We start from the raw sequence: 41,070 nt of genomic DNA on the forward strand, positions 1-41,070 counted from the left end.
CGTGCAGCTTGCCGCCATGAATCCCGGGCTACCGCATTTCAGCCACCTTTTTGCTCAGTCTTCTCGGAGTCTCGCCATCGCTCTCATCACACTCCAAGCGGCCTCTTTGGCCTACGGACACGTTCCCCTGCTCGACAAAGCCTCGCTGGCGTTGGAGCCGGGCGAACGCGTCGGCCTGATCGGTCGCAATGGCACGGGCAAGTCCTCGATGCTGAAACTGTTGGCCGGGCTGGAAAAGCCCGACGACGGTTTGGTGCAGCTCCAACAAGGCTTGCGGCGCTATTACGTGCCTCAAGAGCCGCTGTTTGCGCCGGGGGTGACGGTGTTTGACGCGGTGAGCGAAGGCGTGGCTGAAGCCAAGGCGCTGCGCGAGCGCTTCGAAGCTCACGGGCCGGACGACGATCTGGATGCCCTGCAAACCCGCATCGAAGCCTTGGACGGCTGGACGTGGGAGCAGCGTGTCACTGAAACGCTGGAGCGTTTGGGCTTGGTGGCCGAGTCCCGCGTCGAGGCCTTGTCGGGCGGCATGCGCAAGCGCGTCGCTTTGGCCCAAGCCTTGGTCGCCGCGCCGCAGGTGTTGCTCCTTGATGAACCAACCAACCACCTCGACCTCGAAGCCATCCTCTGGTTGCAGACGCTGTTGATCGCGTTTCGCGGGGCCGTCGTGGTGATCACCCACGACCGGGCGTTTTTGGACGCTGTTTCGACCCGCATCGTCGAACTCGACCGAGGCCAGTTGCGCAGTTATCCGGGCAATTTTGTGGCCTTTGAAGCCGCCAAACTGCGCGAGCTTGACGCCGAGGCTCAGGCCAGCGCCCGGGCCGACAAGGTGTTGGCGCAAGAAGAAGCCTGGATCCGCAAGGGCGTGGAAGCGCGTCGCACGCGCAGCGTCAGTCGGATCGAGCGTTTGGTGAAACTGCGTTCGGACCGCTCGGCGCGCCGGGATGTGGTCGGCCGGGTGCGGCTCGATATCGACGCCGGCGCTTCGGGCGGCAAGATCGTGGCTGAGCTTGAAGGCGTGGACAAGGCCTATGGCGAGCGTCAACTGGTGAGCAACTTCAGCACCACGGTGCTGCGCGGCGACAAGATCGGTCTGATCGGGGCCAACGGCGTGGGCAAGACGACGCTGCTCAAGATCATCTTGGGCCAACTGGCCCCCGATGCCGGTCGGGTGCGGCTGGGCACCAACATCCAAGTGGCTTACTTTGATCAGCTGCGTGCGGGCTTGAATCTCAAGGCCACCTTGGCCGACACCATCAGCCCGGGCAGCGAGTGGGTCGAGATCAACGGTGCGCGCAAGCACATCATGAGTTACTTGGGCGACTTCCTCTTCTCGCCGCAGCGCGCCAATTCGCCAGTGAGCAGCCTGTCGGGGGGCGAGCGCAACCGCTTGCTGCTGGCGCGTCTTTTTGCCCGCCCGGCCAATGTCTTGGTGCTGGACGAGCCGACCAACGATCTGGACATCGAAACCCTGGAGCTGCTGGAGCAGTTGTTGCAGGACTACCCCGGCACCGTTTTCCTCGTCAGCCACGACCGCCGCTTCCTCGACGCCGTGGTCACCAGCACCATCGTGGCCGAAGGTGAAGGCCGTTGGCGCGAATACGAAGGTGGGGTCGAAGACTGGCTGATCCAATCCCAACGCGCCGCTGCCTTGGCCAAAGCCGCCGCCAACACGTCCGCCGTTCCGGCAGCCGCCCCCGCCAGCGTGAAAGCCGCGCCGGCCCCAGCCGCCGCTGCTCCGGCCCCGGTCACACCGAAGCGCAAGCTCAGCTACAAAGAACAACGCGAGCTCGATGAGCTGCCCGCCCGCATCGCCACCTTGGAAAAAGAACAAAAAGTCTTGGCCGATGCCCTCGCCGGCACCGAGCTCTACCAAGAAGGCACCGCCCGCATCGCCCAAACCCAAGCCCGCTACGAAGTCCTCGACACCGAACTGATGAGCCTGCTCGAACGCTGGGAAGTGCTCTCGGCGCGGTAATCCCACAAGCCTGAATCGCGCCCCGGAAATGGCCGCAGCTCGACTGCGTTAGCTCTTTTGAATTTCTGGGTGCGCCAAGGCAGGCCTGCCTTGTTTGGGCTTGAGCATCTCGCGCGCAGCAGCGTTGCCTAGCAAGTCCGCGAGCACCTCGCTGGCCGGGTGGGCCTTGTCAAACCACTCGGCCGTGGCTTCCGGCGCGTCTTCGTCGATCTGCTCAGGGTTGGGAATGCGCGGCATACAGCATGCACAGGTGCTCACCGATGAAGCCGAGAGCCTGACAGCGCCTCTCCTTGTCGTTCTGGCGCAGCTCTTCAACGGTCAGTGCCGTGCTCCAGTCGAAGTCCGCTGCAAGCCAGAAGGGGAATCGGTCGGCTCATCCACGCCTGCAGCGCAAACACAATAGCCACGAGACTCTCCTTTTTGAAACGAGCACGTATGAGATTTCGTGACCCCATCGTCTCACCCCGGAACGGGGATGTCACTTTCATTCGTTAGGCCCATGCAGCAGTCAGCTCAATTTTGCAAGCGTTGCGGCGAGAACTACGAGGCTCCGCTCGTGACTCTGCCCGTTCTTATGCAACTTGGGAAACTGGCTCCCCAAGATAGACCGGCCGCGTTAGCTCGACTCAACAGTGCAACACTTGAGCAAGCAAACACTTGGCTTCGCCATAACCTAGAGCAATCCTGCCCGAAGAAGGTTGCTCACTGCCCGAAGTGCGAGGGCGAGCTTCGAACTTGGCAAGCTCAGTGGTGCCCGCACTGCAATCATGATTGGCATGCGCAATGAACCGAGCGCCAGTCGCCAGCCTAACTGGTCGGTCAAGCGGACGCCAAAACAGGCCATGCCTTCGGCATTTTCATGGCCTGTGTTGGTGCCCTGCGCACTTTCGGTGCTCCGCAGCGCCGCTTACCTTGGGCGTTGGGCCACAGAAATGCGTACAACCTTTGCAGCAATCGCTTTTGGCTTCGCGGCAATGAACGCTTGCGCGGGCGATCACGGAATCGCGAAGCAGTCGAGTATTTCGCCAGAACTCCAGAAGGTCATTTCCCAGATCGGCGACGCTTCGCAGAGAAAGGATTTCAACGCTTTGCGCTCTGCCATGGTTCAGAACTTTGTCTGGAGCTTTGGAGGTGACAGCGATGCCGATCAGGCTATCGCGGAGTGGAAGAAGAACCCGCAGTACCTTCGGGATCTTGCCTTGGCGAGCCGAGCGAAGTGTGGTGCTGAGGGGCCCGAGTACATTCAGTGCCCCGCAAACGCTGGAACTCGATTCCGGGCTGGGTTTCGCCTCGTAGGTGGCTAGTGGAAGATGGCGTACTTTGTCGGGGGCGACTAATGGGCGAAACTCTGTGGCCTAACCCATCTACAAGGACTTCCCCATAAGTCAACTTGAGTTCAACCCTCAAGCCGGTGGGGCTGCCTGGAGTAGTTGTTGGAGGTCGGAGACCAAGTCGGCGGGGCGCAGGCCGGGACGGACGTAGAGGCGGATGTGGCCTTGGGGGTCGAAGACGAAGAAGGCGGCGGTGTGATCGACGGTGTAGCTGGTGGGGGTTTTGCCGGGGGCTTTGCGGTAGACCACTTTGAAGGCTTTGGCCACGGCGGCGGTTTCTTCGGCGGTGCCGCGCAGGGCCACAAAGCTGGGGTCGAAGGCGTCGATGTAATTTTTCAGCAGTGCTTGGGTATCGCGCTCGGGGTCCACGCTGATGAAGACGGTTTGCAAGCGGTCGCCGTCGGGGCCGAGCAGCCGTTTGAGCTCGACCATCTCGTTCAAGGTGGTCGGGCAGATGTCCGGGCACTGGGTGTAGCCGAAGAACACCAACACCGCTTTGCCGCGAAAGTCGGCCAAGGTCCGGCGCTGGCCGTGCTGGTCCAGCAGATCAAACCCTTGGGCGTAAGTGGCGCCGGTGATGTTGAGCGCATTGAAGTGCTGACGCTCTTCGCAGCCGCTGAGCATGGCCGTGCTGATCGATCCCATCGCCCCCATCAGCAGCGTCAGCAAGGTACGGCGATCAAGGCAGACTGGACGGCTCATGGCGAGTTCTTGCGGGCGGTGTTGCGGGTCATGCCCCGGAAGGTGTCAAGCGTGATGGTGGTTTCAGATTGCACCTTGACGCGCGGCTCGGGTTTGAAGGCGTGGCCGTAAATGATCTCGAAACTCAGCTTCGGCTTGGGGCCGAGTTGCTGTTCAAGTTCAGCCTCCAGCTGGGCTTTCCAGCGCGAGGTGCGCAGGCCGTTGAAGCGCAGCGGCGCGGTGTTGCGACCCAAGCCGCGCAGCTCGGTGAGCAAGGCTTGCGCGCTGGGCCACGAGAGGGTGATCACTTCCATGTCCATCACCGGGTCGGCAAAACCGGCGTGTACCAAGGCGTCGCCCAGATCGTGCATGTCGATGAAGGGGCTGTGGGCCTCGCCCCAGCCTTGGGTGGCGTAGAGCGCGCGCAGCTCACGCAAGGTGTCGGGGCCGAAGCAGGAAAACATCAAAAAGCCATCCACCGCCAAGGCGTCGAGCCAGCGCTGCATCAAGGACGGACCATCCTCGACGCCATGCAAGCCCATGTTCGACCAGAGCAATTCCGCCTGCGCTGGCGGGGTGGCTGGGGTTGAAGTGGTTTTGCCGCGCATCCACGACCACCAGCTTGGTGCCGACGTCGCCGTCGATACGGCGGTGGGCTCACGTTGACCGGGCTCCATGGTGGCGATGTGGGCGCGGGGGTATTGACGCTGGAGTGCTTCCAACCCGCCGCCGTGGTGGCTCCACCAGTCGATGATGTGTTGGGGCTCACGCTTGATCCAACTGAGGCGCTCGGCCATGCGCTGGGCCACCTCTTGATGCAGCCAAGGCGCAGGGGCAAGGCGCTGCAAAGTCTGCCAACGCAGCAGGGCGTGAGGGTCAACGCGGGTGGGCTTGGTCATGGTGGGTGGGCAGTATAGTGAGCACGGGGAGGTGACATGGCTTGGGGAGGCAGTGCCTGTGCGATCTGTCGGTCTTGGCAACGACAGGTCTTCTGTGCGGCGTGTCTGGCGCGCTTTGCTGCGCCACCGTCGGGGGCGGGACAGGCGCTGCGTGCCGTTGGTGCTGTTTGTGCCGTCTGCGCCATGCCAGCCGCTGAACCCGGTGCGCTCTGTGCGCGCTGTCAGGCTGATCGGCCGCCGTTCGAGCGCACCATCGCCGCCTTGCGTTATGGCCCGCCGTGGCAGCGGGTGATCCACAGCTTCAAACGTCTGGAAGGGGCCGGTTGGTCCCGGCCTTTGAGCGAGTTGATGCAAGCGCCTTTGCGCGCCGCTTATGCCGAACAGGCGTGGCCGGAGCAGATCGTGCCGGTGCCCTTGGCGCGCGGCCGACTGCTGGCCCGAGGCCACAACCCGGCGTGGGAGCTGGCGCGCTGTCTGGCTGCCCAGTTGCAGATCCCGACGCAGCCCAGCGCGGTGCTGCGCTGCCGTGAAACCCCTTCGCAGCGCGAGCTTTCACGCGCTGATCGTTTGCACAATCTGCGCGGTGCGTTTGTGCTGGCCCCCGGCGCGCAGGGCTGGTTCAAAGGGGCGCGGGTGGCGGTGGTGGACGACGTGATGACCACGGGGGCCACGGTCACCGAGTTGGCGCTGACCTTGCGGCGCGCCGGGGTGCAGTCGGTGCATGTGTGGGTCTTGGCACGCACGCCGCTCGATATGACTTGACGTCGCCTGACTCGGGTAGCCTTGGCGTCCTTGACCTGCAAGGTTTACCAACGTTTTGCCATGTTCCGTATTGTTCTTGTCGAACCCGAAATCCCGCCCAACACCGGCAACGTGATCCGCTTGGCCGCCAACACGGGCTGCGAGCTGCATCTGATCGAGCCGCTGGGCTTTTCGATGGATGACCGCTTGCTGCGCCGCGCTGGGCTCGATTACCACGAGTACGCCCCGGTGCGGCGTCACGCCAACTGGGCGGCTTTCATCGCCAGCCAAGCCCCAGATCCGGCGCGGATGTTTGCCTTCACCACCCGGGGCAGCCACGGTTTGGCGGCGCAAACTTGGCAGCCGGGCGACTGGTTGGTCTTTGGTTGCGAAACCCGGGGCTTGCCAGAGGCGATTCGCGATCAATTTGCCCTTGCGCAGCGCGTGCGCTTGCCCATGCGTCCCGAGCAGCGCAGCCTCAACCTCAGCAACGCTGTGGCAGTGGCGGTGTTTGACGCTTGGCGTCAGCAGGGCTATGCCGGCGCGGTGTGAGCTGATTTGAGCCGGTTGAACCGGGATCAGCGGCTCGGCTTCCAGTCCTTGGCCAACGCAGCGCCTTGGGTTTTGTGCTCGGGCGTGAACTTGTCGCTTTCGAGCATCAGGCCGGAGAGCACATGGCCGCGTTCAGCCGCCAATAAGAGCCATTTGTAGGCTTGTACGGCGTCGATCTTGATGCCGCCGTCACCCGACAGCAGCATCACGCCCAGCATGTTTTGGGCGTCATCGTTGCCACGCTCAGCCGCTTCAGTGAGCCACTTTTGGGCTTCGGGCAGATTGGTCGGTGATTTGACAAACGTATTGATCTTGCCCAGATCACGCATGGCCGCCACATGACCTTGGTCGGCCAGCTTGAGCAAGGTGGCCTCACCAGCGGCCAGATCCCGCAAGGGCGCTTTGGCGTTCAGTTGCGAGCTGGCAGTCAGGTACTGGGCGGTGATGTTGCCGGTTTTGACCAAGGGGGCCAGGGTTTTGATGACCGTGCCGTAGTCGCCCTTCATGTAGGCGGTCAGGCCGTCCTTGAGTCGGCTAAAGGTGTCGGCTTGGGCCGCACCGGCTCCGAGGCTCAGCACCACAGCGATCAGCAGGGTGGGCAAAGGCAAAAATAAGCAGGGGCGGTGGCGGCGCATGGCGTTCTCTCTGGTGATGTGGGCTCAATGTTCGGCGCGTGATTCTCGGCTCATCAGCGCCTGTACGGCTTGCTGCGGGGTCCATTGGGCTTCGATCAACGCCACAACTGCACGGGTGATCGGCATGTCCACACCCAGCGTGCGGGCACGTTGCAACACCGTGCGAGCGCTGTAGACACCTTCGGCCACGTGACCCAGCTCGTCCAAGATCTGCGCCAGCGTCATGCCTTGGGCCAGCTTGAGGCCGACTTGGCGATTGCGTGACAAGTCTCCCGTGGCCGTGAGCACCAAATCGCCCAGACCCGAGAGGCCCATGAAGGTGTCGGTTTGTGCGCCGAGTGCGACACCGAGGCGGGTGATCTCGGCCAAGCCTCGGGTGATGAGTGCCGCACGGGCGTTGAGGCCCAGCGCCATGCCGTCGATCACGCCGGTGGCGATGGCCATGATGTTCTTGACCGCACCGCCGACCTCCACTCCCACCGGATCGGTCGAGGAGTAAATGCGCAGCTGTGGGCTGTGGAAAGCCCGCACGGCCAATTGGCGCACCCAGGCATCGGTGCTGGCGGCGACCAAGGCGGTGGGCTGGCCGCGAGCCACTTCGACGGCAAAACTCGGCCCTGAAAGCACGCCTACCCGTAGCGTGGGTGCCACTTGCTGGGCGATTTCATGGCCGAGCCGGCCGGTGCGAGCTTCTAGCCCTTTGCTGAGCCAGAGCACCGCGCAGCGTTCGGCCACCGGCGCTTGGCTCAAGCGCTCCAGCATGTCGCGCAAGCCGGCCATGGGTGTGGCCAGCACGATCAAACCGGCAGGTGGGGCGGCCGGGCCACCGTCACCATGACCATGGCCCACACCGTCCCCTTGCGCAGGGGACTCGGTGGCGGCATGCCAAAGCGCGGCACTGAAATCGTCCGTGATGCGCAGGTCTTGCGGCAAAGAGATGTCCGGCAGGTAGCGCGCGTTGACGCGTTGCCGATCGATCGCTTCGGCTTGAATGGGGTCACGGACCCACAGAACAGTCGGGTGATGCAGGGCAGCCTGGGCCGCGATGGCCGTGCCCCAGGCACCGGCTCCGAGCACACTGATGTGCATGGCAGCTCGCTCTCTTGCGTTGGACCGCGATCAGGCGTTGTAGCCGGTCGCAGCAGCTTGCTGCTGGGCTTCAAACATGGCTTGGAAATTGACTTCGGCCAAATGCACCGGCGGGAAGCCAGCACGGGTGATGGTGTCGGCCACCACGGCACGCAAGTACGGATAGATGATCGACGGGCAGGCGATGGCCAGCACGGGTTGGAGCTGATCTTCCGGGATGTTGCGCACTTCGAAGATGCCGGCTTCCTTGGCTTCGATCAGGAACAAGGTCCGATCTTGCAGTTTGGCCGTCACGGTGGCGACCACCGCCACTTCAAAGATGCCGTCGATGATGGGCTGAACCTCGATGCCGAGGTTCACGTCCACTTGCGGTTGACCCTGTTCGGTCAGGATCTGCGGCGAGTTGGGCTGCTCCAACGACAGATCTTTGAGATAAACACGCTGAATCTGAAACACGGGCTGGTCGGACATGGGCACTTCCTTGTAGGGCTTGAAAATAAGGCCGAAGGATTATGGCCCAGCCCACGCCGCTCAGGGGGCGGGTTGGATGCTGGCGATCTGCTCGGGTGCCAAGAGGGTGCCTTCACGCAGCCCCCGCACCGTGGCCGTGACCAAGCTCAGGATGATCAACGAGGTCAGCGCCAGCAAAGTAACCCCCAGCAAACCCATCGCCGTGCCGGGTGTCCCCAGCCGCAAGGTCAAGGCCGTCAAGGCCGCGAGCGGAAAAGACATCGCCCAATGGACCGGGGAGAAAGGCAGCCCCGTGATCCGAGGCATTTGGGTGGCGACCCACGCAAAGCTGAAGAAGGCGATGCCCCAAAGCACCCAAGCCACCAAGACCGGCGCACCCAATTGCAGCAAGGCCAAACCACTGACGGCTGGCGGGGCGATAAGGATGAACAACGTGGGCATCAGGCGTTCAGGCCACAGCCCTTGGATCACCACGCGGGCCGCCAAAAGCGTCAGCACCACCGGCCAAAACAACAAGCCGATGCCAAATTGCGCGGCCGACCACTCGGCGTGCCCCAACGGCACCCCCGCCAGAGGCGCGAGCACATTGCCCACCACCGGAATGAGTAACGCGGGTGTAACGCTGGCCCACACCAAACCACCAGCCTGCGGCCCCTGCCACCAACGTGACAGCACCCAAATCGAGACATAAATCTGTGTCAGGCTGCCCATCCACCATAGCCAGCGCGCCGACTCACTCACACCGTTCAAGGTCACCGCCACCGTGGCCAGCAGCAGCATGGCAATCGGCAAGGCGGCAATGAACGTATGGCGCACGGGATGGCGTCGATCTTCAGCCCAGGCCTCGGGATAGCGCTGACCACGCATCATCGTCAAGAGCGCCAGCACAGCAAAAACAAGCACCGCCAAGCCGCCAAGCGCCCAAGCGACCCAACTAGCCTGCTCACCCATAAAGGGCACAGCACGCTGCCAAGCCAGTGCCAAGCCTGCCAAGCCCATGACGATGGCGTACCAACCAGGAGCCAGAAATTTGAGAGGAGTGGGGTTTTTAGCCATGCCTCAAGCATACCCTGTGCGGTACCCTGACGCTGTTTTGGGGATTTTTCGCCAGCGCAAGGTGCGTCTCAAAACTGCCAATCCAAGGCCATGAAACTGTCACATAACTGCCAAAAACTGCCAATCACTGCCACAAGTTGTCAGGGGTCACGCTAGCGCGGTAGAAATAGATACGCATGCAACCTGAATGCGTGATGAAAATTACGGGTTTACGATGAGGAAAACGCTGGCATGAATCTTGAGCTAGATCAGAAGGTTGTCACCTAGCTTCAACCCGCCACTTTTCTTCGCTTATTTATTTTTCGCTCAAGGAAACCAGCCATGGAAATCCGGGCCATCACGCCTGAACTGTCAGTCACTGCGCAGATTCTGCCGACTGACCTCGCTGAACTGAACAAGCTGGGCTTTCGCTCGGTGGTTTGTAATCGCCCTGACGGGGAAGCCGGGGATCAACCGCTTTTCAAGGAAATCAGCCGCGCGGCTGAAGATCTGGGCATGGTCGCGGTGTACCTGCCGGTGGAGTCGGGCAAGGTCAGCGACGAAAGTGCGGTCGAATTCGGCCAGCTCTTTGCCTCCTTACCCAAACCTGTGTTGGGCTTTTGCCGCACCGGCACGCGCTCAGTCACGCTTTGGGCCTTGTCCCAAGCGGGCAAGATGCCCTTGCCCGAGATCTTGGAGCGCTCCAGCCAAGCGGGCTTCAAGATGCACGGCGTCGTGCGCCGCATCGCTAACGGGGGCAAAACGCCAGTGGATGTCGCCGATGCCCGCCACGATATCGTCATCGTCGGTGGCGGTGCGGCCGGGGCCGCCGTGGCTTCGAGCCTGCTGGCGCGGGATCGGCATCTGGACATCGCCGTGATTGATCCGGCCGATGTGCATTACTACCAGCCGGGTTGGACCTTGGTGGGTGCGGGGGTGTTCACGGCTGAGCAAACCGTGCGCGTGATGGGTTCGGTGCTGCCCCGAGGCGTGCATTGGATCAAGGCAGCCGTGGCCGCCTTCGAGCCCGAGCAAGATGCCTTGATCTTGGACGGTTGCCGGGTGGTCAAGTACAAGCACCTGGTGGTCTGCCCCGGCATCAAGCTGAACTGGCACGGCATTGAGGGCCTGATCGAAACCTTGGGCCGCAATGGGGTCACCTCCAACTACCGCTACGACTTGGCACCCTACACATGGAAGCTGGTGCAGGAGCTGAAGTCGGGCAAGGCCTTGTTCACCCAGCCGACCATGCCGATCAAGTGCGCAGGCGCACCCCAAAAGGCGATGTACCTCTCGGCCGATCATTGGCTACGCCAAGGACACTTGAAGGACATCAACATTTCCTTCATGACCGCTGGGCCAGCGTTGTTCGGCGTGGCGGACTACGTACCGGCTTTGATGGAATACATCAAGCGCTACAACGTCGATCTCAACTTCACGCACAACCTCACCGCCATTGACGGCCCCGGTCGTAAAGCGGTGTTCACCCGCACCAAGCCGGACGGCACCAAGGACACGGTCGAGCGCAGCTTCGACATGATCCATGTCTGCCCGCCGCAACAAGCGCCCGATTTCATCCGCGTCAGCCCCTTGGCCGACGCTGCGGGCTGGGTGGAAGTGGATCAGCACACCTTGCGTCATCGGCGCTACAACAACATCTACGCGCTGGGTGATGTGAGTTCGACGCCGAACGCCAAGACAGCGGCCGCCGCCCGCAAACAAGCCCCAGTGGTGGCCGAAAACCTGTTGGCTGATCGCGCGGGTCGCAAGGTATCGGCGCATTACGACGGCTACGGCTCCTGCCCGCTGACCGTCGAGCGCGGCAAGATCGTGCTGGCCGAGTTCACCTACGGCGGCAAGGTCGCTCCGAGCTTCCCGAGCTGGCTGATCGACGGCACCCGCCCCTCACGGCTGGCTTGGCTGCTGAAGGAACGGATCATGCCGCCCTTGTACTGGGAAGCGATGCTCAAGGGCCGCGAGTGGATGGCGAAGCCTGAGACGTTGGACTGAGGTTCATAAAGGCGTCGCGCGACCGGCCTGAAAAGGCCTTGTTGCGCCGCCGCTCTTCCGCGATGGTGGAGACGCTGCGGCCCTCCAAATCGTGTCCGGGAAACACCAGCGTTTCACCGGGCAGCGTCAGCAACCTAGCGGTCACGCTGTCGTACATGGCCCCCGCATCACTGTGGGGGTCATTGCACGGTGGGCAACCGCCCAAATGCAGCGCATCCCCACAAAACAGCCGGTCGCGCCACAAAAAACTGATCGAGCACGGGGTATGGCCGGGGGTGGCGATGACCCGTAGGCGCTCCTTGCCAAAGGGCAAAACATCACCATCATCGACGTAGCTCAACCCGGAAGGTGGCGCGGCGTCAAAACGGGCGATCTGTCGGCTGTAAGCATGGCGGCTTATCGGCCCCAAGGCCTCGGCTTGAACATGGGCTGGGGTGTGACCATGGGTGTGAGCCACCCAACGCAGTCGCAGACCTTGCTCTTGGAGGATGGCGGCCAGCAAAACTTGGTCCTCGACCAAAGGGTCGATCAGCACGGCTTCGCCTTGTTCAGGGTCAGCCAGCACATAGGACAAGGCGCTGCGGTGGGTGTCGTAGAGCTGTCGAAAGTACATATCACGCATAGGTCAGGTCACAAGCTGAACGCTAGCAACAACCAAGCCAAAGCCGCTGGGGTCGAAAAAAACCACCGCAGCCACTGTGGCCGTGGGATGTAGCCAACGCCGCGCACGAAACCGGCCGCCATCGCCAACATCAACAAAACCAAACGTAGATGGTCAACATGACCCTCTGCTTTCACCAACAAAGGGGGGTAGATGGTGACCACCAGCGCGATGGCACACGCTACCCCTAAGGCCAGCAAGTTCAAGGCTCAGCCTCAGCATGGCCACGGTTACTCTCGTGTCGAGCCAGGGCATGTTCGCCCCACATCGCATTCAGAATGGCCAGCAAGACGGCAAAGCCGATGCCAAGCATCCAAGTGAAGTACCACATGAAAATCTCCTCTTGAAACGTCAAGGCACGTCAACGTAGACCGTAGGGTGAGTAGGACATAGGGTGTGGTGGTGCATAGGGGGGTATCAATAGGCGCTGTGAGCGTTGCGGCGGATATGCTCCACCGTGACCTTGCCCCGCATCACCCGGTACGCCCAACTGGTGTAGACGACGATGAGCGGGATAAAAACAGCCGCAGCCACCAGCATGATGCTGAGAGTGAGCGGGCTGGAAACACTGTCCCAAGCCGTCAAGCTGGCGTTGGGATGCGTGGATGAGGGCATGACGAAGGGAAACATCGCGGCCCCAGCGGTGCCGATGATGCCGGTCATGGACAGCGAAGAGGCGACAAAAGCCCACCCTGTGCGACCCATCCGACCCAACATGATCGCCAGACCTGTACCGACCAAAGTCAGGGCCGGCAGGGCCCACATCAGCGGCCAGTGCAGAAAGTTAGCCAGCCATGCACCGTCAGCGCGTACCACCGTCTTGTTGAGCGGATCGGGCAGCGCAGCGGGGTCGATCACGGAGGTGATCACGTAGCCCGGGATGTGCTCCAACCACAAACCGGCCACCGCGAACAAGACCAGGCCCATCACACCCGCCACACTCGCTGCACGCATCGAGCGGCGCTGCACATCGCCTTCAGTGCGGTGGGCCAAGTACACGCCGCCATGCTGGATGATCATGGCCGAGGCCACCCCACCGCTCAGCAGCGCAAAGGGGTTGAGCAAGTCGGTAAAGCTGCCGGTGTAGTGCGACACCAAGAAGTCATCGAAATAAAAGGGCACCCCTTGCAGCAAATTGCCGAAGGCGATGCCAAACACCAGCGGGGGCACCGTCCCGCCGATGAACAGACCCCAGTCCCAGGTTTGACGCCAGAGCGGGTGATGGATCTTGCTGCGGTAGTCGAAGCCGACGGGGCGCAAAAACAGCGCCCACAGGACCGCCAGCATGGCCCAATAAAAACCAGAAAATGCGGTGGCATAGACCAGCGGCCAAGCGGCAAAGAGCGCACCGCCAGCGGTGATGAACCAGACTTGGTTGCCGTCCCAGTGTGGGCCCACCGTGTTGATGACCACGCGGCGTTCATCGTCGCCTTGGCCCACAAACGGCAGCAAGCTGCCCACGCCCATGTCGTGGCCGTCCATGATGGCAAAGCCCACCAGCAGCACGCCCACCAGCAGCCACCAGATCACCTTGAGGGTTTCATAATCGAAAAGCATGGTGAATCCTTCAATCCTTCAAGCCGTCAATGGGCTTCGTTGTCGTAGCGGCCGGTGCCTAGGCTGCCGGGCCCTAAGCGGGCAAAGCGAATCATCAAACCCATCTCGATGATCAACAGCACGGTGTAGAAGGCGACAAAGCCAGCTAAGGATCCGTAGACGCTCTCCACACTGACGCTCGACACCGAGAGGTGCGTGGGCAGCACGCCGTAAATCGTCCAAGGTTGGCGACCGTATTCGGCGACGAACCAGCCCAACTCGCAGGCGATCCACGGCGCGGGCAGCATCAACAGTGCCCAGCGCAGCAGCCAGCGTTGTTCGCCGCAGCGCATCTTCAACGTGGACCAAAACGCAGTCGCAAAGAGCAGCAGCATGGCCATCCCTAAGCCGACCATGGCGCGAAAGCCCCAGAACATCGGCGTGACCTTGGGGATGGTGTCGCGCGCCGCTTGGTCGATCAGCGCTGGGGTGACATCGTCCATGGACTTGACGTATTTGCGCAGCAGCAAACCGAAGCCCAAATCCGCTTGGTGTTGCTTGAGGACGGCTTCCGCCTCCCGGTGACTGCGATCATGGCGCAGCGTATCCAGCGCCTTGACCGCTTCGATGCCCGAGATGATGCGGAGGCGGTTGCGCGCGATGAGCTCCTTGATACCTGGGATCTCCTTGTGGATCGAGCGCGTACCAATCAGGCCCATCACCCACGGGATCTCGATGGCCCAGTCGTTTTTCATCTCGGCTTCGTTGGGCCAAGCGATGAGGTTGAACGATGCCGGGGCGGGTTCGGTGTCCCACATGGCTTCCATGGCGGCCATCTTGGTTTGCTGGGCCTCGCCCACGGTGTAGCCCGATTCATCGCCCAGCACGATCACCGAGCACACCGAAGCCAACCCGAAGGCCGCCGCGACGCGAAAGCTGCGCCGGGCAAAGGCGATGTCTTGGCCCTTGAGCAAGTACCACGACGAGATCGAGAGCACGAACATCGCGCCGGTCACGTAGCCGGCCGAGACGGTGTGAACGAACTTGGCTTGGGCATCCGGGTTGAAGAGCACGGCCCAGAAATCCACCATTTCCATGCGCATGGTTTGCCAGCTGAATTCGGCACCCACCGGGTTTTGCATCCAGCCGTTGGCGATCAAGATCCACAGCGCCGACAAGTTGGTGCCTATCGCCATCAGGATCGTGACCAAGAGATGTTCGCGGCGCGAGAGGCGATCCCAGCCAAAGAAGAACAGACCGATGAAGGTCGATTCAAGGAAGAAAGCCATCAGCCCTTCGATGGCCAGCGGGGCCCCAAAAACGTCACCGACGTAATGCGAGTAGTAGGCCCAGTTGGTGCCGAACTGGAACTCCATCGTGATGCCCGTGGTCACGCCCAGCGCGAAGTTGATGCCAAACAACTTGCCCCAAAAGCGCGTCATGTCCTTCCAGACCGCTTGGCCGGTCATGACGTAGACGCTCTCCATGATGACAAGCATCCACGTCATGCCGATGGTCAGGGGCACGAACAGGAAGTGATAAAGCGCGGTGACGGCGAATTGCAGCCGTGACACGTCAACGAGTTGATCAGACATGGTCATGTGTTCCTGGTAAGGGCCCAGAGCATCCCAAGCGCCACCAGCTTGATAAGGACGATCAAGGTCAACTCGTGACGCAGCGACCAAGTCGGGCGTGGGCGAGCGGGTGGCCGAAAGGCGAAGCGAGAGGAGATGGATGACATGACAGCGATTTCTTGAGGACGCTGCTCTATTCCAAGAAGCGTGCCAACCCCGGCCAACGCCCACCAACGCCCGCAAAACAGCGCCACGGCCTACGCCGTGGGCATTTCGGCACGTTTTATGCATCAAGGTAGCCGGTAGTCAGGGCGGCTGTCGCATCCAAGGGACGGGGCTTACTGCCGCTCACTGACAGTCTTGGCAGTGCTCTGACACAATCGACGGCACATAAAAGGGGTATCAGATGTCTGGGGTGAAGTTGTTGCCCGAGTTGGTGTCGTACTTGGAAGGCTTGGCCGAGCCGCACATCTTGTTTGATCGGCAGTACCGCATCGTGGCGGCCAACGCGGCGTATCGCAAGCAGTTCAGTCCAGCCGCCAGCGTCGTGGGGCGAACGTGCTACGAGGTGTCACACCACTTCAGCGTGCCCTGCGATCAGGCTGGCGAGTGCTGCCCACTGGCCAAAGCCCGAGGCTCCGGTCAGCGCGAGCGCGTCTTGCACCTGCACCACACGCCCAAGGGCGAGGCCTACGTCAACATTGAGCTGCTGCCTTTGCGCAATGCCGAGGGCGAGATGGCTTATTTCGTCGAGAAGATGGAAGCGGTGCGCACGGCGACCTCGGCGAGCGGGGGCGGTGCTTCAGCGGTGTGGGAGCTGGTGGGCCGCGCACCCGCCTTTCAGCGCATGCTGCAAAAAGTAGCTCGGGTTGCACCCAGCGAAGCCACCGTGCTGCTCCAAGGCGAGTCCGGTACCGGCAAGGAGCTGGTGGCGCGGGCGGTGCATGCGGCCAGTCGCCGGGCGCACAAGCCCCTGGTGGTGGTGGACTGCACCAGCTTGCCCGAACATTTGTTTGAGAGTGAGCTGTTCGGCCACGAGCGCGGCTCCTTCACCGGGGCCACCCATCAAAAGCAAGGCTTGGTCGAGTCAGCCAGCGGCGGCACGCTGTTTCTCGATGAAGTCGGCGAGATTCCCTTGCCGATGCAAGTCAAGCTACTGCGCTTGCTGGAGTCAGGCACCTACCGACGGGTCGGTTCAACCGAATGGCGTCACGCGGATATTCGGGTCATCTCGGCCACGCACCGCGATTTGCGCCACATGGCGTCGCAGAATCTGTTTCGGCCCGATCTTTACTTCCGCCTCAGCACCTTCCCAATCCACCTGCCGCCGCTGCGTGAACGCCGCGAGGATCTGGCCCTGCTGGTGCCCGCCTTGCTGGCGCGGCTGACCCGTGACCGCCCCTTGACGCTGGCACCGGCCACCTTGGGCCGCTTGGCCGATTACGACTTTCCCGGCAATGTGCGTGAGTTGCGCAACTTGCTGGAACGCGCCAGCTTGCTCTGCGACGGCCCCGTGCTTGAGCCTCACCATGTCGAAGAAGCCCTGACACCCGAGTTCAGCAGCAGCGCCAGCCCTGTGGTGTCCGTGGACCCCCTTGCCATGGCGACGACCCCACTCCCCACGATGCAACTCCCGCCCGTCGCCGCCGTCCCGCTTTCCCTGCACAACCTCAGCCGTGACCTCCTGCGCGCCGAAGTCCTGGCCCACCGAGGTAGCCGCGCCGAACTGGCCTTGCGCCTCGGCGTCAGCGAACGGACCTTGTATCGCCGGTTGAAGGCGTTGGAGGACGCGGCCGAGAGGCCTGAGAAGGCGGGGTAATATTTGCCCGCCATCAACCTCACGCCCAACCCTCTTCAGCCATGAACTCAACTGTCAGCGGTGCGGTCGATATCTGCATTCTCGGCACCGGCCCGGTCGCCGCCAGCTTGGCCTTGGCCTTGGCCCGCCAAGGCATATCCAGTGCGCTGACCACCGCCCCGCCCCCGGCGATCACCGCCCCCCCCACCGAGGACGTGCGCACCTACGCCCTCAACGCCGGCTCGGTCGCCTTGCTGCGCTCGCTGCGCGTCTGGGATGCCTTGCCAGTGGACGCGGCCACCGCCGTGGACGCCATGCGCATCCATGGTGATGCGGGCGGCGAGCTTGAGTTCTCGGCTTGGCAGCAGCGTGAATCGGCGTTGGCTTGGATCGTGGACGCCCAAGCCTTGGACGCCGGTCTGGCCCAAGCGCTGCTTTACGCCCCGCATGTGCAGCGCGTGGCCCAGCCGGTGGACGCCCCGTTGCAAGCGATCTGCGAAGGCAAAAACTCCGCCGCCCGCGCGGCCCACGGCGTGACGTTCAAGCGCGACGCCTACGGCCACAGCGCTTTGGCGGCCCGCATCGTCAGCGACGCGCCCCATCAAGGCGTAGCGCACCAGTGGTTCCGCAACCCCGAAATCCTCGCCCTGCTGCCCTTTGATCGCCCCGTCTCAAACGCCTCCTTCGGCTTGGTCTGGTCGATGCCACACGCCGACGCCCTGGCCCGCGCCGCGCTCAGCCCCGAGGACTTCGAAGCCGCACTCAACGATGCCTGTGGCCCTGAGGCAGGCCGCTTGCGCCTAGGCTCTGAGCGCTTGGTTTGGCCCTTGGCTGCGGCCCACGCTGAGCCCTGCTGCGGCCCGGGTTGGGTGTTGCTGGGCGACGCCGCCCACCAAGTCCACCCGCTGGCCGGTCAAGGGCTGAATCTGGGGCTGGCCGATGTCAGCAGCTTGGCGCGAATTCTTGGCCAAGCGCGCCGCGAAGAAGCTTGGCGCTCGCTGGGCGATGAACGCTTGCTGCGCCGCCATGTGCGTGAACGCGCCTGGCATGTGCGCAGCGTCAGTGGCGTCTCAGACGGCCTTTGGCAACTTTTCTCACGCCCTGAAGACCCGGTAAGAGCCTTGCGCAATCAAGGCATGAGCCTGCTCAATAAGATGCCCACGCTCAAACGCTGGCTGGTCACCCAAGCCATGGCCAGTGACACCCCTTCCTGAAAAGCTCAACGTCGAAAGTCGAAAGTCGTTCATGTTCAAACGCCTGCTCACCGCCACCCTGATCGCTTTGTCGTTCAGCGCCGCCCACGCCGATGAGGCCGAGATCCGTAAAACCTTGAGCGAACGCTTCGCAAATCTGCCCAAAATCGATGAAGTGCGGGCCACCCCGATGGCCGGGCTGTGGGAAGTGCGTATCGGCACCGAGGTGATGTACAGCGACGCCAAGGGCAACTTCCTGATCCAAGGCGCGCTGATCGACACCAGCTCCAAACGCAACCTGACCGAGGAACGCGTCGAGAAGCTCACCGCCATCGACTTCGCCGCCCTGCCCCTCAAGGACGCGGTGGTCTGGAAAACAGGCACCGGCAAGCGCCGCATCGCCGTCTTTGCCGATCCAAACTGCGGCTACTGCAAGAAGTTCGAGCGCGATCTGCAAAGCGTCAAAGACCTGACCGTCTACACCTTCATCATCCCCATCCTAGGTGGCGACTCGAAGGAAAAGTCCGAAGCCATCTGGTGTGCCAAGGACAACACCACCGTCTGGCGCGACTGGATGGTCAAGGGCACCACCCCGCCACGCATGATGGGCAAGTGCGACAGCACCGCCATTGAGCGCAACACCGCCTTGGCCCAAAAGCACCACATCAACGGCACCCCGGCCATCATCTTTGAAGACGGCAGCCGCTCCCCCGGTGCCATGCCCGCCGCCGAATTGGAAAAACGTTTGGCGGCGCTGGCCAAGGGTCAATAAGGCCGCTCTCCGACCACGTTGCCTGCTGGGCGGTATTGGCAAACCCAGACTTGATCGCTGGCCGGGCAGATGTGTTTGGCGCAGCCCACTTCTTGGGTACTTTTCCAAACCAGTTGGGTGTAGTGGCCGCACATCTTGCCGGTTTTGCAGGTGTTGGTGGCGAGGTCGTAGTCCGCATCTTCGTGGCCCCAGTCATCGACCACTTGGGCTGAACTCACCGCTTGGATCGCCACGGAACCGTCAGAGCCCATCAACGGGCTGGCCCAGAACAGGTTTTCGCCCAGACCAAGTCGATGGCTGTGAACCATGTCGCAACGCTGGTCCTTGAGCAGCTGCTCAGCCCACTGCGCTGAAGACTGGGCCAAATCCTCGGCCCAGCGCAGCTCAGGCACCCCCACCTTGGCCCGCCAGCGGTTGTGATCGGCCAGCATCGCGGCCTGCGAATCACCGCTCAAAGTCTCCACCCCAGAAGCGGCTTTGGAGGCCTCTTCAGCGACCCCCATGCCCGGTGCGGCCAAAACCCCAGCAAGGACGGTCAGACGAATCAGAGCGGTCCACATGGTGAGATCCTTTCAACGTTGCTGGAACACCGGCTTGCGCTTTTCAAGGAAAGCCGCCATGCCTTCTTTTTGATCAGCGGTCGAGAACAGCGCGTGGAACATGCGGCGCTCGTAGAGCAAGCCTTCGCTGAGCGGCGCTTCAAAGGCGCGATTGACGCATTCCTTGGCCGCCAAGATGCTGGGCAGCGAGTTGGCGCAAATGGCGCTGGCGGCTTGTTCGACTTCGGCGTGCAGGCGCTCAAAAGGCACCACGCGGGAGACCAGCCCGGCACGCTCAGCTTCTTGGGCGTCCATCATGCGCGCCGTCAGCACCAAGTCCATCGCCTTGGCCTTGCCAACCGCACGCGGCAGACGCTGCGTACCGCCCGCGCCGGGGATGATGCCGAGCTTGATTTCGGGCTGACCAAACTTGGCATTGTCGGCGGCAATGATCACATCGCAAGCCATCGCCACTTCGCAGCCACCGCCCAAGGCAAAGCCCGACACCGCCGCGATGATGGGTTTACGCACTTGGCGCAGGGTGTCCCAGTTGCGCGAGATCAGCCCTTGCGTATAGGCGGTGGCGAAATCGAAGGGCGCCATCATCGAAATATCGGCCCCAGCGGCAAAAGCTTTTTCGCTGCCGGTCAGCACGATGCAGCCGATACCCGGGTCGGCGTCAAACGCCAGCAGGGCCGCACCCATCTCGTCCATCAAGGTGTCGTTGAGGGCGTTGAGTTGCTTGGGCCGGTCCAGCGTGATCCAGCCTTGGCGCAAAGCGCCCTCGCCACGGGTTTCAACACGGATGGTTTCAAAGGTCTGGGGCTGGGTCACGTTCGTACTCCTTGGAAAAACACAGTCTGGGCGATCCTGGTGATCAGGGTGATCAGGAACCCGATTGTTGGGGCCACTTATCCAAAATCAAATCGAGAGAAGTCTCGGCATCTTGTTTCATGCGGATGCGGATCGGGAACCAATGCAGCGTCGGTGCCAACCACATCTCGACCGAAATATCACCCGGATCAGCCTGCCGGCGTGGTTTGAGATGCAAAGCCTCGATCATCCCGACCGAGGTTTCTTGGGGCTCCAAGCGATCGACCTCATAGATCCAACGGTCCACGCGGTGCGGCAACGCCAGCGGCAACGCCACTTGGGCCCCTTGGGCGTGCAACTCGGCCCGCGTGGTGAAGAGGTAAATCAGCTGAATGAACTGGCTGGCGGTGTCTTGGATCTCGGCTTTGGGCGCTTCATGCCGACCGTTGGCCAAGGTGATGCCGTCGGGCTCAAAACGGATCGTGGCCAAGCGGGGGCTGCCCATCAGCACGCGGGTTTCTTGCTCGTAGAGCTGCGGCACCAAGCCGGTGGCGTCGATCAACCCTTGGCTGCTGACCCGGCGACTGGCCAAGGGGGCAAAAGAAGGGCCGATGCTGACGTCCAGATGCACCTGATAGCGCGCGCCTTGGCGCAGCCACTCCACTTGGGCTTGGCCTTCGACCGGCCCGCGATAGTTGCCCAGCAGCTTGTAGTTGAGTTTGGTGGACACCGGCCACGTGAACACGGGAGCCGAAGCTGGCGCAACTTCAGCCACGCTGGACGAGGCCACCTCGGGCGCTGAAGCGGCCACCGCCAAAGTCTCTTCGGCCGAGGCGGCCACCTCGACAGGCACCGCTGAAGCGGCCTCTGAAGCGGCCTCTGAAGCCGCAGAAGCTGCGGCAGCCGCCAAGGCCACCTCCGGTGCGGGGCGGCGCTTTTTCTTGGCCACCGGCGCCGGGGCATGCGCCACGGGGGCGGGGGCGGCTGTAGGCAGCACGCTGCGGGCGTAGGTGGCTTGCATGCGCTGCATGGCGGGCTTGGGCGCAGCGGATGAGCGGGCGGCTTCGAGCTGCGCGCTGATCTCGCCCAACCCGCCGATATGCAGCCCGATCACGCCAACCAGCAACGCCAGCAGCAACCCAGCGCGCCGCCAACCCACCCGGCTCACGCCACGCCCAACCAAGCGGTCAACAAGGACTCATCCAACAGCTTCAAGCTGACGGTGGTGGCCTTGGGTGTGGCGGGCAGGGTCAGACTCAGCAAGCGCCGGTCGCGCGCCACCAGCAGCGGCAGCGCACGCTCGGCCGCACCGAGCTGCGCAGCCTCCAGCAGCTTCAAGATGCGCCAGCCGTCCAAGGCCAGCCATTCATCGCCGGCCGATAAGCCCGCCGCCTCGCCCGCCCCGCCGCGCAGCACCGCTTGCACCTTGATGCCGCTGGGTGTCTCCTGCAAGCGCAGGCCCAAGCGCTGCGGCAGCAAGGCGGTGTCTTCCTGCCACGCCACACCGACGGCTTGGAGCAGCTCAAGCAGCGGCAAGTCTTCGGTGCCATGCACCCAGCTGAGCAGCTCGGCACACACCCCGGCGGATCGCTCGGCACCGGCGTACTCGGCCACCAAGGCCAGCAGCATCGCCTCGGTGATCGGACCGCTTTGGCTGCGCTGCCACAGACCTTGCATGACCTGATCGAGCGAGGCTCCAGATGCCGGTAGTAACCCCCGCAAACGCAAGTCCAGCGCCAGCGCCACCAACGCCCCCTTGGTGTAGTAGCTGACCGTGGCGTTGACGGTGTTTTCGTCGGGTCGGTAGTACTTGACCCACGCGTCAAAGCTCGATTGCGCCAAGCTTTGGACCTTGCGCCCCGGCGTATCGAGCACTTGGCGGATCGTCTTGCTCACCAACCCCAGATAACGCGGCACGTCGATCAAGCCGGCGCGCAGCAACATCAAATCGTCGTAGTACGAGGTAAAGCCCTCAAAGAACCACAGCAGCTCGGTGTAGTTCTCGCGCCCCAAGTCATAGGGTGCGAACTCGGGCGGGCGGATGCGTTTGACGTTCCACGTATGGAAATACTCGTGGCTGATCAGCCCAAGCAAGGTCAGATGACCGTCGCTGAGCGCGCCCGGCCCTTGGATGCTGGCTCCCACCTCGTCACACCGGGGCATGTCGGCCCGGCTGGCGATCAGCGCCGTGCTGGCGCGGTGCTCCAACCCGCCGTAGCCCTCATGCACCAAGCGCAGCAAAAAGACGTAGCGCTCGAACGGCGGCAAAGACGCCCCTTCGCCCTCGCCGTGCCAAAAACGAATCTGCGTCGCGCAAATCTGCTGGGTCTGAGCCAGCAAACGGGCGTGATCGGCCAAGGGCCACGCGCCGCTGATCACCAACTCATGCGGTCGACCGCCCGCTTCAAAATGCCCGCGCCAAAAGGTGCCAAGTTCAAAGGGATGGTCGATCAGCTCGTCGTAGTTGGCCGCCACAAAGGTAGCCGGCGCGGCTTCGGCAGCGGTGCGCATCGCCGTGGCGATCTCCCACCTTTGGGGCAAGCCGGTGAGCTGCACCTGATGCGGCTGATCCTCCAAACCTTCACAGGCCAAGAAAAGACTCGTGCCGTTGAAGAAACCCCGCTCGCTATCGAGCCATGCGGTGCGCACCGAAGCGTCCAAGGCGTAGACCGACCAGCGCACCCGCAGCGGCTCTAAGGGTGCAAGGTCTTGATGACCGTCTTGAACCTCCCAGGTGCATTTGTCGAGCTGCACCACCGGCACGGGCCGCCCCCCCCGCCAAGCCTGCAAACCCGAGACATGGCGGGCGAACTCGCGCACCAAGTAGCTGCCGGGAATCCACACCGGCAGGCTCAGGCGCTGCGTGGGTGCGGCAGCGGCAAGATCCAGCGTGACGTGAAACTGATGCGCAACCGTGTCAGCCGCATCAACGAGGTAACGGACCACCATGCGCCGCTCCCGAATCAGATTTGCGCTGCGGCCAAGAAACAGCACAGCGAGGCCACTGCCGTCCAGCGAAAGCGCAGCATCAACCAAGCCGACAAACCGTGGGCCGGATAGACCTTGCGATCAATCAAGTAGCTGGCGATGAACAGCACCCCATCCACCACCAAACCCACATGGGGGGACATCATCCCGCCGATCCACGCAAAGACGGTGAGGAGGATGCCGCGCGTAAAAATCTTGCGCTGCGGCGGCGTGCTGAGCATGCCCAAGCCCCAGTGGATGCCGCCCAAAAAAGCCACGGTCACGGTGGCATAGGCGGCAAGCACATGCATCACCGACAAGAAAGCGTTGCCACGCACCAAAAACAGCAGCAGCACACAGAGCACAAACGGCGCGAGCCCGATGTGAATCCACTTGCTCCACTGCGGATCAGGCTCTCCAAATGATCGACCTGCTGAAGCGGGAGCCGGCAAAGCGTCGGAAGAAGAGGGAGTCAGCGACATGATGGGCGGTCAAAAAAACAAAAACAGCGCCCATTGTCGTATGACGACGACAACGACCTTAGATCGGCCGCTTGATGGTCACTGCGCCGCGCAACTGCCCCGGGGTGTAGCCGGTGGCTTGGTCATGCGGGTAGGCCTGATTGAGCGAGGCCTTCACGCCCGGGGCGAGCTGATCCTGCGGACCGTGGCAGGCCACACACTGCGGCTGCATGCCGATGGCCTTCATATAGCGAAAGCTGCTGCCCGAGGGTTCTTGGACCACTTGGGAGAACTCCATCGACTCCAGCTTTTCACCCGCTGCCAGACGCTGTTGAAAGCGCGCCAGCACCTCTTGCTCCCAAGCATCGGGCATGCCCAAAAGCGGATTACGCGTGCGGGTACCGACGCGCGCCACCTTCCAGCCCTTGGCCAACGAGGCTTGACCGGCCAACTTCGGGGCCACATCGCGGCACACCTGCACCGCCGACTCCGGGCCGCTGGCAGCGATCTCAGCCTTCAGCGTGCCACCGAGTTGCTTGAGCAAATCCTGCGCGACTTGGCGCGTTTCTGCTTCCATGGCGGTACTGGATGCGGCAGCAGCCGGTACATCAGCGTGGGCTGATGTATACGCGCCAAAAAAAAGGCCCGCAGCCAAGGTGACAAGAGAGAGTGTGTGTTTGCGCATGAATACCCCCAAAGGTATGAAAGATAAGGGCCGCATTCTAACCATTCAGGATGCCCCTGAGGCGCGCTTGGGCATACGAAACCACCCCACCACGGCCAAGACATGCGCGGCCACACCGGCCACCACCATCAAACCAAAAGCGCCATAGGTGAGCCACGTCAGATCGCGGTCATCCAAGGTCGCCAAGCCAACGCCAAGGCCCAAGGTCGATGCAGCAAAACACCAAGCCGCCACCTTCAAGGCTTGGATCGCGTGGGAGTAGTCGGGGGTAGAAGACGAGGCGGAGGGTGTAGAGGTGGTCATGGAGCAGGCCGGTTCGAGCTGAGGAGCGATGAATTTGGGCCGCAAGAATATGCTGCAATCGCCCGTCTTGTCATCTTGTTGTTCTGTCACATCGCGCCGTAGAGCGCAGGGAGTCCCATTCGCATGAGCCAAGTCCTGATCAACCAATACCTTGCCGAACTTGACCGCCTCAAGAGGGTCAGCGGTACACACCGCGAATCGGTCGTGCGCGAGGCCTTCAAGGATTTACTCAAAGGCTGGGGCCGCCAGCATGACTTGGTGTTTATCCCTGAATACAAACTCGATAGCGCGACCAAGGACACGCGCTTTGTCGATGGCGCGCTGCTGCACGAGCTGCGCGTGCCCTTCGGCTACTGGGAGGCCAAGGACAGCGATGACGATTTAGACGCAGAGATCGCCAAGAAATTCAAACGTGGCTACCCGCAAGACAACATCATCTTCGAAGACAGCACGCAAGCCGTCTTGATCCAGCACCGCAACGAGGTGATGCGCTGCGACGTGGCCGACGTGAAAGCGCTGGAAAAGCTGCTCAAGCTTTTCTTCAGTTTCGAACGCGCAGAAATTGCGGATTTTCGTAAAGCGGTGGCGCAGTTCAAAACCGATCTACCGGCGGTGCTTGGTGCATTGCGCAACATGATTGAGCGTCAACAACACGACAACCCAGCATTTGGTCTTGCTGCGGCCAAGTTTCTTAAACATGCGCAAGAAGCCATCAATCCCATCCTGACCGATGCCGATGTGTGCGAGATGCTGATCCAGCATGTGCTGACCGAAGAAATATTCGCCAAGGTTTTCGACGACAGCGATTTTCATCGCAAGAACAACGTGGCGCATGAGCTGTACGTGTTGGAAGAAACCTTCTTCACAGGCAGCGTGAAGAAAAGCACCCTCAAAGGTCTGGAGCCTTACTACGCGGCCATCCGTGCTGCGGCAGCGCAGATCGGCAGCCACCACGAGAAGCAGACCTTTTTGAAGGTCATCTACGAAAATTTTTACAAGGTCTACAACGCCAAAGCCGCCGACCGGCTGGGCGTGGTCTACACGCCGAACGAGATCGTCCGCTTCATGATCGAAGGAGCGGACTGGCTCTGTGAGAAACACTTCGGTAAGAATCTGATCGACCGCGATGTGGACATCCTCGATCCAGCCACGGGCACGGGCACCTTCATCAGCGAATTGCTGGAACACTTTCGCGGCCAAGACAAGAAGCTCGAACACAAATACCGCCACGAGCTGCACGCCAACGAGGTGGCGATCCTGCCCTATTACGTGGCCAACCTGAATATCGAAGCCACCTATGCGGCCATCACAGGTCGCTACGAAGAATTCACCAACTTGTGCTTCGTCGATACGCTCGACAACGTGGGTTTGCACACCCAAGCTCATGGCACTACAGCGGACTTGTTCGGTGGCGTCAGTGATGAAAACGTGGCCCGGATCAAACGCCAAAATGCCAAAAAAATCAGCGTGATCATCGGCAATCCACCCTACAACGCCAACCAAGCCAACGAGAACGACAACAACAAAAACCGCGAATACCCGTCCATCGACGCGCGCATCAAGCAGACCTACATCGCGGAAAGCACGGCGCAGAAGACCAAGCTCTACGACATGTACGCGCGCTTTTTCCGCTGGGCCAGCGACCGGCTGGCCGCCGACGGCGTGCTGGCGTTTGTGACCAACCGCAGCTTCATTGACAGCCGCACGTTTGATGGGTTTCGCAAGACCGTTGGCAGCGAATTTGCCGAGGCCTATGTGGTGGACCTGGGCGGCGACGTGCGCGCGAATCCCAAGCTCAGCGGGACCAAGCACAACGTGTTCGGCATCCAGACCGGCGTGGCGATCAGCTTCTTCGTGAAGCGGCAGGGTGTGTCGGGCAAGAAGGGCTGCCGGGTGTTCTATGCGCGGCGGCCGGAGATGGAAACGGCGGAGGAGAAGTTGGCTTGGTTGGGGAGCGTGCGCGCTTCGCGGCTTGACTTTGAAGAAGTGCGACCGGACGCGAGCCACAACTGGCTGAACATCACGAACAACGATTTCGACGAGCTTCTGCTGCTAGCCAGCGATGAGGTGCGCTCGGCCACTACTTCTCCGCGCGAGAGAGCGGTGTTCAAGTCCTTTGCGCTCGGAATAAATACGGCACGCGACGAGTGGCTCTATGGCTTTGACTCGAACGCTGTTGCAGCACAAGCGGAACACTTGATTGCCGTCTTCAACACGCACAACGCGACGAGCAGCGAGTTTGACGAATCTATCAAGTGGTCTGAGGCGTTGAAGCTGAGGCTTAAATCTGGCAAGCGCGCCTCACTTGATCCAGCTCAGATTCGCCGTGTTGAGTACCGCCCTTTTGTGCCTCAAACACTATTCGATTCACCGCTCTTCATCGACAGACGTTCGGGCGTCGAAGAATTTTTTCCGGGTAACAGCGCGACCACGAACAAAGTCATTGCAATGATTGGCATATCGACTCCGAAGCCCTTCTCGGTATTCGGGGCGGCGGCACCAGTTGACCTGCACGTTCTGGGCGCTGGTTCCGGCGCGAGCTACTTCTCTCTCTTTCGCTTTTCAGCTGACGGCCAGCGCCACGACAACATCACCGACTGGGCGCTGGAGCAGTTTAGGAAACACTATCGCGGGACTTCGACAAGCTCAGTCCGAACGGTGGAAGGCATCACCAAGGAAGCGATCTTTCACTATGTCTACGCCGTGCTGCACGACCCGCTGTACCGCGAGAAATATGCGCAGAACTTGAAGCGTGATTTCCCGCGCATTCCGCTCTACGGCAGCACGGTGGGGCACTTCAAACAATGGGCAGCGTGGGGTGCGGAACTGATGACGATGCACATTGGCTACGAAACCGTAGAACCGTGGGGCGTGACGCGCAACGACACACCAGACACAAAGGCCCGCGCCGCCGGGCAACACCCCAAGTCCATCCTGAAAAGCCTGCCGGAAGAAGGCCGCATCGTCATCGACAGCGAAACCGTGCTGGCCGGCATTCCACCCGAGGCCTGGTCCTACAAGTTGGGCAACCGCAGCGCGCTGGACTGGGTGCTAGACCAGCACAAGGAACGCAAGCCCAAGGACCCGACCATCCGCGAGAAGTTCGACACCTACCGCTTTGCGGACCACAAGGAACGCGTCATCACCCTGCTGGCCCGAGTGACACGAGTGAGCGTGGAGACAGTGCGGATCGTGACCGATATGAAGGCAGCGGCACGGGATTAAGTGCCCCACCTTCCCCGTTCGGGCTGAGCCTGTCGAAGCCCCGCCCGTTTGGCATCAGGCCCTTCGACAAGCTCAGGGCGAACGGGAGACAACACTCCCCTCGCCCGCACTCGCGGGAGAGGGGCCGGGGGTGAGGGCAAGATCCCGGCCATGCATCTAACCTTGGCTCATCATCGCCGCCAAATACCGCCCCGTGTGGCTCTCGGGGCAGGTGGCGACGGTTTCGGGGGTGCCGGCGATGAGGAGCAGGCCGCCGCCGGAGCCGCCTTCGGGGCCCATGTCGATGAGCCAGTCGGCGGTGCGGATCACGTCGAGGTTGTGCTCGATCACCACGATGGTGTTGCCCGCTTCGCAGAGCTGATGCAGCACCTTGAGCAGCATGCCGATGTCGTGGAAATGCAGGCCGGTGGTCGGCTCGTCAAGGATGTAGAGCGTGCGGCCGGTGTCGCGTTTGGAGAGTTCCAGCGCCAGCTTGATGCGCTGCGCCTCGCCGCCCGAGAGCGTGGTGGCGGATTGGCCCAACCGGATGTAGCCCAAGCCCACATCAAGCAAGGTTTGAAGCTTGCGGGCCAAAGCGGGCACCGCCGAGAAAAAGGCGTAGGCGTCTTCCACGGTCAGGTGGAGCACTTGGGCGATGTTGCGGCCCTTGTAGAGCACTTCCAGCGTTTCGCGGTTGTAGCGCTGACCGTGGCAGATATCGCACGGCACGTAGACGTCGGGCAAGAAGTGCATCTCAACCCGCAGCACGCCGTCGCCTTGGCAGGCTTCGCAACGCCCACCCGCCACGTTGAAGCTGAAACGCCCCGGCCCGTAGCCGCGCTCGCGCGCCATCGGTACTTCGGCAAACAGCTCGCGGATGGGGGTGAACAGGCCCGTGTAGGTGGCCGGGTTCGAGCGCGGGGTGCGCCCAATCGGGCTTTGATCGACGTTGATGACCTTGTCGAAGGCTTCCAGGCCGGTGATCTCGTCGTGCGGGGCGGGCTCCAGGTGGCTTTGGTAGATCTTGCGTGCCACGGCGGCGTAGAGCGTGTCGTTCACCAAGGTGCTCTTGCCCGAACCGGACACACCCGTCACGCACGTGAACAAGCCCACCGGGATCTCGACCGAGACGCCGCGCAGGTTGTTGCCGCTGGCGTTGACGATGCCCAACACCGGCTGATCAACGCGCCATGGCCGGCGCTGCGCCGGGCCTTGGATGCGCAAGCGCCGGCCAAGGTACGCGCCTGTGAGCGACTCGGGCACCGCCATGATGTCGGCGCACGTGCCCTCAGCCACCACATGGCCGCCGTGGACGCCCGCGCCCGGCCCCATGTCGATGACGTGATCGGCGGTGCGGATCATGTCCTCGTCGTGCTCGACCACCAGCACCGAGTTGCCCAGATTGCGCAGGTGTTTCAAGGTGCCGATGAGGCGTTCGTTGTCGCGCTGATGCAGGCCGATGGAGGGCTCGTCGAGCACGTACATCACCCCCGTCAGCCCCGAGCCGATCTGGCTCGCCAGCCGGATGCGCTGCGCCTCGCCGCCCGAGAGCGTGTCGGCGCTGCGGTCCAAGCTCAGGTAGTTCAGGCCGACGTCGTTCAGAAAGCGCAAGCGCGAGCGAATCTCGCGGATCACCTTGTCGGCGATGTCGCGCTTGGCTCCGCTGAGTTGCACGCGCTCGAAGTAGTCGAGGCAAGCCGCCAGCGGCAGATGCTCCAAGGCATAAATCGGCTGGCCGGGCGAGGTGGGCGCTGGCGCAGCCTCGGAAGCATGGCCCCCATGGGGCAAGAAGACATGGCGCGCCTCGCGTCGCAGCCGGGTGCCTTCGCAGGCCGCGCAGGGCCGCGCCATTTGGTAGCGCGCCAAGTCTTCGCGCACCGCCGCCGAATCGGTCTCGCGCCAGCGGCGCTCGAAGTTGGGCAAGATGCCTTCAAACGGATGCGACTTCTTCACCTCGCGCTTGCGGCCCTGCACGCCTTCAGCGCGGTAGACAAAGTCGATGTCTTGGCTACCTGAGCCGTGCAGCAACACCTGCTGATGCGCGGGGTCCAGCGCTTCCCACGGCACGTCCAGATCAAAGCCGTAATGCGCGGCCACGCTTTCAAGCAGCGAGAAGGTGTAGGGATTGCGTCGGTCCCAGCCCTTGACCGCACCGCTGGCAAGGCTCAGCGAGGGAAACGGCACCACCCGCTCGGCGTCAAACACCGTCACCAAGCCCAAGCCTTCGCAGCTCGGGCAGGCCCCGGCGGGGGAGTTGAAGGAAAACAGGCGCGGCTCCAGCTCGGCCAAGGCGTAATCGCACACCGGGCAGGCGTAACGGCTGGAGAACCACTGCTCCACCGGCGCTGGCGCGGCCGCTGTGGCGTCCATGTCCAGCATCAGGGCGCGGCCTTCGGCCAAGCGCAAGGCGGCCTCGAAACTCTCGGCCAAGCGCTGCTGCGCTTGGGGGCGGACCTTGAGGCGGTCGATCACGACGTCGATGTCGTGCTTTTCGGTTTTCTTCAGGGCGGGCAGATCGCTGGCTTCGACGATCTGGCCATCGATGCGAAAGCGCACATAGCCCTGCGCTTGCAAGCTCTGGAACAGCTCGACGAATTCGCCCTTGCGCCCACGCACCACCGGGGCCAGCACCATCAAGCGGGTGTCCTCCGGCAAGGCCAGCACCGTATCGACCATTTGGCTGATGCTTTGGGCGTCGAGCGCTTGGCCGTGCTCAGGGCAAAAGGGCGTGCCCGCACGGGCGTAGAGCAAGCGCAGGTAGTCGTGGATCTCGGTGATCGTGCCGACGGTCGAGCGCGGGTTGTGGCTGGTGGCTTTTTGCTCGATCGAAATCGCCGGTGCCAAGCCTTCAATCACATCGACATCGGGCTTGTCCATGCGCTGCAAAAACTGGCGCGCGTAGGCCGAAAGACTTTCAACGTAACGCCGCTGGCCTTCGGCGTAGAGCGTGTCAAAGGCCAAGCTCGATTTGCCCGAACCCGACAGCCCCGTGATCACCACCAGCGCGTGGCGCGGGATGTCGAGATCAATGTTCTTCAGATTGTGGGTGCGCGCCCCACGCACGCAGATGAACCCTGCTGGGGTGGAGCGTTCATTCAAGCGACTGGGCATGGTGGGTTCAAGGGCAAGGCGAAGCTTGGGATCATACTCAGAGCCCCTTGGCGCAGGCCTTGGGCAGCACGGGCACCGCCGGCAGCAGCGTTTGATGCGCCAAATCGGCGTAGCCCTGACGCAGCGCCTGCTTCTGCCCGGCGTCGATCACAAAGCCCTCAAAGCGCCGCGTGCAGCCCTGCCCGATCCACTCGGATGCTTGCTGCACCACCCGCGCAATCACCGCGCTGTTGCGGCGCAACTCATCCAGCGTCTCAGCCTTGGTGGCGTAATCAGCGTGCTCGGCCTGATCCAGATAGCGCGCGATGGCGTGAAAGAAATACGGCAGCCCGGTGGTGACTTCGGTGCGCAGTAGCGCACCCCGGCGCAGAACCTCAAAACTGCTGAGCTCGTAGGCAAAGTCGATGGTGTAGGCGTCGAGCTCGTTGAGCAAAACCACAAACGGGCGCCGATCTGGCTGAGCTTGGGCGACGTAGAGCGTGTGATAGCGCGCGTTCTGGCCGCTAGCGCGCATGGCATCCGGCGGCAGAAAACTCAACGGGGGCTCAGTCAACGGCAGCGCCAAGGGCGGATCCAAACGCAGGCGACGTTGATAAATCAGCAACTCACCGCTCGCAAGCACCAAATCGGGCACGTACTCGTGCGCCGCTTCGTGCAAAAACAACGCCAAGTTCTCTATGCGGCCCTCCGGGCTGCGCTGCACGTCAGGCAGATGGCGCAAACGGTAGTCGCGACGCAAGGCGTCGAAATACGGCAACAACGCCGGGGCCGCGTGGGTCAGATGAGCGCGCAATTCAGCCAGCGTGGCGGCAGATTCAGCCGAAAGCGCCGTCAGCGGACCAGCCGCCGTATGGCGCGAGGTCGGCATCACGTCCTCCACCGCATGGCAACCCACCAATGCCAATGCCAAGGCCAACGCCCGCACCCCTATCCCAACCCTGCGTCGTCCCATGCTGAGCCCTGTCACCGTGGTTGCCCCGTGGTTATCTTGATACGACGGGAAGTATCGGCCATGGGAAAGACCTCATGACGCCAAGCTGACAGTCAGGCACAGTCCATACGGCCTCTTACCCCTCACCTGCCGGACCCAACCTTGCTCCTTCCCCTGATCACCACCGCCAGTCCATCGACGCAGCGCGCCCCTTTCGCTTCTGAGGAGCCAAGTCAGCGCTGCGTTGGCTGCTGTGTGCGTCAGGCCTGTGTCTTTGGGGTATTGAGAGAAAGTACCCTGCGCCAGATCCATCACCGCATCGACGCGCTCTCGCTGGATCCGGGCCAAGGCCTGTTTTCGGCGCAATCACCGGGTACGGCGGTGTTCACCATCCGCTCAGGCGTGGTGCGTATCGAGAAAACCGACACCCAAGGGGATCGCCGCATCCTGCGCTTGGCCGGCCGGGGTGATTTGTTGGGACCTGAGGCGATGCTCAACCAGACCTATGCCACCAACGCCATCGCCTGCACCCCCGTACAGGCCTGCCGGATTCCACGCCTGCAAGTCGAGGAGCTGATGCGCTTGCAACCGGATCTGGCGGTGACGCTGATGAAGCGCTGGCAGCGCACCTTGGACGACGCCGATGAATGGCTGACCGAGCTGACCCGTGGGCCGGTGCGCCAGCGCATGCTGCGCCTGCTGCTCAAGCTGTGTGAATACAACGAAGAAATCACCGGCCTGATCTGGCTACCCAGCCGTCAAGAAATGGGGGCCATGCTCGACATGACCTTTGAGACCGCCAGCCGCTTGGTCTCCGCCCTGCGCCGCGAGGGCATCCTGATTCCCATCGACTCGCGCCATGCACGCATCGAGATGGATGCCCTGCTCCATGCCCTGCGCGAAGAATCCCTCGCCGCCGACGATCCGCGTTAGGGCCGCAAGCGGGTCGAGCGGGTCGATCACGTCAGACCCGCGCCTCATACAAATAGCGCTGAAAGCCCACAAACACCTTGCGCACTTGATCGGGTTGGCCCAGCTCATGGAAGGCGTCTTGGAGGGCGTTGCGATATTTGAGGCGTAGCAGGGGGGAGAGTTTCTCGTTGTCGAGTTCCTCAACGCCTTGGCGCACGTACTGGGCCAGCACGAAATCCACAAAGGCACGCTGCTTGTCGGTGTAGTCGTGGGCGGATGAGGCCTTGGCTTTGGCGGCGCGGGTTTCACGCGTCAGCGGATCGGCCGCAAAAGCGACATAGGCCAGCACGTCGTAGAGGTCGCTGCTTTCAGCCTCGATGATTCGCTGCATCTCGGCCAAGGGCTCCTTGCCGAAACCCTTCTCGGCCAAACCGGCCAGCAGCGCCTTGCGGGTGTCGGGGTCGCTCCAGATCTGGCGCAGCTGATCTTCGTCCTTGAAGAACTCGGGCAAGGTGCCGTAGAGGGTTTGCAGAAACTGCGCCGCCGACATCGGTGTGCCGTCAAGGCTCCAGTAGCTGGTGGCGCTCATGCTTTGCAAGCGCCGGGCCTTGCCGTCGGCCAGTTGCACTTCAACGATGACGCGACGCGGCGGTGTTTCCAGCGCGCCGGTGGGCTCTTCAGCGCTCAACACGTGGGCGGTGTCGTTTGGATCGGGTGAGCGGCGGGGATCGGTGGTCGATGGCGATTCAGCCGGTTCGCCGTCCCACGCCGGATCACTGAAATGGTGATGCGCTTTCACGAAGTCATAAATCGTGAAATGGTCTTTGCCGTCGTACAGCCGGGTGCCCCGGCCGATGATCTGCTTGAACTCGATCATCGAATTGACTGGCCGCAGCAGCACGATGTTGCGCACGTTGCGCGCGTCCACCCCGGTGGAGAGCTTCTGCGAGGTGGTCAGGATCGTGGGAATCGTTTTTTCGTTGTCTTGGAAGTCGCGCAAATGCTGATCGCCCAAAGCGCCGTCATCAGCGGTGACACGCACGCAGTACAGCGGGTCGGGGTTGGCTTTGCGCTGGTTGATCAGATCGCGCACGGCCAGCGCGTGCAGCTGGGTGGCGCAGAAGACGAGGGTTTTTTCGCGCGGGTCGATCATCTCCAGCAGCAGCTGGACGCGGTAGGCCTCGCGCTCTTTGATCTCGATGACGCGGTTGAAGTCCTTTTCCTCGTAGCGCTTGCCGGTTTCGATCTGGCCTTCAATGACCATGTCGTCGGGCGCGTAGACGTAGTCGTCCAGCGTGGTGGCGATCTGCCGCACCTTGAAGGGCGTCAGGAAACCGTCGTTGATGCCTTCTTTGAGCGAGTAGACAAACACCGGCTCGCCGAAATAGGCGTAGGTGTCAGCGTTGTCGCGGCGCTTCGGGGTGGCCGTCAGGCCGAGCTGCACCGCAGGCGCAAAGTAGTCGAGGATCGCCCGCCAAGTGCTCTCATCACTGGCCCCGCCACGGTGGCATTCGTCGATGACGATGAAGTCGAAAAAGTCGGGCGGGTAGTCACCAAAGAAGGGTGACGGTTGGCCCTCCTTCGGCGGCCCGCTCATGAAGGTCTGGAAGATCGTGAAGAACAGGTTGCCGTTCTTCGGCACCCGGCCCTTTTTGCGGATCTCGTCAGGCGCAATGCGCACCAGCGCATCGTCAGGAAAGGCCGAGAAGGCGTTGTAGGCCTGATCGGCCAAGACGTTGCGATCCGCCAAAAACAAGATACGTGGCCGGCGGCGGGGTTCCCCGACCGCCCCAACCTCTTCCCCGTTCGTCTTGAGCCTGTCGAAAGACCCATCCTTCAGATTCCAACGGCTCTGAAACAACTTCCAAGCCAGTTGAAAGGCGATGAAGGTCTTGCCGGTGCCGGTAGCCAGCGTCAGCAAAATCCGCGTGCGGGCCGGTTTCGGGCCGTCCGCGATGACTTGCAACACCCGCTCAACCGCGATGTCTTGGTAATAGCGCCCCTGCCAAGTGCCGCCCTTGTCCTCGAAAGGAATCGCGGCGAAGCGGTCGCGCCAGACGTTGGCCTCAGCGAAAGTCATCTGCCACAGCGCTTGCGGGCTCGGGTACTGGCCGATTTCGCCCTCGACCCCGGAGGCCATGTCGATGCCGTAGATGCCCTGCCCGTTGGTCGCATAGGTGTGGCGCACCGCAAGCTTGGCCGCATAGCTCTTCGCTTGCGCCACGCCTTCGGTCAGCGGCTTGTGCCAAGCCTTGGCCTCGATCACCGCCAGCTTGGTGTTGCGGTAGACCAGCACGTAGTCAGCGATCTCCGCCCGACTCCGCTGCCCACCCCCTTGGAGCCGCCCTTGCGTGATGGCGTGCTCGCGCAAGATCCGACTGCCATCCACCACCCCCCACCCCGCCGCTTTCAAGGCCGGATCGATGTGTTCGGCACGCGTTTCGGCTTCGTTCATCTGACAGCCTCACTCAGGTTTGATCGGGCGTTTTTTGGGGGGTAGCTTGATGGCCGGCTGTGCGGGCGGCGGTGGCAAATGGTTATCACCCGACACCACACTGCGCCCCGTTTGGCTTTCCAGTTGCTGGCGAGCTTGTCGGGCAATGCGCCCGCCGGTTTGCGCTGCCGTCTTGTTTTCCGTAAGGCCAGTGGCTTGCTGGTTTTCGGCGATCTGGCGGGTAGAAAGCTCAGCCAGCGCGGTAAAGATCAGCTCGGCTTCTGTCATATGGTCACGCAAGTTGTGGCTTTTCAAACCCTTGATCTGCTTGTGCTCCTTCACACTCACGCCCGCCCACTCTTGGTGAATGATGTTCGTCAGGATGGCAAATTCTTGGCCTTCCTTGATCTCGTGTTCACGCCAGTAGTCGGTGAGCTTGTTGCGTGTTTCCTGACCAGTCATACGCTGGGTGATCCACTTATCGCTGCGACCGTGCTGCTGCCAAGTCTGACGCGCACGGTCCAGCGACAGCGCCGGATCAGCCAATTCCTGCATCCGCTCGTAACCCACCTTGGCCAGCCACAGCTTGATCGGCTCGGCCTTGGGGCTGGGTATGCTCTGTACCACCCTTAGCAGCGTAGAGGCGCTAGCGCAATCGGTTTGGCGCTGCTTGCCATCGAGGGATAGCAGTTTCATTTGTACGATTTTTTCGTACGGTTGATCGGAGCCAGCCTCCTGTACCAACTTGCGTTTCAGATCTGACCAATAGCGCCGCGCATTGTTGCTGTCGGTCAGCACCTGCACCACATCAATCACCGAGAACCACCATGTCTCAGTGGCCTCGTCATACACGCGACGGATGTCTTGCCCATCAAACTGTGTAGGAAGAACCTTCATTGAATCACTCCCTGACGTGTTCCCAACGCCATCAAAAAACCTGCCTAGATTTTTGGATGTACTCCAAGAAATTCAGACTCGGGACTGCCACTTCGGGCATCTCACAGACCGCTGGAATCTTGTATTTCCGGGCCTCTGCCTGCTTGCCGAACTGCCTGGCCTCGTTGGTGATCAGGTCCGCATCATTCACTTTGGCTGCTGCGATGATGAAGAGGTCGTTTTCATCGACACCCTTCGTGTGGTACTGATCATTCTCTACGCCGATGACTTGCTTGATCCGCATCGCTGTCATGACGACTGCTGCGCTCATCGGTAAAGAGAAAACCCCAGCAGCCTTGAGCCATTTCTGACAGTCGATGGATTTGTGCCCGACTTCTTCAAGTGCTACAGCAGGGATGGTCAGTTCGTGTTTCTGCATTTCACCGCCGAGCCACCGCCACAGGCCCGGAAACTGGGCGAGCGGGTAAGTGTCCCAAGCGTGCAGGATGGCTGAGGCGTCAAGTACCCGCACAATGCCGCTCCAGCTCATGCAGGTCGGTGATCTTCAAGCCGTCCAGATAGCCACTGGCTTTGGCGAGCGTGATCCGCCGTGCGCTGAGGGAGTTCAGCACCGTGCGCACAAACCGATCACCAAACATGTGTTTGGGTTCGCGATGTCGGTACATGCGCGTACCCCCCTCGTCTTTCTTATTTTTGCCGGCTTCTAGGCTCCAAGCTCTGTAGGCTTGGTAGGTGGCCTGCGGCAATCGCCCAACCGCCAACAGACGGCGCAAGATGACTTCGGTGCTGACCCCCCAAGCTTTGCGCTGGGGCTTGAGCCATTCATTGAAAGCGGCCACGTCTTCAGGCCGGTCGGCATCTTTGATGCTGGCTAGGAAGTGATCTGGCACAAGCACCAAGCCGGCGAACAGATTGGCATCCTGCTCGCGCCCTTGGGTGGTGGCGCGCAGGTCGCTGTCATCATCAATCCAGCTGGTCTTGTGCAGCAGCACATGCGCCAGCTCGTGCATCAGGGTGAAGGCCTGCGCGGCCTCGGCCGCCATCTTCTTCACCACGATGACGGGGCATTGGGCGTCGTACAAGGCAAAACCAGCCACCGGGCTTTCCTTGGCGATCTGCCACGGGCCGTTGTAGCCGTTGGTGCGAAACACCAGCAAGCCCTTGGCCTCGACGGCCTTGCGGTAGCTCTCGAAGTCATGTCTGTCTTCGCCCAAGCCCAGCCACTCGCGCGCCTGCCTAGCGGCGGCCGCGACGTTACCCACAGGCAGATCCGGTGCCTGAAACGGCGTCCAGAGCGCGTCGTCCAGATCCTCACGCAGGCTGAGGAACACCGCCCGCTGCCGCTCGACCCGCTCGATCAGGAGCTTGAGCCGATGCGACAGCTCGGGCTTTTGCTGCGCCAGGGTGCGGAACTGCGGCGTATGCACTTGCTCGGGTGCCACCGGGCCGGGCTCCAGAAAAAACAACACGCCACGGCCAAAGTAGTCGGCCAGCTTGCGCAACTGGTTGAACGTCAGCCCCACATCGTCATGCCAAAACTCGGCCCAACGCTCGGTGGACACACCCGCCACGCCGAACAGATCCTCCGGCACCATGCCCAGCTCGGCACAGCACCACTCGATGCGGCTGCGGTTGATGGTCTGAATGCGTTCCATGATGGGTAGTTTATGGGCGGAAGTCCGTCAAAGCGAGCCAATCACCGTGAATTCAATCCGCTCAAAGTTGCCCACTAAACGCCCGATGCAACAACGATTTCTTCAACTCGTCGAGGGCGGCGAGTTTTTTGCGATATATCTCTTCGAGCCGGGTTACTTCTTCTGCCAATGTATCGAAGCGATCAACCAGCGCAGCAGTAACCGTGCTTGGTGCTAATGGCAGACTGAGACGTGCAAGCGCTGCACCTGTGAAATGTTGAATTCCGGTGCCCGTAAAGTACTGACGGAGTGCTCCAGATACTTCTTGGGAGTACAAATAATACAGAAACCACCGTCCGAGTATCGGCTCCTTGAAACGCACTCTGTGAAGCGCCTTCTGGATAAATATCGGTTCATTACTTTCCCATATTGCAGCACGCCCAGGGTAGCCCCCTTCACAGATCACGACATCACCCCGACAGACTGAGTAGCGCTCATGCTCGTCTGCCGTGAACCGCATCTCCTGCACATCGCTCAAGTCGAATTCAAACCAGCGAACGTTCATATTTCGGAGGTACGGCTTTGGGTCACCCTTGTTTTTTGCCTTGTCCAGCATCTTTCCAAGGCAGCAATTTGCGACCGTACCAACGTGACCGACAGACCAACCTTCACCCGCTTCAGAAAAAACTTTGCACAGAAGACCATGGAACACCTCCCGCGCATTCCTCAAATTCCTCTCCGCATTGGCCTTGGCAGTGGCGATGGCCTCGAAAGCTTCGTCGAGGATGGCGACGATGCGGCGTTGTTCGGGTATCGGTGCCAATGGAATTTGAATCTGCCCAAGCCGTGTCCTGCTGATGCGCTTTCTTGTCGTACCCGTTGCTTCTCGCTCGACAGCTGCAAGGTAATCACCTGCTTGTGAGTAATACACAAAGAACTCAGGAAGCAATTTACTTAGATTGAAGCGCACGATTGTGCAATCAACCGAAGTGATCATTCGCTCGCCCGTCTCTGGGATCAAGCAAGCCCGCCCAGCGGGGTCGGGTAGCCGTGAAATCAAACAGTCGCCAGCGAATATCTCTGTACAGCGCAGTCGCGTGAAAGTTTCCTGCGAGACAAAGCGGGCCTTCTCGGCTCGATCCTTGAACTCGCCCTCACCAACGTTGCCTGTCTGAACCAAGCGAACACCATCCGGTGACTGGTCCTTGCTCTCGATCCAGTCACCGTCACCAAAGACAATGCATAAGGAAGCGAGCGGGTTTGTCGTCCACTTTGACATCACGCTATCAACCCCCGACTCACCGCCAACACCTCGGTGGTTGATCATTCTTCATCCCCTTTTCGTGCTAATCGCTCCCGCGCGATGGCAATCGAGTGGTGCAGTTTTTCTTGCAAAATTTCCTTGGGTGGCAACAAAGTAAGGTAATCGGCCACACGGATATTGCTTTGATCAAGTTGCAATAACTCGATGTGTTCGTCATTCTTGCCGGTACACAGAATCAAACCAATGGGTGTATTTTCGCCGGGTACTTGCTCGTACTTTTCCAAGTAACGCAAGTAAAGTTCCATCTGACCTTTGTAGGCCGCCTCGAATTCGCCAATCTTCAATTCAATGGCCACCAGGCAGCGCAAACGGCGGTGGAAAAAAAGCAGATCAATGTAGTAATCACGCTGATCAATAGAGATGCGCTTTTGTCGAGCCATGAAGGCAAAATCACTGCCCATTTCAGTGATGAAATGCTGCAACTCAGCCACGATGGCTGCTTCCAAATCTTTTTCTGCAAAGCTGTCGGCCAACCCCAAGAAATCAAGCACGTACGGGTCACGAAACGCGAGGTCGAGGCTCAGCGTGCCCTGTGCTCGCAGGGCAGCCAAGTCACGCTGAATGGTTTCTTCGGGCTTACGAGAAATGGCCGTACGCTCGAACAGCATGGACTGGATACGCTCTTGCAGCTGGCGTGAAGACCAATTTTCCAGCCGCACCATCGCCACATAAAAATCCCGTTTCAGCGGATCGTCGATATAAATCAGCGTCTTCACGTGTGTCCAGCTCAAATCTCTACGCAGCGCAGAAAACATAGCCTCGTCCGGAAAAGTCTCCGCAGCGCGGAGACAATGCCGGAGCTGCTGCCCGCTCCAGCCCGGGCCATAGGCTTGGGTGAGTTGCCCGGCCAAGGTGTTGATGATCTGCTTGCCATATGCCCCGCGCTGGCCGCCCAACACTTCAGCCTGCAAACGCTTGCCAACCTGCCAATACAGCAGCGAGAGTTCTTGATTGACCGCCGTCGCAGCCCGCTGCCGAGCTTGGTCAATCAGCGCACGAATCTCAGCCAGCATGATGGTTGGCTTGTAAGCTGACTCGTTCACATCAACCCCCGAATCACCGCCAGCACCTCGGCGCTCTCAGCATCCAGCGCGGCAATCTCGTCGAGGATGTCTTGGGGGGTGCGCATCACGGCCACTTCGCCACCGTTTGGGTTTTTGACCGAAAGGTCAAACGTGGTCTTGTCGATGTCGGCTGCCGCCACCGACCAGCTTTTGGGCGAATCGGCGAAGGTGGTTTGCAGCTGGACGAAATCAGCCAAGTCGGCGTCGTTGAGCGGATTGGTTTTGCCGAGGTTGCGGCCGGGGTCGAGTTGGTAGAACCAGACCTTGCGTGTCGGCGCGCCCTTCTCGAAGAACAGCACCACGGTTTTCACGCCTGCGCCCTGGAAGGTGCCGCCGGGGCAGTCGAGCACGGTGTGCAGGTTGCAGCTTTCCAGCAGCAGTTTGCGCAGGCTCACCGAGGCGTTGTCGGTGTTGGAGAGAAAGGTGTTCTTGATGACCACTGCCGCCCGGCCACCGGCTTTCAGGCTCTTGAGGAAGTGCTGCATGAACAAGAACGCGGTCTCGCCTGTCTTGACGGGGAAGTTCTGCTGCACCTCCTTGCGCTCCTTGCCGCCAAAGGGCGGGTTGGCCAAGATCACCTCAAAGCGGTCTTTGTCTTGGATGTCGCTGATGTTCTCAGCCAGCGTGTTGGCGTGGACGATGTTCGGGGCTTCGATGCCGTGCAGGATCATGTTCATGATCGCGATCACGTAAGCGAGGCTCTTCTTCTCCTTGCCGTAGAAGGTGCGCTCTTGCAGCCGCTTCAAGTCGCTGGTGCTCAGATCGGGCTGTTGGCGCAGGTAGTCGAAAGCCTCGCACAGAAAACCCGCCGAGCCGCAAGCGCCGTCATAGATGC

At 61.5% G+C, this 41,070-nt stretch carries 38 protein-coding genes; 10 read left to right on the forward strand and 28 right to left on the reverse strand.

Features of this window, described 5'->3' with window-relative positions; all coding sequences use genetic code 11:
• The first annotated feature begins 76 nt into the window (after positions 1-76).
• A complete protein-coding gene (locus AC3VI7_RS03990) occupies positions 77-1,978 on the forward strand; it encodes an ATP-binding cassette domain-containing protein (RefSeq protein ID WP_489668120.1) in 1,902 nt (633 codons plus the stop codon).
• 48 nt (positions 1,979-2,026) lie between these two features.
• Here AC3VI7_RS03990 and AC3VI7_RS03995 read toward each other — a convergent pair whose 3' ends face one another.
• A complete protein-coding gene (locus AC3VI7_RS03995; RefSeq protein WP_489668075.1) occupies positions 2,027-2,215 on the reverse strand; it encodes a hypothetical protein in 189 nt (62 codons plus the stop codon).
• Positions 2,216-2,754: 539 nt separating this feature from the next.
• Between AC3VI7_RS03995 and AC3VI7_RS04000 the strand changes: the two genes are divergently transcribed.
• On the forward strand, positions 2,755-3,282 hold the full coding sequence (locus AC3VI7_RS04000; protein ID WP_489668076.1) for a hypothetical protein: 528 nt from the start codon (positions 2,755-2,757) through the stop codon (positions 3,280-3,282).
• A 99-nt stretch (positions 3,283-3,381) separates the two neighbouring features.
• On the opposite strand, the gene AC3VI7_RS04005 is transcribed toward AC3VI7_RS04000, so the two are convergent.
• Both AC3VI7_RS04005 and AC3VI7_RS04010 read right to left on the reverse strand, forming a co-directional pair.
• Positions 3,382-4,011: an SCO family protein gene (locus AC3VI7_RS04005; protein ID WP_489668077.1), complete on the reverse strand. Its 630-nt coding sequence runs from the start codon at positions 4,009-4,011 to the stop codon at positions 3,382-3,384.
• Positions 4,008-4,889 (reverse strand): biotin synthase, encoded by an 882-nt coding sequence (locus tag AC3VI7_RS04010; protein WP_489668078.1) that lies wholly within the window; start codon positions 4,887-4,889, stop codon positions 4,008-4,010. Before AC3VI7_RS04010 ends, AC3VI7_RS04005 begins: the two co-directional genes overlap by 4 nt.
• 183 nt (positions 4,890-5,072) lie before the next feature.
• Between AC3VI7_RS04010 and AC3VI7_RS04015 the strand changes: the two genes are divergently transcribed.
• Positions 5,073-5,651, forward strand: coding sequence for a ComF family protein (locus tag AC3VI7_RS04015; RefSeq protein WP_489671398.1), 579 nt, complete (start codon positions 5,073-5,075; stop codon positions 5,649-5,651).
• Between the two features lie 60 nt (positions 5,652-5,711).
• Entirely contained in the window at positions 5,712-6,182 is a 471-nt protein-coding gene (trmL, locus tag AC3VI7_RS04020) for a tRNA (uridine(34)/cytosine(34)/5-carboxymethylaminomethyluridine(34)-2'-O)-methyltransferase TrmL (protein ID WP_489668080.1), read from the forward strand.
• A gap of 26 nt (positions 6,183-6,208) precedes the next feature.
• Here trmL and AC3VI7_RS04025 read toward each other — a convergent pair whose 3' ends face one another.
• The 4 genes from AC3VI7_RS04025 to AC3VI7_RS04040 are packed head-to-tail and all read right to left on the reverse strand — an operon-like array spanning position 6,209 to position 9,433.
• A complete protein-coding gene (locus AC3VI7_RS04025; RefSeq protein WP_489668081.1) occupies positions 6,209-6,817 on the reverse strand; it encodes a tetratricopeptide repeat protein in 609 nt (202 codons plus the stop codon).
• 24 nt (positions 6,818-6,841) lie between these two features.
• Positions 6,842-7,906 (reverse strand): NAD(P)H-dependent glycerol-3-phosphate dehydrogenase, encoded by a 1,065-nt coding sequence (locus AC3VI7_RS04030; RefSeq protein ID WP_489668082.1) that lies wholly within the window; start codon positions 7,904-7,906, stop codon positions 6,842-6,844.
• A 30-nt stretch (positions 7,907-7,936) separates the two neighbouring features.
• Positions 7,937-8,377: a protein-export chaperone SecB gene (gene secB / locus AC3VI7_RS04035; protein WP_489668083.1), complete on the reverse strand. Its 441-nt coding sequence runs from the start codon at positions 8,375-8,377 to the stop codon at positions 7,937-7,939.
• A 60-nt stretch (positions 8,378-8,437) separates the two neighbouring features.
• Complete coding sequence (locus AC3VI7_RS04040; protein ID WP_489668084.1) at positions 8,438-9,433, reverse strand: SLAC1 anion channel family protein; 996 nt, start codon at positions 9,431-9,433, stop codon at positions 8,438-8,440.
• Between the two features lie 321 nt (positions 9,434-9,754).
• Between AC3VI7_RS04040 and AC3VI7_RS04045 the strand changes: the two genes are divergently transcribed.
• Positions 9,755-11,422 (forward strand): bifunctional protein tyrosine phosphatase family protein/NAD(P)/FAD-dependent oxidoreductase, encoded by a 1,668-nt coding sequence (locus tag AC3VI7_RS04045; protein ID WP_489668085.1) that lies wholly within the window; start codon positions 9,755-9,757, stop codon positions 11,420-11,422.
• Here the strand turns inward: AC3VI7_RS04045 and AC3VI7_RS04050 are convergent.
• The 5 genes from AC3VI7_RS04050 to AC3VI7_RS04070 form a co-directional block, all read right to left on the reverse strand.
• On the reverse strand, positions 11,379-12,035 hold the full coding sequence (locus tag AC3VI7_RS04050; RefSeq protein ID WP_489668086.1) for an MBL fold metallo-hydrolase: 657 nt from the start codon (positions 12,033-12,035) through the stop codon (positions 11,379-11,381). The two genes, AC3VI7_RS04045 and AC3VI7_RS04050, sit on opposite strands and share 44 nt — an antisense overlap.
• A 17-nt stretch (positions 12,036-12,052) precedes the next feature.
• Positions 12,053-12,289 (reverse strand): cyd operon YbgE family protein, encoded by a 237-nt coding sequence (locus tag AC3VI7_RS04055; protein WP_489668087.1) that lies wholly within the window; start codon positions 12,287-12,289, stop codon positions 12,053-12,055.
• A complete protein-coding gene (gene cydX / locus AC3VI7_RS04060) occupies positions 12,286-12,414 on the reverse strand; it encodes a cytochrome bd-I oxidase subunit CydX (protein WP_489668088.1) in 129 nt (42 codons plus the stop codon). Before cydX ends, AC3VI7_RS04055 begins: the two co-directional genes overlap by 4 nt.
• 86 nt (positions 12,415-12,500) lie before the next feature.
• Positions 12,501-13,640, reverse strand: a complete 1,140-nt coding sequence (gene cydB, locus AC3VI7_RS04065; RefSeq protein WP_489668089.1) for a cytochrome d ubiquinol oxidase subunit II — start codon at positions 13,638-13,640, stop codon at positions 12,501-12,503.
• A 26-nt stretch (positions 13,641-13,666) separates the two neighbouring features.
• A complete protein-coding gene (locus AC3VI7_RS04070) occupies positions 13,667-15,220 on the reverse strand; it encodes a cytochrome ubiquinol oxidase subunit I (protein ID WP_489668090.1) in 1,554 nt (517 codons plus the stop codon).
• A 379-nt stretch (positions 15,221-15,599) separates the two neighbouring features.
• Here AC3VI7_RS04070 and AC3VI7_RS04075 point away from each other — a divergent pair, with 379 nt between their 5' ends.
• Genes AC3VI7_RS04075 through AC3VI7_RS04085 form a run of 3 tightly spaced genes read left to right on the forward strand, consistent with a single transcriptional unit; the run spans position 15,600 to position 18,956 of the window.
• Positions 15,600-17,012, forward strand: coding sequence for a sigma-54 interaction domain-containing protein (locus tag AC3VI7_RS04075; protein ID WP_489668091.1), 1,413 nt, complete (start codon positions 15,600-15,602; stop codon positions 17,010-17,012).
• A gap of 41 nt (positions 17,013-17,053) precedes the next feature.
• On the forward strand, positions 17,054-18,205 hold the full coding sequence (locus AC3VI7_RS04080; RefSeq protein ID WP_489668092.1) for an FAD-dependent monooxygenase: 1,152 nt from the start codon (positions 17,054-17,056) through the stop codon (positions 18,203-18,205).
• Positions 18,206-18,236: 31 nt separating this feature from the next.
• Entirely contained in the window at positions 18,237-18,956 is a 720-nt protein-coding gene (locus AC3VI7_RS04085; protein WP_489668093.1) for a DsbC family protein, read from the forward strand.
• Here AC3VI7_RS04085 and AC3VI7_RS04090 read toward each other — a convergent pair.
• From AC3VI7_RS04090 to AC3VI7_RS04120, 7 genes are read right to left on the reverse strand one after another with little or no spacing between them, the layout of a single operon-like run.
• Positions 18,950-19,516 carry a CAP domain-containing protein gene (locus AC3VI7_RS04090; RefSeq protein WP_489668094.1) on the reverse strand — a complete coding sequence of 189 codons (567 nt, stop codon included), beginning with the start codon at positions 19,514-19,516 and terminating at the stop codon, positions 18,950-18,952. The two genes, AC3VI7_RS04085 and AC3VI7_RS04090, sit on opposite strands and share 7 nt — an antisense overlap.
• A 12-nt stretch (positions 19,517-19,528) precedes the next feature.
• A complete protein-coding gene (locus AC3VI7_RS04095) occupies positions 19,529-20,329 on the reverse strand; it encodes an enoyl-CoA hydratase (RefSeq protein ID WP_489668095.1) in 801 nt (266 codons plus the stop codon).
• Positions 20,330-20,381: 52 nt separating this feature from the next.
• The gene (locus tag AC3VI7_RS04100; RefSeq protein ID WP_489671399.1) at positions 20,382-21,491 is read right to left on the reverse strand and encodes a DUF3108 domain-containing protein; all 1,110 of its coding nucleotides are present in this window, start codon (positions 21,489-21,491) and stop codon (positions 20,382-20,384) included.
• Positions 21,473-23,257, reverse strand: coding sequence for a M61 family metallopeptidase (locus tag AC3VI7_RS04105; RefSeq protein ID WP_489668097.1), 1,785 nt, complete (start codon positions 23,255-23,257; stop codon positions 21,473-21,475). Before AC3VI7_RS04105 ends, AC3VI7_RS04100 begins: the two co-directional genes overlap by 19 nt.
• Before the next feature lie 14 nt (positions 23,258-23,271).
• Positions 23,272-23,757: a DUF3429 domain-containing protein gene (locus AC3VI7_RS04110; protein WP_489668098.1), complete on the reverse strand. Its 486-nt coding sequence runs from the start codon at positions 23,755-23,757 to the stop codon at positions 23,272-23,274.
• A gap of 58 nt (positions 23,758-23,815) precedes the next feature.
• Positions 23,816-24,421 (reverse strand): Tll0287-like domain-containing protein, encoded by a 606-nt coding sequence (locus AC3VI7_RS04115; RefSeq protein ID WP_489668099.1) that lies wholly within the window; start codon positions 24,419-24,421, stop codon positions 23,816-23,818.
• A gap of 45 nt (positions 24,422-24,466) precedes the next feature.
• Positions 24,467-24,724 carry a hypothetical protein gene (locus tag AC3VI7_RS04120; protein WP_489668100.1) on the reverse strand — a complete coding sequence of 86 codons (258 nt, stop codon included), beginning with the start codon at positions 24,722-24,724 and terminating at the stop codon, positions 24,467-24,469.
• A gap of 258 nt (positions 24,725-24,982) precedes the next feature.
• Here AC3VI7_RS04120 and AC3VI7_RS04125 point away from each other — a divergent pair, with 258 nt between their 5' ends.
• A complete protein-coding gene (locus AC3VI7_RS04125; protein WP_489671401.1) occupies positions 24,983-27,949 on the forward strand; it encodes a type ISP restriction/modification enzyme in 2,967 nt (988 codons plus the stop codon).
• 156 nt (positions 27,950-28,105) lie between these two features.
• On the opposite strand, the gene uvrA is transcribed toward AC3VI7_RS04125, so the two are convergent.
• A complete protein-coding gene (gene uvrA / locus AC3VI7_RS04130) occupies positions 28,106-31,039 on the reverse strand; it encodes an excinuclease ABC subunit UvrA (protein ID WP_489668102.1) in 2,934 nt (977 codons plus the stop codon).
• Positions 31,040-31,076: 37 nt separating this feature from the next.
• Positions 31,077-31,991 (reverse strand): hypothetical protein, encoded by a 915-nt coding sequence (locus AC3VI7_RS04135; RefSeq protein WP_489668103.1) that lies wholly within the window; start codon positions 31,989-31,991, stop codon positions 31,077-31,079.
• A gap of 141 nt (positions 31,992-32,132) precedes the next feature.
• On the opposite strand from AC3VI7_RS04135, the gene AC3VI7_RS04140 reads away from it, so the two are divergent.
• Complete coding sequence (locus tag AC3VI7_RS04140) at positions 32,133-32,903, forward strand: Crp/Fnr family transcriptional regulator (RefSeq protein ID WP_489668104.1); 771 nt, start codon at positions 32,133-32,135, stop codon at positions 32,901-32,903.
• A 31-nt stretch (positions 32,904-32,934) separates the two neighbouring features.
• Here the strand turns inward: AC3VI7_RS04140 and hsdR are convergent, their stop codons facing one another.
• From hsdR to AC3VI7_RS04175, 7 genes are all read right to left on the reverse strand, one after another.
• Positions 32,935-35,337, reverse strand: a complete 2,403-nt coding sequence (gene hsdR, locus AC3VI7_RS04145) for an EcoAI/FtnUII family type I restriction enzme subunit R (RefSeq protein ID WP_489668105.1) — start codon at positions 35,335-35,337, stop codon at positions 32,935-32,937.
• A 9-nt stretch (positions 35,338-35,346) separates the two neighbouring features.
• Positions 35,347-36,213, reverse strand: a complete 867-nt coding sequence (locus AC3VI7_RS04150; protein WP_369420618.1) for a BRO-N domain-containing protein — start codon at positions 36,211-36,213, stop codon at positions 35,347-35,349.
• Between the two features lie 31 nt (positions 36,214-36,244).
• Positions 36,245-36,742, reverse strand: a complete 498-nt coding sequence (locus AC3VI7_RS04155; RefSeq protein ID WP_489668106.1) for a DUF4411 family protein — start codon at positions 36,740-36,742, stop codon at positions 36,245-36,247.
• Entirely contained in the window at positions 36,711-37,868 is a 1,158-nt protein-coding gene (locus tag AC3VI7_RS04160) for an ImmA/IrrE family metallo-endopeptidase (RefSeq protein WP_489668107.1), read from the reverse strand. The genes AC3VI7_RS04155 and AC3VI7_RS04160 overlap by 32 nt, the downstream gene beginning before the upstream one ends.
• A gap of 61 nt (positions 37,869-37,929) precedes the next feature.
• Positions 37,930-39,174, reverse strand: a complete 1,245-nt coding sequence (locus AC3VI7_RS04165) for a restriction endonuclease subunit S (RefSeq protein ID WP_489668108.1) — start codon at positions 39,172-39,174, stop codon at positions 37,930-37,932.
• Positions 39,171-40,184 carry a PDDEXK nuclease domain-containing protein gene (locus AC3VI7_RS04170; RefSeq protein WP_489668109.1) on the reverse strand — a complete coding sequence of 338 codons (1,014 nt, stop codon included), beginning with the start codon at positions 40,182-40,184 and terminating at the stop codon, positions 39,171-39,173. Before AC3VI7_RS04170 ends, AC3VI7_RS04165 begins: the two co-directional genes overlap by 4 nt.
• Before the next feature lie 26 nt (positions 40,185-40,210).
• The coding region (locus AC3VI7_RS04175; protein WP_489671400.1) for an HsdM family class I SAM-dependent methyltransferase at positions 40,211-41,070 on the reverse strand (860 nt) is incomplete at its 5' end.

It is taken from the genome of Leptothrix toolikensis (SeqCode), from assembly GCF_057922285.1.

What these genes read in the sequence shown, in the direction of transcription:
- AC3VI7_RS04070 (WP_489668090.1), bottom strand. Translation starts at nt 15,220, where the DNA reads ATGACCATGTCTGATCAACTCGTTGACGTGTCACGGCTGCAATTCGCC.
- AC3VI7_RS04050 (WP_489668086.1), bottom strand. Translation starts at nt 12,035, where the DNA reads ATGTACTTTCGACAGCTCTACGACACCCACCGCAGCGCCTTGTCCTAT.
- AC3VI7_RS04160 (WP_489668107.1), bottom strand. Translation starts at nt 37,868, where the DNA reads ATGGAACGCATTCAGACCATCAACCGCAGCCGCATCGAGTGGTGCTGT.
- secB (WP_489668083.1), bottom strand. Translation starts at nt 8,377, where the DNA reads ATGTCCGACCAGCCCGTGTTTCAGATTCAGCGTGTTTATCTCAAAGAT.
- AC3VI7_RS03995 (WP_489668075.1), bottom strand. Translation starts at nt 2,215, where the DNA reads ATGCCGCGCATTCCCAACCCTGAGCAGATCGACGAAGACGCGCCGGAA.
- AC3VI7_RS04135 (WP_489668103.1), bottom strand. Translation starts at nt 31,991, where the DNA reads ATGGGACGACGCAGGGTTGGGATAGGGGTGCGGGCGTTGGCCTTGGCA.
- AC3VI7_RS04105 (WP_489668097.1), bottom strand. Translation starts at nt 23,257, where the DNA reads ATGGTGGTCCGTTACCTCGTTGATGCGGCTGACACGGTTGCGCATCAG.
- AC3VI7_RS04165 (WP_489668108.1), bottom strand. Translation starts at nt 39,174, where the DNA reads ATGATCAACCACCGAGGTGTTGGCGGTGAGTCGGGGGTTGATAGCGTG.
- AC3VI7_RS04000 (WP_489668076.1), top strand. Translation starts at nt 2,755, where the DNA reads ATGCGCAATGAACCGAGCGCCAGTCGCCAGCCTAACTGGTCGGTCAAG.
- AC3VI7_RS04170 (WP_489668109.1), bottom strand. Translation starts at nt 40,184, where the DNA reads ATGCTGGCTGAGATTCGTGCGCTGATTGACCAAGCTCGGCAGCGGGCT.
- AC3VI7_RS04110 (WP_489668098.1), bottom strand. Translation starts at nt 23,757, where the DNA reads ATGTCGCTGACTCCCTCTTCTTCCGACGCTTTGCCGGCTCCCGCTTCA.
- AC3VI7_RS04085 (WP_489668093.1), top strand. Translation starts at nt 18,237, where the DNA reads ATGTTCAAACGCCTGCTCACCGCCACCCTGATCGCTTTGTCGTTCAGC.
- uvrA (WP_489668102.1), bottom strand. Translation starts at nt 31,039, where the DNA reads ATGCCCAGTCGCTTGAATGAACGCTCCACCCCAGCAGGGTTCATCTGC.
- trmL (WP_489668080.1), top strand. Translation starts at nt 5,712, where the DNA reads ATGTTCCGTATTGTTCTTGTCGAACCCGAAATCCCGCCCAACACCGGC.
- cydB (WP_489668089.1), bottom strand. Translation starts at nt 13,640, where the DNA reads ATGCTTTTCGATTATGAAACCCTCAAGGTGATCTGGTGGCTGCTGGTG.
- AC3VI7_RS04025 (WP_489668081.1), bottom strand. Translation starts at nt 6,817, where the DNA reads ATGCGCCGCCACCGCCCCTGCTTATTTTTGCCTTTGCCCACCCTGCTG.
- AC3VI7_RS04155 (WP_489668106.1), bottom strand. Translation starts at nt 36,742, where the DNA reads ATGAGCTGGAGCGGCATTGTGCGGGTACTTGACGCCTCAGCCATCCTG.
- AC3VI7_RS04015 (WP_489671398.1), top strand. Translation starts at nt 5,073, where the DNA reads ATGCCAGCCGCTGAACCCGGTGCGCTCTGTGCGCGCTGTCAGGCTGAT.
- hsdR (WP_489668105.1), bottom strand. Translation starts at nt 35,337, where the DNA reads ATGAACGAAGCCGAAACGCGTGCCGAACACATCGATCCGGCCTTGAAA.
- AC3VI7_RS04080 (WP_489668092.1), top strand. Translation starts at nt 17,054, where the DNA reads ATGAACTCAACTGTCAGCGGTGCGGTCGATATCTGCATTCTCGGCACC.
- AC3VI7_RS04010 (WP_489668078.1), bottom strand. Translation starts at nt 4,889, where the DNA reads ATGACCAAGCCCACCCGCGTTGACCCTCACGCCCTGCTGCGTTGGCAG.
- AC3VI7_RS04075 (WP_489668091.1), top strand. Translation starts at nt 15,600, where the DNA reads ATGTCTGGGGTGAAGTTGTTGCCCGAGTTGGTGTCGTACTTGGAAGGC.
- AC3VI7_RS04115 (WP_489668099.1), bottom strand. Translation starts at nt 24,421, where the DNA reads ATGCGCAAACACACACTCTCTCTTGTCACCTTGGCTGCGGGCCTTTTT.
- AC3VI7_RS04090 (WP_489668094.1), bottom strand. Translation starts at nt 19,516, where the DNA reads ATGTGGACCGCTCTGATTCGTCTGACCGTCCTTGCTGGGGTTTTGGCC.
- AC3VI7_RS04045 (WP_489668085.1), top strand. Translation starts at nt 9,755, where the DNA reads ATGGAAATCCGGGCCATCACGCCTGAACTGTCAGTCACTGCGCAGATT.
- AC3VI7_RS04120 (WP_489668100.1), bottom strand. Translation starts at nt 24,724, where the DNA reads ATGACCACCTCTACACCCTCCGCCTCGTCTTCTACCCCCGACTACTCC.
- AC3VI7_RS04150 (WP_369420618.1), bottom strand. Translation starts at nt 36,213, where the DNA reads ATGAAGGTTCTTCCTACACAGTTTGATGGGCAAGACATCCGTCGCGTG.
- cydX (WP_489668088.1), bottom strand. Translation starts at nt 12,414, where the DNA reads ATGTGGTACTTCACTTGGATGCTTGGCATCGGCTTTGCCGTCTTGCTG.
- AC3VI7_RS04030 (WP_489668082.1), bottom strand. Translation starts at nt 7,906, where the DNA reads ATGCACATCAGTGTGCTCGGAGCCGGTGCCTGGGGCACGGCCATCGCG.
- AC3VI7_RS04005 (WP_489668077.1), bottom strand. Translation starts at nt 4,011, where the DNA reads ATGAGCCGTCCAGTCTGCCTTGATCGCCGTACCTTGCTGACGCTGCTG.
- AC3VI7_RS04040 (WP_489668084.1), bottom strand. Translation starts at nt 9,433, where the DNA reads ATGGCTAAAAACCCCACTCCTCTCAAATTTCTGGCTCCTGGTTGGTAC.